The organism is Thermophilibacter gallinarum (genome assembly GCF_014982725.1).
Classification (GTDB): Bacteria; Actinomycetota; Coriobacteriia; order Coriobacteriales; family Atopobiaceae; genus Thermophilibacter; species Thermophilibacter gallinarum.
In genome coordinates this window covers 172,054-229,155 of the sequence record NZ_JADCJZ010000003.1, presented here as the reverse complement: position 1 = coordinate 229,155, position 57,102 = coordinate 172,054, and the positions used below count along the sequence as shown (strand labels likewise).

Here is a 57,102-nt window from a genome sequence, read left to right as displayed (position 1 = left end):
GCTCGACGATGTCCATGCTCTCGAGAATGAACGGGTCGATGCGCGTGGTGTCGCCGATGATCCCGATGATGGTCTCGTTGTCTCCCTGGGAGACGTTGGTCCTGAACCCGCGGTCCTCGATCCAGCTGACCAGGTGGTCGAGCTGCTCGGCGGTGGCGGTGTCCCTGACGACTGCGATCATGGTTGCCTCCCGGTCCTGGGTCGCCCTGCTGCCGGGTGATGGTACCACGCGCATGTGGCCGACAGGTTACGAGCCCTCATGAAAAGAAAGCCGCCGGGCGAGGGGCCCGGCGGCTGCGAAGACGGTGGTGCGCCCAGGGGGATTCGAACCCACGACCTTCTGCTCCGGAGGCAGACGCTCTAATCCACTGAGCTATGGGCGCGTGCGGGAAGAGTATAGCCGAATCGCCGCGGGCGCGTGGGGCGGGCCGGGCGGCATGGAGCCATTCTCTCTTTTTCGTAAGCTTCGGGTGGGGCAGGTCGGCCCGTGGCACAATGAAGCCCGTGTCTATCGGGAGGGATGAGATGATGCCTGACGAGAAGTGCCCTGACGAGAGGAGCGCCGCGCTCGTCGGCCTCACCGACGAGGAGGTCGCGGAGCGCGTCGCAGCCGGGCGTACCAACGCCAACACCGACGTCAAGACCAAGCCCGTTCGCCAGATCGTGGCCGAGCACGCCTTCACGCTCTTCAACGGCGTGAACCTCGCGCTCGCCGTGCTCGTGCTGCTCACGGGCCAGTACCGCAACATGCTCTTCATGTGCGTCGTCGGGGCCAACCTGCTCATCGGCGTCACGCAGGAGATCCGCGCCAAGCGCATGGTGGACAAGCTGACCATCCTCACGCAGAAGGAGGTCACCGTCCTGCGCGCCGCCGGAGAGCTTCAGATCGCCCCCTCGGAGCTGGTGGCGGACGACCTCATGCGGCTGGCCCACGGCGACCAGGTCCCGGCTGACGCCGTCATCGTCGAGGGCTTCGTCTCCATGAACGAGAGCCTGCTCACGGGCGAGGCAAAGCCCGTCTCCAAGGGTCCCGGCGACGAGCTGCTCTCGGGGAGCTTCGTGGACGCCGGCAGCCTCGTCGCGCGCGTCACGCGCGTCGGCGCCGAGGGCTACGCCGCCCGCATCAACGCCGAGGCCAAGTACGTCAAGGTCGTCCGCTCCGAGATCCAGGACACGCTGCGGGCGATCATCCGGCTGGGCACCGTGGTCCTCGTTCCCCTGGGACTGGGGCTCTTCCTGCGCTCCTGGCTCATGGACGGCGGAAGCCTGAACGACGCGATCCTCACCTCGGTCGCGGCCGTGATCGGCATGATCCCCCAGGGACTCGTGCTGCTCACCTCCTCGGTCCTCGCCATCGCGACCTTCCGGCTGGGCCGGCGCATGGTCCTCGTGCAGCAGGCCTACTGCGTCGAGACGCTCGCGCGCGTCGACACGCTCTGCCTCGACAAGACCGGCACCATCACCACCGGCGAGATGGAGGTCGCGAGCATCATCGCCGCTGCCGGGTCGGACGAGGGCGAGGTGGCCGCCGCCCTCGCGGCCATCGTCTCCGCCAACGAGGAGGACGCCAACGAGACCGCCCGCGCCATCCTGCGGCATGCCGCCGAGAAGGGCGTGGCCGCCACGCCCGCGACGCGCGCCGTGCCCTTCTCGTCCGCCCGGAAGTACTCCGGCTGCGTGACGATTGACGGCCGCGCGCTCGTCATGGGTGCCGCCGCCTTCGTCCTCGGCCCCGAGCGCGTCGGCGAGGCCGATGCCCTGGCCACGGCGTTCGACGCCACCGAGCGTGTGCTCGTGGTGGGGGAGTGCCCGTCCTTCTCGGACGACGACGCCATCGTGGGGGAGGTTCGCCTGCTCGGGTGCGTGGCGATTCGCGACGAGATCCGCCCCACCGCCGGCCAGACCATGGCCTACTTCCTCGAGCAGGGCGTCGAGCTGCGCGTCATATCCGGTGACGACCCCCGTACCGTCTCGGCCATCGCCGCCCGCGCGGGCGTGCCGGAGGCCGACCGCTTCGTGGACGCCACCACCCTGACCACGCAGGAGGCCCTGGACGCCGCCGTCGACGAGGCGCGCGTCTTCGGTCGCGTGACGCCCCAGCAGAAGCGAGAGCTCGTCCAGGCGCTGCACCGGCGCGGCCGTACGGTCGCCATGACCGGTGACGGCGTGAATGACGTGCTCGCGCTGCGCGAGGCGGACTGCTCGGTCGCCATGGCGTCCGGGTCGGCGGCGGCGCGCAACGTGTCCGAGATCGTCCTCGCGGACAACGACTTCTCCCACATGCCCGAGGTCGTGGCAGAGGGCCGTCGCTCTATCAACAACCTCCAGCGCTCGGCGTCGCTGTTCCTCGTCAAGACCGTCTTCACGGCCGTGCTCGCGCTCGTGTGCATCGTCATGCCGCCGTACCCGTTCATCCCGATCCAGATGTCGCTGCTCTCCACGGCCATCATCGGCATACCGTCGTTTGTGCTCGCGCTCGAGCCCAACCGCGACCGCGTGAGCGGCAACTTCCTCGCCAACGTGCTCGCCCGCTCGCTCCCTGCGTCGGTCGCCATCGTGTGCGCCCTGCTCGCCGAGCTTGTGGTGGGGCGCGCGTTGGGCCACTCCTTCGGGGAGATCTCCTCGGTCTGCACGCTGCTCGTCGCCTGCGTGGGCATTGCGCTCATCTGGCGCATCTCGCTGCCCCTCACGCCGCTGCGCGCGGCGCTGCTCGTCCTCGTGGGTGCCATTGTTGCGCTTGGGTGTACGGTGGGCGCCCCGTTCTTCGAGATCGTCGGCTTTACGGGTAGCATGGGTGTCGTGGTCGTCGCGGCCGGAGCCGTGGCGGTGGCGTTCTTCAACTGGATGTACACGCGCTCGCTGTCGGGCTTCGCCTCCGACGAGCGCTTCCTCTCGCTGGTGAGAAGGGTGGAGGGAAAGCATGGTGACAGATAGCGAGCTCAGGTCTGCGGTTCTCGCCGCGCGCCGTCCCGTCGAGGTCGAGGCCGGGGGCACGAGGCGCCTCGCCCACGTCGTCTCCTCGATTCCCGGGGCGGAGCGGCTCCCGCGTGCGCTCGTCGTGCTTCTCGAGAACGTGGTGCGCCGCGCCGCCACCGACGACGACGCCGTGCGCATGGCCTCGGCGGTCGTGCGGGCCGGGCTCGACGGACGCCCCGGCGACGAGATCGAGTTCATGCCCGCGCGCGTGCTCTTCCAGGACTTCACCGGCGTCCCCGTGTTCGTGGACTTCGCCGCGATGCGCGACGCCATGGTCGAGCGCGGGGGCGACCCGATGCGCGTGAACCCGCGCATCCCCTGCACCCTCGTCGTCGACCACTCCGTCATCGCCGACGAGTCCGAGTGCGCCTGCGCGGTCGAGAAGAACCAGGAGATCGAGGCCCGTCGCAACCGCGAGCGTTTCGCCTTCCTCAAGTGGGCGAGCCGCTCGTTCGACAACGTCGAGATCGTGCCCCCCGGCGAGGGCATCTGCCACCAGCTGAACATCGAGCGGTTCTCCAGCGTCGTGACGACCGACGCCCTCCACGAGGGCGGGGGCACCATGGCCTGCTTCGACACGCTCGTCGGCACCGACTCCCACACGACCACCGCCAACGGCCTCGGCGTCCTCGGCTGGGGCGTCGGCGGCATCGAGGCCGAGGCCGCCGCGCTCGGCCAGCCCGTCTCCATGCTCGTGCCCCCCGTCGTCGAGCTTCGGCTCTCGGGGTCGCTTGGGGCGGGCGCCTCGGGCATGGACGTGGCGCTGAACGTCGCGGAGCTCCTGCGCTCCGCTGGGGTCGTCGGGTCCATCGTGGAGGTCACGGGGCCGGGCGTCGCCTCGCTCACCGCCACGCAGCGCGCCTGCGTCGCCAATATGACTCCCGAGTACGGCGCCACCGCCACCCTCTTCCCGGTCGACGACGTCACCTGCGACTACCTCGTCCTCACCGGGCGTCGCGAGGCGGACGTCGCGTTCGCCCGCGCCTATCTCGAGGCCCAGGGCGTCTACGGCGCCGGCCCCGAGCGCGTCTACGCGCGCACGCTCGAGCTCGACCTCGGCGCGGTCGAGCCCTCGCTCGCGGGCCCCTCCCGGCCCCACGACCGGGTCGGCGTCTCGGGGCTCAAGGGGCGCTTCGAGTCCGCCGCACGCGAGAGCGGCCGTGACCTCTCCGAGAGGGTCGAGGTCGACGGTATGGGCTCGCTCGGCCACGGCGCCATCGCCATCGCCGCGATCACGAGCTGCACCACGGCGACCGACCCCGCGATGATGGTCGCCGCCGGCCTGCTCGCGCGGCGCGCCGTCGAGCGGGGCCTCGCGCCCAAGCCGTGGGTGAAGAAGGTCCTGGCCCCCGGCAGCCGCGCGACGGAGCTCCTCCTCGAGCGCTGCGGGCTCATGGGCCCGCTGCGGAGCCTCGGCTTCCACACCTGCGGGTTCGGCTGCATGAGCTGCATCGGCAACTCCGGCGAGATCAAGGCGGCCCTCAAGCCCCACGCGCGCGAGCTCGAGCTCACGAGCGTGCTCTCCGGCAACCGCAACTTCGAGGGTCGCATCTCGCCCGACGTCTCCCAGAACTACCTCTGCGCCCCGGCGCTCGTCGTGGCCTACTCGCTCGTGGGGACCATGGACGTGGACCTCACGCGTGAGCCCGTGGGCGTCGGTGCGGACGGGACGCCCGTCATGCTCGCCGACCTGCTGCCCACCGACGCCGAGGTCGCCTCCGCGCTTGCGGTGCACCTGGACGCCACCGTCTTCGAGGAGGGCACGCGCGGCCTCTTCGAGGGCGGCGCCGCCTGGCGCACGATCGAGTCCTCCGAGTCGGCGACCTTCCCCTGGGACCCGGACTCAACCTACGTCCGTCGCGCGCCCTACTTCGACATCGCGCGGCCCCAGGACGTCGTCGAGGTGAGCGGCGCCCGCGCGCTCGCCCTGCTCGGCGACTTCGTGACCACCGACCACATCTCGCCGGCCGGCTCCATCGCCGCCGACTCGCCGGCGGCCCGCTACCTTGCGGAGCGCGGCGTCGCGCGCGAGGACTACAACACCTACGGCGCCCGTCGCGGCAACCATGAGGTCATGGCGCGCGGCACCTTCGCCAACGTGAAGCTCAGGAACGCGCTCGCCGAGGGACGGGTCGGCGGATGGACCAAGAACCTGCTCTCCGGGCAGATCCAGCCCATCTTCGACGCCGCCGAGGCCTACGGCGCCGCCGGCGTGCCGCTCGTGGTGGTCGCCGGCAAGCTCTACGGCTCCGGGTCGAGCCGCGACTGGGCCGGCAAGGGCCCGCTGCTCCTCGGCGTCCGCGCCGTCATCGCCGAGAGCTTCGAGCGCATTCACCGCTCCAACCTCGTCCAGATGGGCGTGCTCCCGCTCCAGTTCCAGGAGGGTCAGAGCGCCGAGAAGATTGGCCTTCTCGGCACGGAGGTCTTCGACGTCGACCCCGTCGACCTCTCCGCCGGTCTGCCCGAGCCGCGCACGGTGGGCGTGCGTGCCACGCGTCCCGACGGCACCGAGCTGCGCTTCGAGTGCGTCGTCCGCGTCGACACGCCCATGGAGGGACGCTTCCTCTCTCGCGGCGGGATCCTGCCCTTCGTCCTCGACTCCCTGTCGTAGGGAGGGGTGCCCGTGCCGTTCGTCTGCCCACACTGCGGGAGGAGCGTGAGGGAGGGTGCGCTCACGTGTCCGTACTGTCACGCCTCCCTCGACGTCACCCAGAGGTTGAGCCTGAGCGAGGCTACCTGGTGCCCTGACTGCGGCGCCCTTCTGGCCCCCGGAACCGAGCGGTGCCCGAAGTGCGGGCGTCCCGCCGAGTGTGGCCCGCGTCGCCGCGTCCGCAAGGACATGAACCTGCCCGACATCGGCAGTACCGGCGTCATCGGCAGCTCGGAGGAGCTTTCCGGCACGCCCGCGGCCCCGCGCATCGAGAGCGCCATCCCGCCCGCCGACGGCGAGTCCTCGCCCGGATCGGCGCGCGACCACATGCCGCGGCCGCGCGCCTTCGCGTTCGCCGCGCTGTTCGCCGTGCTCGTCGTCGGCGGCGCGGCGCTGCTGATCACCCACCCGTGGGACCCCACCGCCTCGATCACGCGCGCCTCCGAGCCCGCCGACACCTCGATGTCCGGCTTTCCGGGCCTGGTCGAGTCGCTGACCGGCCAGGACAAGACCTCCCAGGGCGACGGTGCCACGACCGCGGACGCCTTCGATGCCATCGACGCCGCCCATGCCGAGCTCGGCGAGCTCGAGGAGGCGGTGGGGGAGAGCGAGTCCGCGCTCAGGGCCGCCTGCTCGGGTGACGGCGACGCGGACGTCGAGGCGGGCCTCGAGGACGCCCGCGCCGTCTCCCTCAGGGTGTCAAACCTGATCTCCGAGATCGGGCTTCTCGACGACTCCGACGGGGCCTATGCCGATGACCTCGAGAACCTCCAGACGCTCGGCAACTGGCTGAGGAACCGCTGCGACGCGCTCACGAGCGCCTGGGAAATTGCCGCCGACGCCGACGACCCCGCGGACGTGGCCGACTCCGTGGCGTCCACGCTCAACGGCGCGCGCGACTACGACCGCCTCTTCGCGCAGAACTACGGCTCTTGGGCTCCGGAGCGCGCCGAGGAATAGGCGCGCCGTTGCCCGTCGCACGACCCGGCGTCTGCCGAATATGTGAAACCTCTTGCATACTGATAGAATTACGGAGTTGAAGATTCGAGCAATGCGCTCCGATCAGGGAGGCAAGATGGGATTCATCCAGGACCCGCTCTATACGCCGAGCTACGTCGTCACGGGTGACGAGGTCGCCGTGTTCGACACCTCCAAGGGCGTCATCCGCGTGGCGCTCGACGGCGCGGGCGCGCCCGTGCACGTCGCCAACTTCTGCGAGCTGGCGAGCTCCGGCTTCTACGACGAGCTGAAGTTTCACCGTTACGTGCCCGGCTTCGTGATCCAGGGCGGCTGCCCCAACACGCGCGACATGACGCCCGAGCAGGTCGCGCGCGGCGAGGTCGGCCCCACCGGCCGTCCCGGCACCGGCGGGCCCGGCTACCGCATCCGCCAGGAGTTCACCACGAACCCCAACAACTCCCACGAGGATCGCGCGCTCGCCATGGCGCGCTCCGCCGACCCCGACTCGGCCGGCTCCCAGTTCTACTTCTGCCTCGGCCCCCAGCACGGCCTTGACAGCGGCTACACCGTCTTCGGTCGCACCATCGAGGGAGAGGACGTGATCGGCGAGCTTCGCGCCGGCGACGTCATCAACGCGATTCGCATCGAGCACGCCGGCGCCTAGGCGCCCGCCCAACCAGGAGGACTAACGTGAACCAGCAGGCATTCGAATCCGGCAAGCGCGCCTACCAGGAGGGCGACTGGCTCCGTGCCGTCACGCTTCTCGACGGGGCCAAGCAGCCCGGCGAGCTCTCCGGCGAGACCGATCACCTTCGCGGCAACGCGTACATGAAGCTCGGCGACTTCGACGCCGCCGCAGCCGCGTACGAGAGCGCCCTCTCCGACGCCGCCTACGGCAAGCGCGGTGCCCTCAGCTGCAACCGCGGCCGCGCCCTGCTCGCCGCCGGGCGCACGCAGGAGGCCGTCGCCGCCCTCACCGAGGCCGTCGCCGACGCCTCCTACCCGACCCCCTACAAGGCGTACCTCGCCCTGGGAGGCGCCTACGAGCAGCTCGGCGACGTCCGCAACGCCGGCATCGCCTACCGCAGCGCCGCCATCGACGAGTCCAACCCCGCACCCGCTGGCGCTCTCACGAGCCTGGGCGGGTGCTTCATGCGCCTCGGTCGCTCCGTCGACGCCGTCGAGGCCTTCCGCACGGCCCTGGACTTCACCACCCCGCTCGAGGACCAGAACAAGATCTGGTGCGACCTCGCACTCGCCTACGTCGCGGCGAACCGCATGAACGAGGCAGTCGACGCCTTCGCCCACGCGACGGCCGACGGCACCTTCGTCCTCTCTCCCGAGGCGCAGGCCTCCTACGACGCCGCGCGCAAGGCGGTCTCCTCCATCGGCGCCCGCCGTCCCTCCGAGACCGACGCCATGCTCGCCGCGGCGGGCTACGCCAGCCCCTACGACCCCCTCGACCCGACGGGCGCCTCCGGCGAGCTCATCCCCTCTCCCGAGGACACCGGCTTCTTCTCGGTCACCGAGGAGGACCTCGTCCAGCAGGACAAGCTCGACCGCAAGGTGCGCCGCAAGCACCGTCACACCGGCCTCAAGGTCTTCGTGACGATCCTGATCCTGGTGCTGCTCCTCACGGGCGCGGGCGTCTTCGCCTTCACCCAGGGCTTCGGCTGGCCCACGCAGCAGGCCGTGGCCGAGCAGCTCTTCGACGCCAAGACGCAGGGCAGCGACCTCTCCTCCTACGTCGTCCCCGGCACCTCCACCACGCAGATCCAGGAGTGGGCCGACCTCATCCCCTCCGGAGCCGAGGTCGACGTCACGGGGATCGACCGCTCCATGACCGAGTCCACCGTGTACCTCACGGCCACCCTCTCCTCGGGCGGCCAGCAGGACTACGTCATCGAGATGGCCCGTGACGGCATCGGCTGGAAGGTGAGCTCCGTCTCCACCGCCTACCTCTCCGAGGATTCGTCCCCCTCCGCCGGGTCTAACACCGAGACCGACGCCGAGACGACGAGCACCGACGACGGCTCCGACACCGCGAGCGAGTAGGAAGCGCCCATGTCCATCATTGACACACTCTTCGGCGAGTACGGCGGCGACCTGGCCATCGACCTTGGCACCGCCAACACGCTCGTCGCCGTGCGCGGCGAGGGCATCGTGATCAACGAGCCCTCGGTCGTCGCCATCGACAAGAGCGAGAGCCGCGTGCTCGCCGTCGGCGCCGACGCCAAGCGCATGATCGGCCGCACCCCGGGCTCGATCATCGCCGAGCGCCCGCTGAAGGACGGCGTCATCGCCGACTTCGACGTGACGGAGGTCATGCTCCGCTACTTCATCGAGAAGGCGAGGGAGCGACGCTATCCCTGGTCGCCCCGTCCGCGCGTCGTCGTGTGCGTCCCCTCCGGCGTGACCTCGGTCGAGAAGCGCGCCGTCTTCGAGGCGACCATCCAGGCAGGCGCCCGCCAGGCCTACCTCATCGAGGAGCCCATGGCCGCCGCCATCGGCGCCGACCTGCCCATCGAGGACCCGACCGGCTCCATGGTGGTCGACATCGGCGGCGGCACGACGGAGGTCGCCGTCATCTCCATGGGCGGCATCGTCGTCTCGCAGTCCATCCGGACGGCCGGCGACGAGTTCGACCAGACGATCCTCCAGCACGTCCGCGACGCGTACAACCTCTCGATCGGAGAGCGCACGGCCGAGGACATCAAGATCAAGGTCGGCTCCGCGGCGCCGCTCGCCGAGGAGCTCGACGTGGAGGTCAACGGTCGCGACGTCATGAGCGGCCTGCCCAAGACCGTGCGCATCGAGAGCGAGGAGATCCGCCGCGCCCTCGACCGCCCCCTCGACGAGGTCACCAAGGCCGTCAAGGACGCGCTCGACGTCACCCCGCCGGACCTTGCCTCCGACCTCATGTACTACGGCATTCTGCTCACGGGCGGCGGCGGTCTGCTTCGCGGCCTGGACCAGCGTCTTCGCGAGGAGACGGGCGTTCCCGTGAACGTGAGCCCCACCGCCCTCGAGAACGTCGTGAACGGCTGTGCCAAGGTCCTCGAGGCCAACGCGCTCTCCGGCGGCTTCGTCCAGAGCACGGGGCAGTAGCGTGCCGCTTGCTTCGAGGGGTCGGGGAGCGGCACCGACCTTGGGGTCTCCCAAGCAGTCAGCAGGTCTTCGCGAGCTCGTCGCATGTCTCGTCGTCTCCGTCGCGCTCTTCACGTGGAGCTGCCAGTCCGGCGGCTCCGGGCCGCTCGCGGCCATCCGCGGCGTGTTCCAGACCGTGACGATGCCCGTCACCTACCTCGGTGCCGCGGTCTCGTCACCCCTGCGCGGCCTGGGCAACATCTTCGCGAACCTGACCGCGGACCAGGCCACGCTCACCGAGCTCGAGGCCCAGGTCAGCGAGCTCCAGGCGCAGAACGCCGAGCTCGAGGAGCGCGCCTCCTCGGCCGAGCGTCTCCAGGGCCTGCTCGACCTCCAGGACAGCAACGACCTCCGCTCCACGGCCGCCCATGTCATATCGGGCTCGACCGACTCGTGGAGCGCGACCGTCACGCTCGACAAGGGATCGGCAGCCGGGATCACCCCGGGCATGCCCGTCACGAGCTCGAGCGGCGTCGTCGGCCAGGTCGTCTCGTGCAGCGCCACCACCTCGACGGTGAGGCTGCTCACCGACGAGTCCTCCTCCATCTCCGCAATGGTGCAGTCGACGCGCGCGCAGGGGATGCTCAACGGGTCGGCCTCGGGCGAGGTCACGCTCGAGCTCGTGAGCACGAGCCAGGATGTCGAGGTCGGCTCGGTGATCGTGACGAGCGGCCTCGGAGGGGTGTTCCCGAAGGGGCTTCCCATCGGCGAGGTCGCCAGCGTCTCCGGTGACCCCTCCGGTCTCTATCTGGACATCGTGGTCGACCTGTACGCCGACCCATGGGCGACCGAGGAGGTCCTCGTCATAACCTCGCTGACAGACGACCAGCGCGCCACGGCCGAGGACATCGCCGAGGCGGACGCCCAGGAGGGCGCCCGCTCCTCAGAGGACGACGACACGGGTTCGGACGAGTAGGGGAGGCAGCATGCAGGTCGTAGACAGAAACCGTGAGGTCCGCACGACGGCCGTGCTCGCCGTCGTCTGCCTCGTGCTCCAGCTTGCGCTCGCCCCCAACATCGGACTCGGGAACGGACGCGCGAACTTCGGGCTCGTCCTCGTCGGAAGCGTCGCCCTCTTCTCGAGCTCTCGGCATCCCGTGCTCGCCGGGTTCCTGTCCGGCCTCGTCTTCGACCTCTGCACGACCGGCCCCATCGGCCTCATGGCCTTCTGCCTCACGGTCACCGCGTTCGTACTCGGCCTCGAGGGCGTCGGTCGGGGCGCCGGGGACCTCGGCTCCGCGATGGCGCGCTTCTCGGTCGCCGCCGCGGCGGTCTCGCTCGTGTACCATCTCGCCATGCTCCTCACCGGCGCGACGTCCTCCTTCGTCGATGCCGTGTTCCTGAGGGCACTCCCGACGACGCTTCTCACGGTCGTGGCCTTTGTGCCGTTCGCCTATTACCTCTCGCGCGTGCGGGCCGCCAGCTCGGGTCTCGGGCTCTCGCGCCGGGGCTCCCACCTCTCGGGGAAGGGACTGTAGCGACTGCATGGACGTCACCCTCCTCATAGTCCTTCTCTGTGTCGCCCTTGCCGTCGTCCTCATCGTCGTCTTTCTCGTCTTCGGCAGGGGCGAGGCGAACTTCACCTTCGACATCGGGGGTGCCGCGCCGCGCGCGTCAGGCGGCTCCGACTCGTCCACCGAGAAGACCGCCTCCTCGAGGCTCGTGGGGCTCGCGGTGGCCGTCGGAGCGGCCTTCACCGTGCTCGTGGGTCGTCTGTGGTCCATGCAGCTCGTCTCCTCCGAGGAGTATGCGGAGCAGGCGGAGAGCAACCGTCGCAGCACGATCTACACGCAGGCTCCCCGCGGCCGCATCCTCGACCGCAACGGGATCGAGCTCGTCACCAACCGCTCGAGTCTGACGCTCGTTGCGGAGGGCGGCGTGGTGGACGATGCCGTCGAGGTCCAGCTCATCGCCAACCTCGTGGGCATGCCGGCCCAGGCCGTCCGACGCAAGCTGCAGGACACCACCGAGGGCTACCAGAGTCCGCGCACCGTGTCGGTGGACGTCTCGCGGCGGGTGGTCGCCTTCGTGGGGGAGCACCCCGACGTCTTCCCCGGGGTGTCCATCCAGCAGCGGACCCAGCGCTCCTATCCCTACGGCTCGCTCGCCGCACACGTCATCGGATACGTCGGCACCGTAACCGAGGACCAGCTCAAGGAGGGCGAGGGGGCAGAGGACGGCTCCGTCACCTACCGCTCGGGCGACGTGGTCGGCCAGGCCGGCGTCGAGCGGGCCTACGAGCGTGCCCTGGCGGGCGAGCGCGGCGAGCAGGTCGTCTTCGTCGACGCGGCGGGCGACGTGCTGGGGTACTCCACCTCCATCGAGCCCGAGAGCGGCTCGGACGTCGAGCTCACCATCGACGTCCCCCTCCAGGACGCCGTGGAGAAGTCGCTCGCCTCGGTCGTCAAGAGCCAGCGCGACCAGGGCAACGACTGCGTCGGCGGGAGCGCCGTCGTGCTGGACTGCACCAATGGCGAGGTCCTCGCCATGGCGAGCTACCCGACCTTCTCGCCCAACGTGTTCGTCGGCGGCATCTCGCAGTCCGACTGGAGCGCCCTCTCCGACGAGAAGGCGAACCAGCCGCTCATGAACCGCGCCATATCGGGACAGTACGCCTCGGGCTCCGTCATCAAGCCGCTCACCTCCTTCGCGGCGCTCGACAACGGCATCGCCACCCCGGAGTCCTCCTGGGTCTGCAACGGCTGGTGGTCCTGGTCGGGCAAGTCGACGGACGACACGATCATGAAGTGCCACCTCGAGACCGGCCACGGCGGCATGAACCTGCGCGAGGGCATCGTCTACTCCTGCGACGTCGTCTTCTACGAGATCGGCAAGGGGTTCTTCTACAGCGACAACCCCGAGGGCATGCAGCAGACCTTCCGCGAGTACGGAATGGGCTCCGTGACGGGCATCGACATCGGGGGCGAGGAGGCCGGCAGGGTGCCTGACGCCGCCTGGAAGGAGAGCTACTACACCGACCTGGGCTACTCCGCCGAGGACAGCGCCTGGAAGGGCGGCGACAACTGCAACATCGCCATCGGCCAGGGCGACATCCTCTCGACCTGCCTGCAGATGGCGCTCACCTACTGCAGCATCGCCAACCGAGGCCCGGCGTACCGCCCGCACGTCCTTCGCGGCATTCGCTCCAAGATGGGCGACGGGTTCGTCTCCGAGTACAAGCCCGAGAAGATCCTCGACATCGAGGAGGACCCCGCCTACCGCGAGCTCGTCGAGAGCGGCATGTCCGGCGTCATCTACGAGGAGGCCGCGTCGCAGGCCTCGCACTGGACCAACCTGAGCGTTCCCGTCGCCGGAAAGACCGGAACGGCCGAGCAGGCCGCCACGAACCGCAACGCCTGCTGGTTCGGGTGCTACGCTCCGGCAGACGACCCCAAGTACGTCGTATTCTCCAACGTCGACGGCGGCAGCTGGGGCTCCTCGTCGGCGATGTACGTCTGCCGCGACGCCCTCGGGGCGATCTACGGTGAGCCGGACACGTCCTCGGAAGAGTCGTCGGTCGGGGACTAGGGAGGAGTTGCATGCCTGACCTCAGCATGATAGGGGGCGCCGCCTCCGTGCCCAAGGGCTCGGCGCACGCGCGACGGGGACGCGTCGGCGGCGGTCGTGGTCCGCTCGAGAAGCTCTACCTGATGCAGCTCATACCCGCGCTGCTCGTCGTCCTCATCGGCATCCTGACGATCTACTCCGCCTCGCTCTCGATTCCCGAGGCGAGCTTCAGGAGCCATCTTGTGGGCGTCGCGCTCGGAATCGTCGTGGCGATCGCCGTCTGGCGCTACGACGTTCGCGCCCTCTCCAACATGACGACGGCCCTCTTCGTGCTCGCCTGCGTCCTCATGGTGCTCCCGCGGGTGCCGGGCCTCGGCGTCGAGGTGAACGGCATGATGGGCTGGGTGAAGCTCGGCCCGCTGCGGTTCCAGCCCTCCGAGCCCTCGAAGATCGTCGTCATCTTCCTCATGGCGTCAGCCTGCGCGCAGTACAACGGAAAGATCGAGACCTTCAGGGACTACGCCAAGCTCTGCGGCACGCTGCTCGTCCCCCTGCTGCTCATCATGTCCCTCGACCTGGGAACCGGCCTCGTCATCTTCTTCATCGGCGCCGTCGTCATCATCGTGAGCGGCGCCCCCCGCACCTGGGTGCTCGCCACGATCGCGCTCATCGTGGGGGTGGCGGCGCTCGTCGTCATCACGTCGATGATCGACGGTCTCCCGCACATCCTCAAGGAGTACCAGCTCAAGCGCCTCATCGTCTTCGTGGACCCGAGCGTCGACCCAACCGGTGACGGCTACAACCTACAACAGGCCATGATCGCGGTCGGGTCGGGCGGTCTCTTCGGAAAGGGCTTCGGCAACGCCACCCAGGCCCTGACCGGCTTCGTGCCCGAAGCGCAGACCGACTTCGTCTTCTCGCTCTTCGCCGAGCAGTTCGGCTTCGTGGGCTCCCTCGTCCTGCTCGGCCTCTACGCCTGGATGATCCTCTCCACGGTCCTTCTCGCCATGCGGACCGAGGGCTTCTTCTCGCGCCTCGTGCTCGTGGGATGCGTGGCCATGTGGACGTTCCAGGTCCTGGAGAACGTGGGCATGTGCCTCAGCATCATGCCCATCACGGGCATTCCGCTGCCGTTCGTGAGCTACGGCTCGTCGTCGATGGTGGTCCAGCTCGTCTCCGTCGGTATCGTGCAGTCTGTCTGGCGGCATCGCCAGAAGAGCGCCTAGGCGCTTGGGGAGGGGAGAGTCGATGGGCGGAAGATCTTGGTCGGTCGGGCGCGTCGCGGACGTGGTGTCGTCGGGGCGCGCCTCGCTCAGGGGCAGGGACGAGCGTGCGTGCCTGCACGTGCTCGTCGACCCCGCCGCGCCGCGCCCCCTCGTGTGCGCCGTGCGCGACCTCCTCATGCCCGAGCGGGCGAACGTCGAGGTCAGGGTGCTCCCGCTCGACGGCGCGCGACCCGGCTCCGACGCCGTGGACGCCGCCGTCGCGCTGACGGCGCCGGACTCGTCGACCGGTCCCCTGCGCTCCTACGTCGGTGCGGGGGTGCCCGTCGCTCTCGTCGTCGAGGGCGCGCTCGAGGCCCCGCGCCTCGAGCTCGACGAGCGAACCGCCCCCCTCGTGGGCGTCGTCGCCGCCTCGAGCGCGCGGGCGCTCGCCGACAAGCTCGCGACCTGGCTGGCCGCGGCCACCGACAAGCCCCTCGCCCTCGCCGCCAACCTCCCGTTCTGCCGCCGCGCGGTGTGCGACCTGCTCGTCTCGCGCTGCGCCCTGGAGAACGCGGTGGTCGGCCTCGTGCGCCTGGTCCCCGGGTCGGACCTCCCGCTCATGACGGCCAATCAGGCCAAGCTCGCCCTCGACATCGCCGCGGCGCACGGTCGCGCGCTCGAGCCCGCCCGTGCCCTGGAGCTCGCGGGGGTCGTCGGGGGCGGCCTCGCGTGGCGCGCCGTCGCCCGCACGCTCGTCTCCATGCTCCCCGGGCTCGGCACCCTGGCGCGCGTCGGCGTCGCCTATGGCGGCACCCTCGCGACCGGCGCCGCCCTCAGGCTGCGCTTCGAGTCCGAGACCGGAGTGACGCCCCGACGCGACGACGTCGACGCCGGGCCGGCGGAGCCGCGTCAGCAGGTCCTTCTCGACACGTCGGCCGACCAGGACTCCGGCTACGTCACCATCGGGGTGACGGGGGCATGAGGGCGCCGCGCGAGAACCTCTTTCACCTGTTGGAGCCGCTGCTCGCGCACGTCGAGCACCCGGCCCGCTACATCGACCACGAGTGGGGCGCCTGCGAGGAGCAGGACGGGCCCTTCCACCTCTGCATGGTCTACGCTGACGTCTACGAGGTCGGCCAGCCCAACCTGGGCGTCTCGATCCTCTACAACCAGGTGAACGCCCAGGAGGGAATGAGCTGCGAGCGGTGCTACCTTCCCTGGAAGGACCTCTCCGCCCTCATGCGCGAGCGGGGGGTGCCGCTGCTCTCGCTCGAGGGCTCGGCCCCGCTCGCGTCGTTCGACGCGATCGGCTTCACGCTCGCGCACGAGCTGATCGCCACCAACGTCCTCGAGACGCTGGACCTTGCCGGCATCGCCCTCACCTCGGCCGAGCGCGACGAGGACGACCCGATCATCCTCGCGGGCGGGCCCTCCGCCTGGAACTGCGAGCCGCTCGCCGCCGTCTTCGACGCCGTGCTGCTGGGCGACGGCGAGGAGTCGATCGTCGAGGTCTGCGCGTGCATACGCGACGCGCGCTCGGAGGGCGTCGGCCGCGCCGAGCTGCTGAGGCGTCTCGCCCGCGTGCCGGGGACCTACGTCCCCTCGCTCTACGAGACGCGCGTGGACGAGACCTCCACGCGCTGGGGCTACGCCGTGCCGCGTCCCGGGGAGGACGTCCCCGAGGTCGTGCTCAAGCGCTGCGTGAACGACTTTGCCGCTACGCCGGCCGTCGCCCAGCGCATCGTCCCCTACGCCGGCATCGTGCAGGACCGCCTGTCGCTCGAGGTGCTGCGCGGCTGCGCCCGCGGGTGCCGCTTCTGCCAGGCGGGCATGACGTACCGCCCGGTCCGCGAGCGCCCCGCCGAGCAGGTCGTCGCCGGTGGCGTCGAGGGGCTCGAGGCGAGCGGCCACAACGAGATCTCGCTCTCCTCGCTCTCCACCACCGACCACTCGCAGTGCGCGGAGATCCTCTCCGGCCTGAACGAGCGCCTCGCCGGGCGCGGCGTCCGCGTCTCCATCCCCTCGCAGCGCCTCGACGCGTTCGGCGTCGAGATGGCGGCCGCCGTGGCCGGGGCGCGTCGCGGCGGGCTCACCTTCGCGCCCGAGGCCGGCAGCCAGCGGCTGCGTGACGTGATCAACAAGAACGTCACCGAGGACGACCTGGAGCGCGCGGCGAGAAACGCGTTCGAGGCCGGGTGGCGGCGATGCAAGCTCTACTTCATGATGGGCCTCCCCACCGAGACGGACGAGGACGTCGTGGGCATCGCGCGGATGGCGGAGCGCGTGCTCGAGATCGGCCGGGAGGTGGTCGGCCGGGGCGTCAAGAGCGGGGTCTCGGTCTCCATCTCCGTCGCGGTGCTCGTGCCCAAGGCGTTCACGGCGTTCCAGTGGGCCGGCCAGCTCGATCCCGACGAGGTGCGTCGCCGCCAGCAGCTGCTGCTCCACGAGGTGCGCGACCGCGCCATCCGCGTCTCGTACCATGACGCCGACGTCTCGCTCGTGGAGGGGGCTCTCTCCAAGATGGGGCGCGCGGGCTTTGACCTGGTGCGTGAGGCCTGGAGGCGCGGGTGCCGCTTTGACGCCTGGACGAGCGAGTTCCGCTTCGACCTCTGGCAGGAGGCGGCTGCCGCGTGTGGGCTCGACCTCGCCGAGGTCGCCTGCGAGGAGTTCCCGCTGTCCGTGCGCCTGCCGTGGGAGCACACCTCTCCCGGCGTCGACAAGGGATACCTCCAGCGTGAGTGGCTCCGTGCGCGCGAGGAGGTCACCACGCCCGACTGCACGCGGGAGAGCTGCACGGGCTGCGGCGTCTGCCCGACGCTCGGCGTCCGCAACGTGATACAGGGGGTCCGCGCATGAGCAGACCACAGCGACAGCCCGTCTCCGAGCGTCCCCAGGACCTTCCCACCAAGGCGGAGCTCGCCCGTCTCCGGGTGGCCTACGCCAAGGACCGACGACTCGCATACCTGGGCCACCTTGACCTCATCTCCACCGTCGAGCGCTGCGTGCGCCGCTCGGGGCTCCCGTTCTCGATCGGCAACGGCTTCGCCCGCCGCATGCGCATCCAGTTCTCGAGCGCGCTGCCCGTGGGGGCCTCCTCGGCCTGCGAGCTCTTCGACCTGCGCCTGACCCGGCGCGTCGACGCCGACGAGGCGCTCGCTGCGCTGCGCGCGGCCACGCCTCCTGCGCTCGCACCCTATCGTGCGGCCTACGTTGACGGCCGGCTGCCCGCGCTGGAGGCGTGGCTCGACCGCGCCCAGTGGTCCCTCGAGCTCGGACCCGCGTGCCCGGCCGACGAGCTCTCCGACGCGATCGAGTCCGTCTGGCGCCGGGGCGAGGTCCGCTACCTGCGAGGGGAGAAGGAGAAGGTCGTCGACCTCTCGAGGACGCTCCTCGGCTTCCAGGTGGGGGAGGGCGACGAAGGCCTCACGGTCGCGCTCGACACGCGCTCCGGGGCGGGAGGGGCCCTGCGGCCCCAGGTCCTTCTCGACGCCGCGTTCTCCGAGATGGGCCGTCCGGCTTCGGACGCGCCGCGCGTCAGGCGCCTGCGCCAGGGCCACGAGGAAAGTGGGCGAATTGTGGAACCTTTCGGGCCCTTCGACACCGAGGCCCGCGCACCATTATCCTGATTCAGGTCGCACTGTGCCGGCGCGAGCTGCGCTGCCGTCTTTTCCCTTACGGTATCCGCAGGTCACGGCAACTTTTTGTTGACGGGTCCGGGGCAGGCTAGTAATATAAGCAACTGTTGCATTCAGCCAGCAATGAAGGGTTTCGCACATGTACGCAATCGTAGCAACTGGTGGCAAGCAGTATAAGGTTGCCGAGGGTGACGTCATCGACGTCGAGAAGCTCGACGCGCAGCCTGGCGACAAGGTCGAGCTCCCCGTCCTTCTCCTGAACGACGGCACCAAGACCGTCGTTGGCTCCGCCCCCCTCGAGGGCAAGGCTGTCACCGCCGAGGTCGTCGAGCAGTTCAAGGGCGAGAAGGTCCTCGTCTTCAAGCTCAAGAAGCGCAAGCGCTACCACCGTGCCAACGGCCACCGTCAGAACCTGACGAAGATCAAGGTCGTCGAGATCCCCGCGTAGCAGTTCCCCCGCTTCACTCCCTCGCTCTAGGAAGGCAGGTCAGATAATGGCTCACAAGAAAGGCCTCGGCTCGTCCCGCAACGGCCGCGACTCCAACGCCCAGCGTCTGGGCACCAAGCGCTACGGCGGCCAGACCGTGAAGGCCGGCGAGATCCTCGTCCGCCAGCGCGGCACCCACATCCACCCGGGTGACAACGTCGGCATCGGCAAGGACGACACGCTGTTCGCCCTCACCGCCGGCACCGTCGAGTTCACCAAGGGCGTCAAGCACCGCGTCCACGTCCGCGAGGCGTAGGTCTCGGCACACAAGGCACGTCACGGGGCCCCGGTCGAAGGACCGGGGCCCCTTTGCTGTCATGGCGCCTCCGGTTGGACGCGTTGTCGCAGTTGCCGTACCATGTAAGCTCGACCAAAGGAGAGCAGCGTGGAGAACACGTTCACCGACCTATCCCACATCAACGTGCGCGGCGGCGACGGCGGGGCCGGCTGCATGTCCTTCAGGCGCGAGGCGTTCGTGCCCAAGGGCGGTCCCGACGGCGGCGACGGCGGCCGCGGCGGCGACGTCATCGTCGAGGCCGACCCGCAGCTCTCGTCGCTCATCGACTACCGCTACAAGCACCACTTCCGTGCCGAGCGCGGCACGCATGGGCAGGGCGCGCGACGCCACGGCCGCGACGGCGAGGACCTCGTGCTCCGCGTGCCGGTCGGCACCGTGGTGCGCGAGCTCGACCCGCAGACGCAGACGCCGTCCTACGACATCGCCGACCTCACCCAGCCGGGCGAGCGCGTGGTGGTGGCGCCCGGCGGCGCGGGCGGCCGCGGCAACATCCACTTCGTCACCTCGGTGCGCCGCGCGCCCGCCTTCGCCGAGAAGGGCGAGCCCGCGCGCGAGCACTGGATCGAGCTCGAGATGAAGCTCATGGCCGACGCCGCCCTCGTGGGCATGCCCTCGGTGGGGAAGAGCTCCATCATCGCCCGCATCAGCGCCGCGCGCCCCAAGATCGCCGACTACCCCTTCACCACCCTCGTCCCCAACCTGGGCGTCGCCCGTGCCGCGAACGGCCAGTCCTTCGTCGCGGCCGACGTCCCCGGCCTCATCGAGGGCGCGAGCGAGGGCAGGGGCCTCGGCCACCAGTTCCTCCGCCACATCGAGCGCACCGCCCTCATACTGCACGTCGTCGACGTGACGGGGGGATACGAGGGGCGCGACGCCGTCGAGGACTACGAGGTCATCAACGACGAGCTCGCGTCATACGCCGCCGAGCTCGCCGCCCGCCCACAGATCGTTGTCGCCAACAAGTGCGACCTCCCCGGCACTGAGGAGGCCGTGCGCCGCCTGCGCGAGGTCGCCGATCGTGACGGCCACCAGTTCTTCGCCGTCTCCGCCGCGACGGGTGCCGGGCTGGACGCGCTGGTGAGCTCCTGTGCCGCCGAGGTCGCCCGCCTGCGCGCCGAGGCGGCGCCGAGCGCACCCGTCGTCGACCTCTCCGAGCGCTGGGAGCGCGAGAGGGAGCGTCGCGATCGCCAGATCCGCATCATTCGCGAGGAGCGCCACGCCTGGCGTGCCACGGGCGCCCAGATCGAGCGCATGGTCATACAGACCGACTGGGAGAACGACGAGGCCGTTGCGTACCTCCAGCATCGCTTCGCGCGCTGCGGGCTCGACGACGCGCTCGCCAAGGCGGGCGCCGTCACCGGCGACGAGGTCCGAATCCTCGAGCTCGCCTTCACCTACGAGGGGAAGGACGCCGCCCCCGACTATGACGAGCTGCCCGACGAGGACGACACGCTTTCCGAGGGGGAGGTCGAGTAGTGGCGCGCCCCACGCTCATGGTCGTCAAGATCGGCTCGTCCACGCTGGTGGACGAGGGCGGCGCGCTCGACCGCGCGTTCGTGCGGTCGCTGTGCGACCAGATCGCCGAGCTCATGGCATCGGGGACGCGCGTCGTCGTGGTCTCCTCCGGCGCCGTCGCCGCCGGCCGCGACGTCCTGGGCTTCTCCGCCCGACCGGACGACCTGGCGACGCTCCAGGCCTGCGCTTCCGCCGGACAGGCGCGCCTCACGCAGGCGTACGCAGACGTCCTTGCCGAGCGCGGCATCCCCTGCGGACAGGTGCTGCTCACGCGGCGCGACGTCATGGACCGCGACGCCTTCCTGAACGCCCGCGTCACGCTCACGCGTCTCGTGGAGCTCGGCGCGGTCCCCGTGGTCAACGAGAACGACACGCTCTCAACCGCCGAGTTCGCCTTCGGTGACAACGACATGCTCGGCGCCCTCGTCTCTGCACTCGTCGGTGCCGACCTCTACGCGATCTGCTCCGACGTCGAGGGGCTCTACACCGCCAACCCGCAGGAGGACCCCTCGGCCACGCTCATCCCGCACGTCACCGAGGTCGACCACCGGCTCACCGAGCTCGCCGGCGGCGCCGGGACCTCCTTCGGCACCGGGGGCATGTCCTCAAAGCTCAGGGCCGCGCGCGCCATGCTCGCCGCCGGCATACCGACTGTGATCTGCCGCGGCCGCCGCGAGGGCGTGCTGCTCGATGTCGCCGACGGCCGGGGCGTGGGCACGCGCTTCGAGTCCCCGGCCGGCAGCCCCCACGAGGGCGGCCGCAAGCTCTGGATCGGGCTCGCCGAGGTGCCGCGCGGCACGATCTCGCTCGACGAGGGCGCGAGCCGGGCCGTCCTGGAGCGCGGCGCCTCGATACTGCCCGTGGGCGTCGCCGCCACGAGCGGATCCTACGAGGCGGGCGACGTCGTGAACGTCCGCTCCGCCACCGGCGACGTGGTCGGACGCGGCATCGCGCGCTACTCCTCGGAGGACATGGCGCGCGTGCGCGGCATCAAGCTCGACGTCATCGCGCGGTTCCTGGGCCCCGAGCGGGCCCAGCCGGCCGTTCACCGCGACGACCTTCTCGTCTTCTAGAGGGGAGCACACATGTCTGAGGCAAGGGACAAGGCAACGCTCGCCAAGGCGGCCGCACCGGAGGTCGCCCGTGCGCCGCGCGGCGTGCGGGAGCGCGCCCTTAGGCTCGCCGCCGAGAACATCCGCGCCGCCGAGACCGACATCGTCGCCGCCAACGCGCGCGACCTCGAGCGCGCCCGCGCAGCGGGCATGAGCGAGCCGCTCCAGGACCGGCTCATGCTCGACGGGTCGCGCATCCGCGCCATCGCCGACGCGCTCGACGACATCGCGCGCCAGGAGGACCCGCTCGGTCTCGTCCTGGGCGGGAGCACCCTCGAGAACGGCCTGCGCATTGAGCGGGTCACGGTGCCCCTGGGCGTCGTAGCCATGATCTACGAGGCCCGCCCCAACGTCACGGCCGACGCCTTCGGCCTGTGCGTCAGGTCGGGCAACGCGTGCGTGCTCAAGGGCGGTTCCGCGGCGCGCGAGTCCTGCCTCGCAATCGTCGGGGCCTGCCGTGTGGCCCTCGTCGAGGCTGGCCTGCCGCAGGACGCGCTCCAGTACGTCGACGACGACGCCGCCCACACGCAGACCGCCGAGCTCCTCGGCGCCACCGGCCTCGTCGACGTCCTCATTCCGCGCGGCGGTGCCTCGCTCATCCGCGCCTGCGTCGAGGGCGCCAAGGTGCCCGTCATCGAGACCGGCACGGGCAACTGCCACGTGTACGTCCACGAGGCGGCCGACCTCGACCGCGCCCGCGCCATCGTCATGAACGCTAAGACGCAGCGGGTCGGCGTGTGCAACGCCGCCGAGTCGCTGCTCGTCGACCGCTCCGTCGCCGCCGCCTTCCTGCCCGCCATGGTCTCCGAGCTCGCGGCGGCCGGCGTGGTCGTGCATGGCGACGCCGAGACGCGCGCGGCGCTCGCCGACCGGCCCGACCTTCTCAGCTCCTTCGTGGACGCGACCGAGGAGGACTGGGGCCGGGAGTACCTGGCCCTCGAGATCAGCTGCCGCGTGGTCTCCGGCGTGGACGAGGCCGTCGAGCATGTCAACCGCTACGGCACGGGCCACTCCGAGGCCATCGTCTCGAACTCCTACGAGGCGTGCGAGGCCTTCCTCGCCGGGGTCGACGCCGCCGTGGTCTACGCCAACGCCTCGACCCGCTTCACCGACGGCGGCGTCTTCGGCCTGGGAGCCGAGATTGGGATCTCCACCCAGAAGCTGCACGCGCGCGGCCCCATGGGCGCCGCGGCGCTCACGACCACCAAGTGGCTCGCCCGCGGGGAGGGACAGGTCCGATGAGCGTCGACGTCGCCCGCCTTTGCGAGAAGGACCTTCCGGTCCTCGGCCTCGACGAGGGGAGGACCTACCGTCTCGGGATCATGGGCGGAACGTTCGACCCCATCCACAACGGCCACCTGGTCGCCGCGGAGCAGGCCTTCGACGACCTCAGGCTGGACCTCGTCGTGTTCATGCCCGCCGGACGCCCCGCGTTCAAGCTCGACAAGCGCGTCACCTCGGGGGAGGAGCGCTTCGCGATGACGCTGCTCGCGACCGCCGACAACCCCCACTTCGTCGCCTCCCGCTTCGAGATCGACCGCGAGGGCGTCACCTACACGGCCGACACCCTGCGCCTCCTGCGCGAGCTCTATCCCGACAACGTCGAGTTCTACTTCATCACCGGCGCCGACGCCATCACCGAGATCGTCTCCTGGAGGGACGCCGCCGACATCGCCCGGCTGGCGCACCTCGTCGCGGCGACGCGGCCGGGCTACGACCTCGACCGCGCCTGGGACGCCATAGCCGCCTCGGGCCTCGAGTTCGACGTGACGTACCTCTCGGTCCCCGCGCTCGCCATCTCCTCGAGCTACCTGCGCGAGCGCGTCGAGGCGGGGCAGAGCCTCCGCTACCTGACCCCCGACCAGGTGACGGGCTACCTGCACAAGCACGGGCTCTACGGCGCCCCCAGGAACCGCTACGGGCACACGGGCGAGGCGGTCGCCTGATGAGGGGGGAGACCCGGCTCGTCGCCGCCTACTCGCCCGAGCAGCGCTCCCTGCTCGACCGCCTTCGTGCGGACGTCACGGAGCACCTCTCGGCCAAGCCCAGGCGCCTGGCGCACTCTATCTCGGTGGCCGACACGGCCGAGCGCCTCGCGCTGACCTACGGCGTCGACCCCTTCCTCGCGAGGGCTGCCGGCCTCCTCCATGACTGGGAGAAGGCGTCCTCGGTCCCCGAGCAGGTGGCCCGCGCCCGCGAGCTCGGGATAGACCTCGGTGTCGACCTCGAGCTCGTCCACCCGCTGCTGCACGGCATGATCGCCGCGCGCACCCTCCCGTCGCGCTATCCCGAGCTGCCGCCCGAGGTGTGGCGCGCGATCGAGGTCCACACAATGGCCGCCGCCCCCATGGGGCCGCTCGACCAGGTCCTGTTCGTCGCCGACGGCATCGAGCCGCTGCGGCCGGACACGCCCGGAATACTCCGTACGCGCTCGCTCGTGGGCGAGGCCTCCCTCGACGACCTCTTCTGGGCGTCGTTCGTCGGAGGCATCGTCTACGTCCTCGAGGGCGGTCGCTATCTCTACCCCGGTACCGTCGACGTCTACAACTCCCTCGCGGCCGAGCGTGCCGCGAACGGCAGATAAGGAGCCCACATGTCCGTCACCCCGCTCGAGCTCGCCAAGGTCGCCGCCGTCGCGGCCGACTCCAAGAAGGCCGACGACGTCGTCCTTCTCGACCTCTCGCCCCTGACCGACGTCTGTGACTACTTCCTGGTGTGCACCGGCGAGAACGCTCGTCAGGTCGATGCCATCGTCGACGAGGTCCGTACCAAGGTGAGCGCCAACTGCGGCGTGTCGCCGATCTCCTGCGAGGGCCGCGAGGGGCTCTCCTGGGTGCTCGTTGATTACGGCTCGGTCGTGGTGCACGTCTTCCGTCGCGAGACGCGCGAGTTCTACCGCCTGGAGACGCTCTGGGCGGATGCTCCGCGCGTGGAGCTCGGCCTCGACGAGTAGCGCCGCGGGCGGCGCCCCGCGGGGACGTCCGGACCAACCCCTATACTGGGCGTATGGGAGCTTCGCACGACATAGTCGGCTGGGACGGACCGGCCGTGGGGCTGCTCGACCTCGACGCGTTCTTCGCCTCGGTCGAGCAGCTCGACCATCCCGAGTGGCGGGGGCGGCCGGTGATCGTCGGCGGCTCGGCCGACCGACGCGGCGTCGTCTCCACGGCCTCCTACGAGGCGCGGCACTACGGCGTCCACTCGGCCATGCCCTCCGCCACCGCCCGGCGCCTCTGCCCGCAGGCGATCTGGACGCAGGGGCACTTCGGCCGCTACCGCGAGCTCTCGGCCTCCGTAATGGCCATCCTCACGGACGAGACGCCCCTCGTCGAGCAGGTCTCGATCGACGAGGCGTTCTTCGACGTCACGCCCGGCCGCTTCTCGCACGAGAGCCCCGTCGCCATCTGCCGCCGTGTGCAGGAGCGCGTGTCTGAGCTCGGCATCACGTGCTCCATCGGGCTCGGCGTCAACAAGACGGTCGCAAAGATCGCCTCGGAGCGCGAGAAGCCGCGCGGGCTCACCGTCGTGCTGCCGGGCACCGAGTGCGCGTTTCTCGCCCCGCTGCCCGTGGGCGCCATGAGCGGGATCGGCCCCGCGACCGAGGCGCGCCTTCGAGAGATGGGCGTGCGCACCCTGGGCGAGCTCGCCGCGACCGACGGCGAGGAGCTCGAGCGGCGCTTCGGTGTGCTGGGGCCGCGCATGGCGCTGAGGGCTGCCGGGCTCGAGCGCAGCGTCGTGGCCGAGGCGGCGGTGCCGGACGAGGTGAAGTCCGTATCGAACGAGCGCACGTTCTCCCATGACCTGACCACGCGCGACGACGTCGAGGCGGCGGTCCTGCACGTGGCGGACATCGTCGCGCGACGGCTCAGAAAGCGGGGGCTCCGCGGGCGGACCGTCACCCTCAAGCTCAAGTTCGACGTCAGCCACGCGCGCACGGCCCAGCATGCCCTGCCGCGCCCGAGCGACGACGCGCGGCAGATCGGGCGGCTCGCGGTCCGGCTCCTGGACGAGGCATGGAACGAGGGCGTGCCGGTGCGTCTCGTGGGAGTCGGCGTCTCGGGGTTCTCCGACGAGGCGCCCGAGCAGCTCACCCTCTTCGACGGGGCGGGCTCCGAGGGACCCAACGGGTCCCCCGGCCGCGACCTCTCGGCACTCGGCCGCGTGACCGACGCCCTGCGCGAGCGGTTCGGCGACGACGCCGTGAGCTACGGGCGCGACCTGCGCTTCAGGGACCGGACCTCGGACACCGCGCCGATGGGGAAGTCGGACGCCTAGGGCTAGATGACGACGGTCATCGTGGTGCCGTCCTCGGCCGTCGAGGTCGCCGACATGGTGCCCCCCGCCGCTTCGACGATGCCCCGCGCTATGGCGAGCCCCAGCCCAAAGCCGCCCTCGTCCGTTCGCTGGCGCGCCCGGTCGGTCCGGAAGAACCGGTCGAAGAGGTGCTCGAGGTCCTCCGGCGAGATCACCTCGCCGAAGTTGCTGACCTGAAGGCGAGAGCGTCGCCCGGACCGCCCGAGCCGGACGCTGACGGCGCTGCCCTCGGAGGCGTACTTGGTCGCGTTGTCGAGGAGCGTTCGCACCACACGACCGTAGTCGTCCGGGGTGACGTGCGCCCGCACGTCGTCGGAGAGCTCCTGCTCTATGGTGCAGCCCCGCTCGAAGGCGACCGCGTCAAACTCGAGGCAGCACTCGGAGACGATGGGGGCGAGCTCGATCTCCGGGACGCTCTCACGTGCCGTCCCGGCGGCCTCCCGCTCGTCGGCACGGGCCAGCGTGAGCAGGTCCTCGACGAGGTCGCGAAGGTGCTTCGCCTCGTCGGCCGTGCTCTCGACCCAGCGCCGCGACTCCTCGGGGACGCCCTCGTCCTTCAGGAGGATCTGCGTGTTGGCGAGTATGACGGCGAGCGGGGTCTTGAGCTCGTGCGAGGCGTCCGAGACGAAGCGACGCTGCTGCCGCCAGGCGCGCTCGACCGGCCTCAGCGCCCAGCCGGAGAGGACGTAGGCGATGGCGAAGAGCGCCCCCATCGACGCGAGGAAGACGCCCACGTTCGTCACGGCCTGGTCGCGCAGCGCCATGTCGATGGTGTAGGTGTCGAGAAAGGCTATCCGGTAGCCCCAGGACGTCTCGGCGCGCTTCCACATGACCGGGTACTCGTCGCAGCGACCCGAGCTCGCCTCGCTCGAGGAGGCGTCGAGAATGACGGCGCGGAGCGTCTCGAGGGGGACGTCGAAGGGCGTCTCGTCGACGACGAGGACCGCCCCCTCGCGGGAGATGTCGACGACCGCGGCGAGCATGTAGTCGCTGCCCATGGTGCCGGTCGGGTCGCCGAGCTGGCCGACCGAGACGCCCCGCTCGACCGCCCGGTCCAAGATTCGGTCGGCGCCGGCGCGCAGCGACGCGGCGTTGGCAAAGAACGTGATCCCGAGCACGCCGGCGAGCACCAGGCCGACGAGCAGCATGGTGATCGCTATGAACTCCCTGCGCAGGCGCTTGAGCATGGGTGGCTACCCCTCGATGACCTCAAGGCGGTAGCCGAGCATCCGAAGCGTCGTGATCTGCACGCGGGAGCCGATGTGGGCGAGCTTCTTGCGCAGGAAGGACACGTAGGCCTCGACGGAGTTCTCCGAGGCGTCGACGTCCCCCCAGACGCGTCCGAGCAGGTCCTGCTTGGAGACCACGCGGGGGCTGGAGCTCATGAGGATCCGCATCACCTCGAACTCCTTGCCGGAGAGGTGGATCGACTTGGTGCCGCAGGAGAGGTCGTGGGTCTCCAGGTCGAGCGTGACGTCGGCAAAGGTGACGTCGTCGAGCAGGACGTCGCCGCGACGGCGCGTGAGCGCCCTCAGGCGGGCGAGAAGCTCGTCGGACTCGAACGGCTTGGTCATGTAGTCGTCGGCGCCCGAGTCGAGGCCCGCCACCTTGTCGGCGGTGGACGTCCGCGCGGTGAGCATGAGGACCGGCGTGGACACGCCCTGCCTCCTCATCTCGTGCGCGACTGCGTTTCCGTCCATGCCGGGCAGCATGACGTCGAGCACGACGGCGTCGTAGGACCCGGACAGGGCCGCGCGGAGGCCGGAGCGGCCGTCGTATGCGGCGTCGGCGTTGTATGAGGCGTCCGTCAGGATGCGGACGATGGCGTCTGCGAGGTTGCGCTCGTCCTCGACGACAAGGATGTTCATGGGACCTCCCTTGCTGGTTCCCCCGTCACCGGGCGTTACGTGGGCTATCCTACCCAGCGGACCTGAATTTCTCCTTAACGTCGGGCCTCGCCACGAGGCCTCGCGGCCCCTTTCACAAAAACTGCACCTTGCAGCCACAGAAAAGAGTCGTAAGATGATATGTCGTTTTGTGGCTGAGCGGTGCGGCCATCCTACCAACCACGCGCACCGCACGTATGGAGGAGTGTTCATTGGCAGTCAAGATTCGCCTGGCCCGTCACGGTGCCAAGAAGCGCCCGTACTACCGCGTCGTCGTCGCCGACGGCCGCATGCCGCGTGACGGTCGCTACATCGAGGAGGTCGGCCGCTACAACCCGCTGACCAATCCCAAGACCATCGACATCAACCTCGAGAAGGTCGACGAGTGGGTCTCCAAGGGCGCCCAGCCCACCAACGCCGTCGCGCACCTCATCGACATCGCTCGCAACGGCCAGCCTGTCGTCGAGAAGAAGACGAAGATCTCCAAGAAGGCTGCCGCCAAGGCCGCTGCCGCCGCCGAGGCTGCCGCTGAGGCCGAGGCCGAGGCTGCTCAGGACGCCGAGTAGGTGTCCTGATGGGAGCCATCGAGGGTTCCGCTGTCGAGGAGCTCGAGCAGGAGCTCCCCTCGGACCGCGTCGCCGATCTCGTCGAGTACATCGTCTGCGGGCTCGTTGACGACGAGGCCGCCGTCTCCCTCGACGTCACTGACGGCGACGAGGGGGCGCTCATCGAGGTGAGCTGCTCCGAGGAGGACGCCGGAAGGGTGATCGGCCGCAAGGGCCGCACGATTAAGGCCATCCGCACGCTCGCGCGCGCCCTCGGGCAGCGCGTGGGGACCGCGGTCGAGGTCGAGGTCGTGGGCTAGGGGCCCATGCGAGACCGCTTCAGGTGCATAGCCCGTGTGGAGAAGACGCACGGGAGAAGAGGGGAGGTCGTGACGGTTCCCGTTCACGGCCTTCCCTCACTTGTGCGCGAGGGGCTCGAGGTCGCCGTTGTTCCGCCCGCGCTGAGGGGCAGTCGCTGGCACGTGGTCGCGGCGTGCGCCGCAGACGGGCGTCACGGCTCGCTCGTGGCGCTCGACGGCGTGCATGACCTTGACGCCGCGGAGTCCCTCGTGGGACGCTTCCTGCTCGCCCGCGTCTCCGACCTGCCCGACGACCTGCCCCTGCACGATGCGGGCCGCCTGGTCGGTCGCATGGTCCGCGACGTCGAGACCGGCGACGAGGGCGTCATCGACGAGGTCATGACCGGTCCCGCGAACGACGTCTGGGTCGTCAGGGGAGAGCGGGGGGAGCTCCTGCTCCCCGTCATCGAGCAGGTCGTGTCGAGCGTCCCGGAGACGGGCGCCATCGAGGCCAGCGTTCCCGCCGGGCTCGTCTGGGAGGAGGTCTGAGATGCTCTTCGAGACGGTCTCCGTCATCCCCGGCGTCTTCGACCCCTATCTGGACGCCTCCATCATGGGGCGCGCCCGTCGCGCCGGGATCTTCGAGTTCAGGGCCCATGACCTGCGCGACTGGACGCACGACCGGCATCGGACCGTCGACGATGCCCCGTTCGGGGGCGGCCAGGGCATGCTCATGAAGCCCGGGCCGATCTTCGAGGCCGTCGAGGAGCTCTCCTCGGAGGGCCCCCGCCCCCACGTCGTGTTCTTCTCGCCGTGCGGCGCCCGCTTCGACCAGCGAGTCGCCGAGCGGCTCGCGGGGGAGGAGCGCGTGCTGCTCGTCTGCGGCCGCTACGAGGGCGTGGACGAGCGCGTCTACTCGCTCGCCGACGAGGTCCTGTCCCTCGGCGACTACGTGCTCACCGGAGGCGAGCTCGCCGCGCTCGTGGTGATCGACGCCGTCGTCCGCCTGCTGCCGGGCGCCCTCGGCGACGAGGCGAGCCCCGTGGACGAGTCCTTCTCGCAGGAGTCCGGGCTTCTCGAGTACGCCCAGTACACGCGCCCGTCGACCTATCGCGGGATGCCGGTTCCCGAGGTTCTGCTCTCCGGCGACCATGCGCGCGTCGACCGCTGGAGGCGCCTGAGCTCGGTCGAGCGGACGGCGCGCTGGAGGCCCGACCTGCTCGAGGGCGTCGATCTCGACGAGGAGGAGCGCCGGGTCGTGGAGGGCGTCGCCCTCGCGAGCGCCTGCGACGGGCCCGGGGGAGGTGTCGCGGATGCCACGCCATCTCTCGGCTGACGACGAGTCCCAGCGCGGGTGGGGGCGGTGGTTCCTGGGGACGCTCGCGCTCTGCGTCGTCCTGTCCGTCCTGCTTCGCGTCTTCGTGGTGGGTGCCTACTACGTCCCGTCGGGCTCTATGCTCGAGACCATCCAGGAGGGCGACCTCATCCTGGGGGAGAAGGTCTCCCTGGCGTTCCGCGACCCCGAGCCGGGCGACGTGGTCACCTTCGACAGCCCCGTGACGGTGGGCGACACGCTCGTCAAGCGCGTCATCGCGGTCGGCGGTCAGACGATCGACCTGGTCGACGGCGAGGTGGTCGTTGACGGCGTCGTTCTCGACGAGCCCTACGTCAACGGCGCGCGCACCGAGTCGCTGAGCGACATCGCGGGCTCCGCCGGCATCTCCTATCCCTACACGGTCCCCGAGGGCACGGTCTGGGTCATGGGCGACAACAGGACGAACTCGAAGGACTCGCGTTTCTTTGGCCCCGTGAGCGTCGATGACGTAACATCGAGGGCGATTCTGATCTACTGGCCACTCTCCGACGTGGGCCTGCTCTAGGCGCGCGCGGGGTCGAGAGAAGGACGATGATGGGCAAGACGACACTGACGTTCCAGGACATGATCCTCGAGCTCGAGCGCTACTGGGCCGCCCAGGGCTGCACGGTCATGCAACCCTACGACTCCGAGGTCGGCGCAGGCACGTTCCACACCGCCACCACGCTGCGCTCGCTCGGTCCCGCGCCCTGGCGCACCTGCTACCCGCAGCCCTGCCGCCGACCGGCCGACGGGCGCTACGGCGAGAACCCCAACCGCATGCAGCACTACTACCAGTTCCAGGTGATCCTCAAGCCCTGCCCGGTGGACTCCCAGGAGCTCTACCTCGGCTCGCTTGCCGCCATCGGCCTCGACCCCGCCGAGCACGACGTCCGCTTCGTCGAGGACGACTGGGAGAGCCCCACGCTGGGCGCCTGGGGCCTCGGCTGGGAGGTCTGGATGGACGGCATGGAGGTCACCCAGTACACCTACTTCCAGCAGGTCGGCGGCATCGAGTGCGACCCGGTGCCGGTGGAGATCACCTACGGCCTGGAGCGCATCGCCATGTACGCGCAGGGGGTCGACTCCGTCTACGACGTCATCTGGTCCTACCTGCCCGACGGCACGCCCATGACCTACGGCGACGTCTTCCACGAGAACGAGCGCGAGTTCTCGACGTACAACTTCGAGGTGGCCAACGTCGAGATGATGCGTCAGAAGTTCGACGACTACGAGGCGGAGTGCCACTCCTGCCTCGAGCGGAAGCTGCCGCTTCCCGCCTATGACTGCGTCATGAAGTGCTCTCATGCCTTCAACCTGCTCGACGCGCGCGGCGCCATCTCGGCGACCGAGCGTGCCAACTACATCCTGCGCGTCCGCACGATCGCCAAGCTCTGCTGCGAGTGCTACCTCGCGGAGGTGGCCGGCAAGACCGACGACGCCGCCAAGAAGGGGGAGGTGGCCTAGATGGCAGAGACCCGTGACTTCCTGCTCGAGATCGGCACCGAGGAGATGCCCTCCGCGCCGCTCATGAACGCCGCCCAGCAGCTCGGCGGCCTCGTGTCCAAGGGCCTCGACGCCGCCGGCCTCGCCCATGGCGAGGTCCGCGTCCTCTCGACCCCGCGCCGCCTCGCCGCCCTGGTCTCTGACGTCGCCGTCGCGACCGACGAGATCCACGAGGTGAAGCGCGGCCCCAAGGCGGCCATCGCCTTCGACGAGTCCGGCGCGCCGACCAAGGCGGCCCTCGGCTTCGCACGCAAGTGCGGCGCCGACGCGGCCGACCTCGTCCGCCGTGTGGACGCCGACGGCAGCGAGTACGTCTTCGCCGAGCGCAGCGTCCCCTCCGAGCCGGCCGCCCCGATCCTCTCGGCCCTCTCCGCCGAGGTGATCGGTGGGCTCCAGTGGCCCAACTACCGCAGCCAGCGCTGGGGGTCCGAGCACGCCACGTTCGTGCGTCCCATCCGCTGGATCTGCGCCCTTCTCGGCACGGACGTCGTGCCCGTGACCTATGCCGACGTCACCTCCGGCAACACCACGCGCGGACACCGCGTGCTCGCCCCGGGCGAGCACGTCGTCGCGTCCCCGGCCGACTACGAGGCCACCCTCGAGCGCGCCTTCGTGCTCTCCGCCGAGCGTCGTGCCGAGGCCATCCGCGTCGGCATCGCGAAGATCGAGGAGGAGCGCGGCGGCGCGCGCGTCGACACGCCCAAGCGCATCTTCGACGAGGTCGTCAACCTCTGCGAGTGGCCGACGGTCCTCGTGGGCACGTTCGACGAGTCCTTCCTCGAGGTGCCGCACGAGATCATCTGCGAGTCGATGCTGTCCAACCAGCGCTACTTCCCGGTCTACGACGCCGAGGGCAACCTCACGCGCGAGTTCGTCGTCGTCTCCAACGCCGATCCCCGCGTGTCCCAGACCGTGGTCGCGGGCAACGAGCGCGTGGTGCGCGCCCGACTCGACGACGCCAAGTTCTTCTACGACGAGGACCTCAAGCGCCCCATGGAGGAGTTCGTCGAGCGCCTCGGCTCGGTCACCTTCCAGGAGCGCCTGGGCACGATGCTCCAGAAGGTCGAGCGCATGGAGGGCCTCGCCGCCGCGGTCGCCAAGCAGGCCGGGGAGGGCGAGGACGGCGTCGCCGCCGCCGCGCGCGCCGCGCACCTCGCCAAGGCGGACCTCGTCTCGCAGGCCGTCGTCGAGTTCACCAACCAGCAGGGCGTCATGGGCGGCTACTACGCCGCGGCGGCGGGCGAGGACGAGGAGGTGTGCGCGGCGATCCGCGAGCACTATCGCCCGCGCTTCGCCGGCGACGAGCTCCCCTCCGGGACCTGCGGGCGCTGCGTCGCGATCGCCGACAAGCTCGACACCGTCTGCGGCATCTTCGCCATCGACGAGCCGCCGACCGGCTCCTCCGACCCCTACGCGGTGCGGCGTGCCGCCATCGGCATCATCGCCATGCTCCGCACGCTGCCCGGCTGCGACCTGCGTCAGCTGATCGGGCTCGCGCTCGGCGCCTACCAGGCCCAGGGCCTCGAGTTCGACCTCGAGGGGGTCGCCACCGCGGTCGTCAGGTTCTTCCAGGGACGCCTCGTCGCCATCGCCCGCGACGAGGGCCTGCGCCCGGACACGATCGAGGCCGTCTCCGCGGTCGGCGTCATCAATCCCGTGGAGTTCATGGCGCGCGCCCACGCCCTCGAGGACGCCCGCTCGCAGAGCCCGGAGCTCTTCGACGACCTGGCGACGGCCTACGCGCGCGCCGCTCACCTGAGCGACCCCTCGCTCGGCTCCGACGTCGACGACGCGCTTCTCGGCGACGCCGAGAGAAGCCTTCTTGCGGCCTGTGAGCAGGGGTCCGTTGCCGTCGGCGACGCGCTCGCGACAGACGACTACGCCGGCGCCCTCGCCGCACTTGCCGAACTCAGAGCGCCCATCGACCGATTCTTCGACGACGTTCTTGTCATGGACGAGGATACTGCGGTAAGGGAGAACCGCCTGCGCCTGCTCAACCGCTTCGTTGAAGTCTTCGTGGGCGTTGCCGACATCGGCGCGCTCTCTCGCAAGAAGTAGGGTAGGCTTGATTCGACCGGGACACGGCCGAGCTACGGGAGGAGACGCGATGCCAAGGCTCGATCTGGATGACGACATCTTCGGACAGGTCGTCCCGCTTATCTACGTGCTGTCCGACGCCCGCGGAGAGACGGCCAACACGGTCGTCATGGCGGCCGCCGCCCAGTTTGGGGACTCGTCCGTCGACATCGAGCGCCTCTCTAACGTGAAGGACGTCGACACCGTCCGCACGTTCTTCGACGAGCGCTACGACCCCGACCGCCCGTGCGCCGTCTTCCACACGTTCGCCAACGGCACGCTCAGGCGCGAGATTCGCCGCGAGCTCGACCGCAGGGGCATTCCCTCCATCGACCTGCTCGGTCCCGCCGTCACCGTCATCTCCACGCTGACGGGCGAGGAGCCCACGCACGAGATAGGCGCCGTCTACAGCGACGCGCCCGCCTCGGAGTAGGGGTTCGCGACATTCGAGACCTGGGGCCCGGGCGTCCGCCCGGGCCCTTTTTCGTCCGCCAGCCGATTGCCGCCGTACGACCAATTGAAGCTTGCGATTTTGAGACACGCTGCTACGATGTGCTGAGTGCCGTTGTGTCGGTACGCCGTAAGTGCGCCCAACGGGGCGTCCGGACATAGAAAGCAAGGGAGAACCATGGCAGAAAAGCACGTATACCGCTTTGGCTTCGACGCCAACGGCAACAACGTGACCGAGGTCGCGGGCGATTCCGTCGCCGAGGCCAAGTGGATCACGGGCGGCAAGGGCGCCAACCTCGCTGAGATGGCCAACATCGGCCTTCCCGTCCCTCCCGGATTCACGATCACCTGCCAGACGTGCGTTGCCTACTCCAGCGCTGGTAACGTCTGGCCCGAGGGCGTCCTCGACGAGATCGACGAGTACCGCAAGGACCTCGAGGAGCGCATGGGCAAGAAGCTCGGCGACTCCGAGGACCCGCTGCTCGTCTCCGTCCGCTCCGGCGCCCCCTTCTCCATGCCGGGCATGATGGACACCGTCCTCAACCTCGGCCTCAACGACGACTCCGTCCAGGGCCTCGCCAAGCAGACCGACAACCCGCGCTTCGCCTACGACTCCTACCGTCGCTTCATCCAGATGTTCTCCGACGTGGTCATGGGCGTCTCCGGCCAGCTCTTCGAGGACGCCATCTCCGCCAAGAAGGCCGAGAAGGGCGTGAAGCTCGACACCGAGCTCGACGCCGACGACCTCAAGGACCTCGTCGCCACCTTCAAGCAGATCTTCGTCGACAACGTCGACGCCGAGAAGTACCCCGAGGTCGTCGTTGACGGCAAGGTGGCCTTCCCGCACGACCCGCTGCTCCAGCTGCGCCTCGCCGAGCAGGCAGTCTTCGGCTCCTGGAACACGGACCGCGCCATCCTCTACCGCAAGCAGAACAAGATCCCCGACGATCTGGGCACCGCCGTCAACGTCCAGGTGATGGCCTTCGGCAACAAGGGCAACACCTCCGCCACCGGCGTCGCCTTCACGCGCAACCCGGCCGACGGCACCAACGAGCGCTACGGCGACTTCCTGGTCAACGCCCAGGGCGAGGACGTCGTGGCCGGCATCCGCAACACCGAGCCGATCGCCGACCTGCCCAAGGTCCCGGGCCTCGAGGAGGCTGGCAAGGAGCTCTTCCACGTCTTCGAGATCCTCGAGGATCACTACGCCGACATGATGGACCTCGAGTTCACCATCGAGCAGGGCAAGCTGTGGATGCTCCAGACCCGCGTGGGCAAGCGCACCGCTCTGTCCGCCCTCAAGGTCGCCATTCAGATGTACGAGGAGGGCCGCATCTCCAAGGAGGAGGCGGTCATGCGCGTTGCCCCCGAGCAGCTCGACCAGCTCCTCCACCCGCAGTTTGACCCTAAGGCCGACTACAAGGTCATCGCCAAGGGCCTCAACGCCTCCCCGGGTGCCGCCGTCGGCGCCGTCGTGTTCTCCTCCGCTGACGCCGAGGCCTACGCCGAGGCTGGCAAGCCCTGCATCCTCGTGCGCTGGGAGACCACCCCGGACGACCTCCACGGCATGGTTGCCGCCGAGGGCATCCTGACCTCCCACGGTGGCAAGACCTCCCACGCCGCCGTCATCGCCCGTGGCATGGGCGCCCCCTGCGTCTGCGGCGTCGATGCCCTCCAGATCGATGCGGTCAACAAGGTTTGCACCATCGCCGGCTCCGACATCACCCTCCACGAGGGCGACGTCATCTCCATCGACGGCACCACCGGTGACGTCATCCTCGGCGAGGTCGCTCTCGTCCGTCCTGAGCTCGGCGGCGACCTCCAGACCATCCTCGACTGGGCCGACGAGGTCCGCAACGACGCCGAGCGCGGCCGCGTGATCGGTGTCCGCGCCAACGCCGACAACCCCGCCGACGCGCAGCTCTCCAAGGACAACGGCGCCTCCGGCATCGGCCTGTGCCGCACCGAGCACATGTTCCTCGGCGAGCGCAAGCAGCTCATCCAGAACTTCATCCTCGCCGACGACGAGGCCGTCAAGGCCGACGCCGTCGAGAAGCTCGGCGCCGCCCAGAAGGGTGACTTCCTCGAGATGTTCAAGGCCATGGACGGCATGCCCGTCATCGTGCGCCTGCTCGATCCGCCCCTGCACGAGTTCCTCGAGGACCCGCGCGACCTTGACGTCGAGATCGCCAAGGAGGAGGCCGAGGGCAAGGACGTCTCCGAGAAGAAGGCGCTTCTCGCCAAGCTCGACTCCTTCCAGGAGGCCAACCCGATGCTCGGCCTGCGTGGCTGCCGCCTCGGCCTGGTCTATCCCGAGCTCAACGTCATGCAGGTGAAGGCCATCGCCTCCGCCACCGCCGAGCTCCAGAAGCAGGGCCTCAGCCCCAAGCCGGAGATCATGATCCCGCTCGTGGCCTTCGAGGAGGAGCTCGCCCTCGTCCGCGAGGTCGTCGAGGAGAACATCAAGGCCGTCGCCGACGAGTACGGCGTCGAGCTCGACATCCCGGTCGGCACCATGATCGAGATCCCGCGCGCTGCCATCACCGCCGAGGACATCGCCAAGCACGCCGACTTCTTCTCCTTCGGCACCAACGACCTGACCCAGATGGGCCTGGGCTTCTCCCGCGACGACGTCGAGGCCGCGTTCATGCCGCTCTACCTCGACAAGAAGATCTGCAAGACGAACCCGTTCGCCACGCTCGACAAGGGCGTTGCCAAGCTCGTCAAGATGGGCGTCGAGGGCGGCCACGCCGGCAACCCCGACATTGTCTGCGGCGTCTGCGGTGAGACCGGTGGTGACCCCGAGTCCATCCACATGTACTATGACCTTGGTCTCGACTACGTGTCCTGCTCGCCGTACCGCGTGCCCATCGCGCGCCTCGCGGCTGCCCAGGCCAAGATCGAGGCCAACGGCGGCGCCGAGAAGGTCGCCAAGTAGTAACTGAGTCCTCGTGACGCAGCGATTACCGAGGGGGGAGGAGGCCAGCGGCTTCCTCCCCCCTCTCGTTGGGAGTGACGATGCGAGTCTTGAGCAGACAGGACCTGGAGCGGGCCGAGCACGAGCGCCTCTCGCCCGACGCCTCCTTCTCCGACGCGAGCGCGGGGAGGCTCGTCGACGAGGCGCCTGACCCCCTGAGGACCTGCTTCCAGTGCGACCGCGACCGCATCCTCCACAGCAAGAGCTTCCGCCGCCTCGCGCACAAGACGCAGGTCTTTCTCGCCCCCGAGGGCGACCACTACCGCACGAGGCTCATTCACACGCTCGAGGTGGGGCAGGTGGCGCGCTCCATCGCGCGCCCGCTCGGGCTCAACGAGGACCTGACCGAGGCGATCGCCCTCGGCCACGACCTCGGGCACACGCCCTTCGGCCACGTCGGCGAGCGCGCGCTGAGCCATGCCCTGGCCCGGCATCGGGGGCTTGACCCCGCGCTCCCGGAGAGTCGGACCCTCTTCGCCCACAACGAGCAGGGCGCGCGCATCGTCGAGCTCCTCGAGCGCGACGGCTCCGGCCTCAACCTCAGCCGCGAGGTCGTCGACGGCATCCGGTGCCACACCGGCCCCGTGCGCGCCCGCACGCTCGAGGGGCGGGTCGTCTCGCTCGCTGACCGGATCGCCTACGTCTGCCACGACATCGACGATGCGGAGCGGGCCGGCCTTCTTCGCGAGGGTGACCTCCCGGCCGCGCCGCGAGCCCTTCTCGGCGCAAGCTCATCCGAGCGCATCGAGACCATGGTCCACGACGTCGTCTCCACGAGCTCCGAGCTCGGGGACGTCTCCATGTCCGCCCCGGTGTGGGACGCCATGATGGAGCTGCGACGCTTCCTCTTCGACAATCTCTACTCGCGCGGCGACGCCAAGTGGGAGGAGCCCAAGGCCTACGTCATGCTCGAGGAGCTCTTCGACCACTTCGTCACGCACCTCGACGAGGTGCCGGAGGAGTATCGGGTCCATGACGACGACAAGCCCGACGTCCAGGTCGCCGACTTCATCGCCGGCATGACCGACCGCTATGCCGTCTGCGTGTACGAGGAGCTCAAGGTCCCGCAGTCATGGAAGCGGCGCTGACGGTGTGCGAGGGGGTGTCGCATGAGCAGGCGTGACGGTGGCGGCGCACTGACGGCGCTGGCCCTGGTCCTCTCCGTGCTCCTGGTCGTCGCGGGCGGCGTGGCGCTGTACCTCGTCATGACGTCCTCGGCCCCCGGGGCGGGGGGACAGGTGACGGCCGAGCCTGCGCTGGAGCGGAAGTCCTTCCATGAGTACGACTGGGACGAGCTCGCCGAGGTCGCCCGGATCGTGGCGGGGGAGGACAGCGTCGACGGTGCCGTTGCCGTCGCTGCCGAGTGGGGGATCGAGATCGGGGATGTGCGCCCGCTGCCGCTCGCGGATGGGCGGAAGGCCACGCTCACGGTCATCGGCATCGCCCACGACGAGCGCTCTGACGGTTCGGGTAGGGCCGGCCTCACGCTCCTGGCGGCGCCCATAGCGGTTCGCCCCATGAACGGGGAGGACACCGTCGAAGGCGGCTGGGAGGGGAGCGACCTCAGGGCCTGGCTCTCGGGCGAGGCGCTCTCGCTCCTCCCGGACGAGCTTGCCCGGAGCGTCGTCCCCGTCCGCAAGGCGACCAACAACGTCGGAGTGAGCGACGACCCCGCCTCCGTCACCGTGACGTCGGAGACGCTCTGGCCCTTCTCGGTGCGCGAGGTCTGCGGCGACGTGACCGTCTTCGCCGACGAGTACGGCGACAAGATCCGCGGCCGGACGGACTACATCGACTATGGGGCGTATGACGACCTGCTCAACCTCGAGGGCGAGCAGTACGCCTACTTCGCCGAGTCGGGTGTCACCTGCTTCTCCGACCCCGACGGCGTCCTCTCGCTCGACTACGGGGGCGCGCCGACGGGTTGGTGGTATCGGACGCCGTACCCCTACGCCTTCATCGGCGAGGAGGGCTCCTACTTCTACCAGGTCATGGAGGGTGGCTATCCCGTGACGCTCGGCTACGCCGGGCAGGGTTCGGGCGTGACGGTGGGGCTCTGCCTGTGAGTTGTGTGGTTCTTGTCCTTCTCGCTGGATTTGCCTATAATATGCCGCTGTGTGTAAACCTATGTGTCGTTCGCATGCGTCGGCACCTCTAGAGAAGGAAAGAGAGACATGGACTACATTCGTGCCATCGAGCGCCAGCAGATCCGCGAGGACATCCCCGCCGTCAAGGCTGGCGACCACGTCAAGGTTCACTACCGCATCGTCGAGGGCGACCGCACCCGCGAGCAGGTCTTCGAGGGCGACGTCATCCGCATGAGCGGCGCCGGTGCCCGCGAGACCTTCACCGTCCGCAAGCTCAGCTTCGGCGTCGGCGTCGAGCGTACCTTCCCGCTCCACAGCCCCAAGATCGCCAAGCTCGACGTCGTCCGTCACGGTGACGTCCGTCGCGCCAAGCTCTACTACCTCCGCGACCGCGTGGGCAAGGCCGCTCGCATCCGCGAGAAGCGCGACTAGGGCAGAGCAAATCGCACTGCGAGCCGCCCCCGTGTGGGGCGGCTTTTCTTTTGAGGAGGTCTCATGGCTGCGGACTCACCGCACCCCGCCTCGGCCCGGGAGGTTGCCGCGACGCTTGCCAGCGCCCCGCTCGAGGAGGCGCGCACGCTCGTGGAGCGCTATGCCGACGACCCCCGCAAGCAGGTGCTTCATGCAGTCGAGGTCGCGCGCCGCCGAATCGCTCGCGAGGAGGCGGAGCGCACCCGCGTCGAGGCCATGTACGCCCTGCAGGCCGAGCTTGCCGAGGGGCGCGAGGTCGTCGTCGGCGTTGACGAGGTCGGTCGCGGCGCCCTGGCCGGGCCCCTCACCGTCGCGGCCGTCTGCCTGCCCGCCGACCCGCTGGTCTGGGGCCTGAACGACTCGAAGCAGCTGTCGCCGCAGGCGCGCGAGCGGGTCGCCGCTCGCGTGGCGGAGGTCGCGGTGGCGATCGGGATCTGCCACGTCGAGCCCGCCACGATCGACGCGCTGGGGATGGGCGCCTGCCTTCGCCATGCCATGGCGACGGCCGTGCGCGAGACGGGGCTCGATCCCGAGCTCGTCCTCATCGACGGCAACCCCGTGGGCGCGCACCCGGCGGAGCACTGCGTGGTGAAGGGCGACGCCAAGATTGCGAGCATCGCCGCGGCCTCCATCGTGGCAAAGGTCACGCGAGACGCGCTCATGAGCTCCTACGAGTCCGAGTACCCCGGGTATCACCTCGCCGAGAACAAGGGGTACGGGTCGGCGGAGCACATCGCCGCCATCCGCGAGCTCGGTCTCTCGGCGATCCACCGGGCCTCCTTCTGTGGCAACTTCATGGAGACGCCGCGTCTCTTCTAGCCGGGCGGAATCGGCGGTCGCTTTCGTCCCGATGCCCGGGCGCTGGTCAAGGGAGCCGCCCTCATGCCTGAGGGCGCGGTCGTCAGCCATCTGACAGACGCCCGAAAGCCTCGCGACAACCTGATGAAAGGCCGCTCTGGGAACCTCTCCTCACCGACGAGGAGGGAGAGGTCATGCTTGAGGGCACATCCTACGCACGGGTCAGAGACGTTGAGCACGGGGAAGGGTCGTACGCTCCGCAGGCGGGGCCCGTGCGGCAAGCGTGCCGCATGGACTCCCACGAGCTCGGCAGGAAGGGGGAGGCCGCCGCGGCCGACTACCTCAAGAGGCTGGGCTGGGAGATCATCGAGCGGAACTGGAGATGGGACTACGGAGAGGTCGACATCGTCGCGCATGCCGCGTCGACCCCGGAAAACCTCGTCACCTTCGTCGAGGTAAAAACGCGGATGGCGAGAAGGGGCGACGACGAGCCGGTACCCGAGGACGCTGTCGACTTCGAGAAGCGTCGGCGCTACGTCGACGCCGCCCGACACTACATGATGCTCCACCCCAGGTTCGAGAGCGTGCGCTTCGACGCCGTGGCGATAACCGCCTGGGAGGATGGCGGGGCACATCTGCATCATGTCATGCACGCGTTTGGCATGGAGCGATGATGTGCGCCGGCTCCGCGACCGTACTCGGGGCTTCCCTGCGCGGGATTGACGCGACGATCGTGACGGTCGAGCTGAGCATCTCCGGCGGGCTCCCGGGGCTCGACATCGTCGGCATGCCGGACATCGCCGTGCTGGAGGCCCGGTCGCGCGTGCGCTGCGCACTGCGGGCGAGCGGCTACACCATCCCGCGGGAGCATGTCACCATTAACCTCGCCCCCGGCGAGCAGCGCAAGAGCGGGACGGCCTTCGACCTTCCGATCGCCGTCGCGCTGCTCGTGGCGACAGCGCAGCTCCCCGCGAGCGTGGCCGAGGGTCGCCTGTTCGTCGGCGAGCTCGGGCTCGACGGGTCGGTCTGTCCGGTGCGCGGCGAGGTCGCCTACGCCACGCTGGCCAGGGAGGAGAGCCTCGAGCTGGTGGTCTCGTCGGAAAGCCCGCTCACCGGTGCCGGTGCCGACGCGGCGCGCGGCCTGAGGGCGCTCTCGCAGCTCAAGTCGCGCTCCGGGGAGCTTCCGCGGCTGCGGGTCGCATGCCGCGAGATGACCGACGACATCGCCGCGTCGGACTTCGTGGACGTCATCGATCAGGACCTTGCCAAGAGGGCGCTTCTCGTCGCGGCCGCCGGCGGTCACGGCGCGCTCATGGTCGGGCCTCCCGGGTCGGGCAAGACGATGCTCGCGCGCTGTCTGCCCTCGATCCTTCCCCCGCTCTCCGAGGAGGAGGTAAACGAGACGATGCTCATTCATTCCGTCGCAGGTCAGCCCATCGACGCCATCGCACTTGGGCACCGCCCGTTTCGCGCGCCCCACCACTCCATCTCCACGGGAGGCCTCGTCGGGGGAGGGAGGCCGGTGCTTCCCGGAGAGGTCTCGCTCGCGCACCACGGGGTGCTCATGCTCGACGAGATTCCGGAGTTCGCGCGCGGGACGCTGCAGGCGCTGCGACAGCCGCTCGAAGACCATGAGGTCCGCATCGTGCGCGTCGACGGCGCCTACGTCTTCCCCTGCGACTTCCAGCTCGTGGCAACGGCCAACCCCTGCCCGTGCGGACATCTCGGCGACCCGGGACAAGAGTGCACCTGCACGCCCCAGAGGATCAACTCCTACCAGGCGAAGCTCGGCGGCCCCCTCATGGACCGCATCGACGTGGTCGTGGACGTCCCGCGTCCCGAGTCCTCGAAGGTGATCTCGGGAAACGCGGGCATGTCATCGGGGGAGATGGCGGAGCAGGTGTCGGCAGCGCGCGCCTTCAGGGCCTGGCGCGAGAGCCGCGAGGGCGCAACGGCCGACGCGCGACCACCGGCGTCCATGCTCGACGCACGGGCGCGCCGCGCGTTCGAGGTCATGGCCCGCAACCTGCTGCTCGGGGGCAGGGGCATCGCCCGCGTGACGCGCGTCGCGCGGACGATAGCCGATCTGGCGGAGCACGAGCTCGTCACCGAGGACGACATCGTCGAGGCGATCGCGTTCCGCTCGAGGGGGTCGGCATGAGGGGCGGCGCGTGCCCGCGCGGGGGCTGGGTCGTGGGGCGAGGGGACGCGCTCTACCCGACGTCCCTCGAGGACCTGCCCAGCCCGCCGGAGAAGCTCTTCGGGATGGGCTCTCCCGAGGCGCTCCTCGGCCCCTGCGTCTCGGTCGTCGGCGCGAGAAGGGCGACCCCCTACGGCCTCGCCGTGGCGGAGATGGCTGGCCGCGTCGCCGCCGAGTGCGGGCTTACGGTGGTGTCCGGCGGGGCGATGGGCTGCGACCATGCGGCCGCGAGCGGGGCCCTGGCGGCCGGGGGTCGAACGGTCGTCGTGTCGGGGTGCGGGGCGGACGTCGTCTACCCGAGGTCCTCCCGCGACGTGTTCGAGGCTGCGGTCTCCGACGGGGGCGCGGTCGTCTCCGCCGAGCCGTGGGGCCAGGGACCCCGCCGATGGGCGTTCCCCAAGCGCAACACGCTCATCGCCGCGCTCTCCAGGGTTCTTCTCGTGACCGAGGCAGGCGCCCGTTCCGGAACCATGTCGACCGCAACGGCCGCGACAGAGCTCGACCGCATAGTCTACGCGGTGCCCGGTTCGATCTTCTCGCCCAACTCCAGCGGGACGAACCAGCTCATCAGCGAGGGGGCCCGCATGCTGCCCGACGAGCACGCGCTTGCGGTGTCCATCGCGCTCGACTACGGCCTCGCCCGGGTGGGCCCCCAGGGGAGCCGGGGGAGGCTCGGGCCCGTCATGTCGGCGCTCGTCGCGTCGCCCTCTCGGCCGGACGAGCTCGCGGCGCGTCTGAACGAGGGGGTGCTCACCGTCATGAGGACGCTCGCCGAGTACGAGGCGAGAGGAATCGTGGAGCGGCTGCCCGACGGAAGATACTCGCCCACGCGCGCCTTCCTCATGGGGCACAATGGGTGAGGTATGCGAGATGAGTGCAAGGGGGATCGATGGGGGAGTTCGTGACGGTCGTCGGCGGTGGCCTCGCGGGGTGCGAGTGCGCCCTCCAGCTCGCGCGCAGGGGCGTTCGCGTGCGCCTCTACGAGCAGCGTCCCGCCCACGAGTCCCCGGCCCACCACACCGCCGGCCTCGCCGAGCTCGTCTGCTCCAACTCGCTGAAGTCGACGAAGGAGGACTCCGCCGCAGGCATGCTCAAGGCAGAGCTCGACCAGCTCGGCAGCGTCCTTCTCGCCTGCGCGCGAGCGTGCGCCGTCCCCGCGGGGGGTGCTCTCGCCGTCGACCGCGTCTCCTTCTCGGACATGGTGACGGGGCTCATCGAGCGCGAGCCGCTGATCGAGCTCGTTCGCGAGCGCGTCCGGGCGCTGCCCGAGGGTCCCTGCGTCATAGCGGCCGGCCCCCTCTGCGACGACGAGCTGTTTGACGCGCTCACGCGTGCGGTGGGCTCCGGGCGCATGAGCTTCTTCGATGCCGCGGCCCCCATCGTCGACGCCGACTCCCTCGACCGCTCCGTCGTCTTCGAACAGTCCCGCTACCAGTGGGAGGGCGGCGGAGACTACCTCAACTGCCCGCTCGGGAGGGACGAGTACGACGCCTTCGTCGACGAGCTCGTGGCCGCCGAGCGCGTCCTCGCGCGCGACTTCGAGCAAGCCGACCTGTTCTGCGCCTGTCAGCCGGTCGAGGAGGTGGCCCGTACGGGGCACGACACGCTCCGCCACGGGGCCCTCAAGCCGGTCGGCATAACTGACCCCAGGACGGGGAGACGCCCCTGGGCGGTCGTGCAGCTGCGCGCCGAGAACTCAGGGCACGCCGCCTACAACCTCGTCGGGTTCCAGACGAACCTCACCTGGCCCGAGCAGCGGCGCGTCTTCAGGATGATCCCGGGGCTCGGTGAGGCGGAGTTCCTCAGATACGGCGTCATGCACAGAAACTCGTTCGTGGACGCTCCCCACGCCCTGGACGCCACCTTCCGGATACCCGGCACGCAGGTGCGCCTCGCCGGGCAGATCACCGGAACCGAGGGCTACGTCGAGGCGATCGCCTCGGGGCTGCTCGCCGCCCTCAACGTGTTCGCCGAGCGGGTGGGTGGCGAGCCCGTCATCCTTCCGCCGACGGGCGCGCTCGGGTCTCTCGTGCGCTACGCCACCGACCCGGCAACGTCCGACTACCAGCCCATGCACGTGAACTTCGGTCTCTTCCCTCCGCTGGGCGAGCCGATCCGCAACAAGGCACAGCGCCGTGCGGAGCTCGTCCGACGCGGCCGTCGCGACCTGACCGATTACCTTTCCCACCGCGCCGACCTTCTCGTTCCCCCGGATGGGGGCGGGGAGTGCTGACGCCCGAGGCGCGCTCGCGCGCCCGCGAGCAGGACGCCCTCGACGAGGCGATCGACGCCTGGTGCGCCAGGCTGGCCGATGTCAGGAGGCTCTCTGACAACACCGTGAGGGGCTACCGTCACGACCTCGCCTCGTTCTCTGGCTGGGCGCGGCGCGAGGGGGTCGCGCCCCTCTCCATCACGCATCGAGAGCTCCGTCGCTATCTGACGGAGCTGTCCCGTGCAGGCTACGCCGCTACCACGGTGTCGAGGCGCCTCTCTGCCCTGAGGGGGCTCTATCGCTGGATGCTTCGCGAGGGGAGGTGCCCCTCGGCCGCCGTCGCCGCCGTCTCCAGCCCCAAGCTCTCCCAGACGCTGCCGCACACGATGAGCGACGAGGAGGCGTCGAGGCTCCTCTCCACCTGCTCCGGGCCTGAGCCCGTCGACCTCCGTGACCGCGCCTTCCTCGAGCTCCTCTACGCGAGCGGCGCCCGAATCTCCGAGGCCGCCGGGCTGCGCCTCGGCGACGTCGACTTCGCGCAGCGGCAGGTGACGCTCTTCGGCAAGGGCTCGAAGGAACGAATCGTCCCCCTCTACGACCGTGCGCTCGAGAGTCTTCGTGCCTATGTCGACCACGGTAGGGGCGCCCTCCTGCGTCCCGGGCACACGACCGACGCCCTCTTCGTCTCGACGCGCGGGAACCCCATGTCCGCCGATGCCCTCAGGACCCGGTTCGAGAGGCACGTCGCGGAGGCGGGTCTGGAGCCCGGCCTGACGCCGCACGCCATGCGCCACACCTTCGCCACCGAGCTCCTCTCGGGCGGAGCCGACCTGCGCAGCGTCCAGGAGCTTCTCGGCCACGAGAGCCTCTCCACGACGCAGGTCTACACGCACCTTTCCGTCGATCGCCTCCGCGAGGCCGCCCGCAGGGCGCACCCCCGCGCCTCGTCGCACGGCTCCGCGTGAGTGGTGAGGATGTGAACCCTCGACAGGGGCGTGACGAGCGGCTATACTTGCAAATCGCTGTGCAAAGGCACGGCGCGCCGCTGACGCGGCGCACACGACACACGCGTGACTACCCGAGCGCCGTGGTGCCGCGGGCTTCTAGCCAGGCCCGGGGTGGCGTCCCAGGGGATGACCTCACGCGGAGGACCAACCACAGGAGGTTACACATGGCTAAGATCACCATCCAGACCCTGCTCGATGCCGGCTGCCACTACGGTCACCAGACCCGCCGCTGGAACCCCAAGATGAAGCCCTACATCTTCGGTGAGCGCAACGGCATCTACATCCTCGACCTCAAGCAGACCATGCTCGGCGCCGACCGTGCTTACACCTTCCTCAAGGAGACGGCCGCCAAGGGCGGCACCATCCTGTTCGTCGGCACCAAGAAGCAGGCCCAGGAGCCCGTCGCCGTCCAGGCCGAGCGTGCCGGCATGCCCTTCATCAACCAGCGTTGGCTCGGCGGCATGCTGACCAACTTCACCACCATCCGCTCGCGCATCCAGCGCATGGAGGAGCTCGAGGGCATGGTCGAGGACGGCAGCATGTCCCTGCGCGGCAAGAAGGAGCAGGCCGTTCTCACCAAGGAGCTCGCCAAGCTCCAGACCAACCTCGGTGGCGCCCGCACGATGACCTCGCTGCCCGCCGCCATCTTCGTCGTCGACACCAAGCGCGAGGAGATCGCCATCCGCGAGGCCAACCGCCTCCACATCCCCGTCGTCGGCCTGCTCGACACCAACTCCGACCCCGACGTCGTCGACTACGGCATCCCCGCCAACGACGACGCCATCCGCTCCGTCTCGCTGATGTGCGAGCTCGCCGCCGACGCGGTCCTCGCCGGCTCCGGCAAGGAGCAGATCAGCGCCGAGGAGATGGCCGGCACCGCCGAGCCCGCCGCCGAGACCGAGGCCGTCGAGGCCCCGGCTGCCGAGTAGACCGCACGTTAGCTTCCAGGAAGAGGAGATATCCATGGCTCAGGTTACCGCCGCCCTCGTCAAGCAGCTCCGCGAGATGACCGACTCCCCGATGATGGAGTGCAAGAAGGCCCTCGTCGAGGCTGACGGCGACATCGACAAGGCCGTCGACATCCTCCGCACGATGGGCATCGCCAAGGCCGTCAAGCGCGCCGGCCGCGACACCAACGAGGGCACCATCGCCGCCTACGTCTCCGAGGACGGCAAGACGGGCGCCCTTCTCGAGCTCACCTGCGAGACCGACTTCGTCGGCACCAACCCCAAGTTCACCGGCTTCGCGCTCGACCTCGCCAAGATCGTCGCCGAGAACGACCCGGCCGACGTCGACGCCCTCAAGGCGTGCGCCATGGGCGAGTCCACCGTCGACGCCGAGCTCACCGAGATGATCCACGTCATCGGCGAGAACATGAAGGTCGCCCGCTTCCAGCGCGTCTGCGCCGAGGACGGCGCCCTCGGCAGCTACGTCCACCTGGGCGGCAAGCTCGCCGACATCGTCACCTTCAAGCTCGGCAAGGCCGAGACGGCCGCCAACGAGCAGTTCAAGACCTTCGCGCACGACGTCGCGATGCAGGTCGCCGCTGCCGCCCCCGTCTCCGCCCGTCGCGACGACGTCCCCGCCGACGTGATCGAGCACGAGCTCGCCATCTACAAGGCCCAGGCCGCCGAGTCCGGCAAGCCCGAGGCCATCCAGGAGAAGATGGCCCAGGGTCGTCTCGAGAAGTACTTCAAGGAGAGCGTCCTCACCGAGCAGGAGTTCGTCAAGGACGGCTCCGTCACGATCGGCCAGCTCGCCAAGAACGTCTCCAAGGACGTCGACGACACGATCGAGGTCATGAGCTTCGTCCGCTACACCTTCGGCGACGCCGAGTAGCATCGAGCATCAGCACCGCACACGGGGCCGGCGAGGGATCGTCGGCCCCGTTCGTGTGATAACGAGGGGCGCTCGACGGAACGATCCGGGTGGCGGCTCTCCCTCTGCTAGAATCACGTGAACAGTGCCGCCCGTGCGCGGGCATGAGGAAAGTGAGGCCGGCTTGTCTGACATCAAGTATCGACGCGTGCTCCTTAAGCTCTCCGGCGAGGCTCTGATGGGGGAGCAGGCCTACGGCATCGACCCTGCGGTCCCGCAGCGGCTCGCCGAGGAGATCAAGCCCGTCTGCGACCTCGGCGTGCAGGTCGCCATCGTCGTGGGCGGCGGCAACATCTTCCGCGGCATCCAGGGAGCCGCGGCCGGCATGGACCGCGCCCAGGGCGACAACATGGGCATGCTCGCGACGGTCATCAACTCCCTCTCCCTCCAGGACTGCTTCGAGCGCAACGGCATGGACTGTCGCGTGATGAGCGCCATCGAGATGCGCCAGATCGCAGAGCCCTACATCCGTCGCCGCGCCATCCGCCACCTGGAGAAGGGACGCATCACCATCTACGCCGCCGGCACCGGCAACCCCTACTTCACCACCGATACGGCAGCCGCGCTGCGCGCCTGCGAGATCGGCGCCGAGGTGCTCATGAAGGCGACCAACGTCGACGGCATCTACGACAGCGACCCGCGCACCAACCCCGATGCGCGCCGCTACGACACCGTCACCTACCGAGAGGTCCTCAACCGCGACCTCAAGGTCATGGACGCCACCGCCACGGCGCTCTGCCATGACAACCACATGCCCATCATGGTCTTTGACATCAAGCAGCCCGGCGTGTTCCTGAGCGCCGTCAGCGGCGAGAACGTTGGCACGACCGTCGTCGAGGAGGACTAGACATGAGCCAGTACACCGACAAGGCCGAGAAGAACATGGGGAAGTGCCTCGACACGCTCAAGGCCAACTTCGCGCGCGTCCGCACGGGCCGCGCGAACGCCCAGATCCTCGCTCCGATCATGGTCGACTACTACGGCCAGCCGACCCCGATCACCCAGCTCGCCGGCATCAAGGTCCCCGAGGCCTCCATGCTCGTCGTCGAGCCCTGGGACAAGAGCGCCCTGCGCGCCATCGAGAAGGCCATCGAGAGCTCGGACCTCGGCATCACCCCCTCCAACGACGGAACCTCGATCCGCCTGCCGTTCCCCAAGCCGACCGAGGAGCGCCGCAAGGAGCTCGTCAAGGAGTGCAAGGAGCTCGCCGAGGAGGCGCGCGTCGCCGTCCGCAACGTCCGTCGTGACGTCAACGGCAAGATCGAGCGCGACGAGGAGCTCTCCGACGACGAGCAGTCGCGCGAGAAGAAGGCCGTCCAGAAGATCACCGACTCCTACGTAGCCAAGATCGAGGAGCTGCTCAAGACCAAGAGCGCCGAGGTCATGGAGATCTAGTGCTCCGAGACGAAGAAAAGCTCAGGGCATACTACGCCGACGCGCCCGAGGACCTGTCCCTCGACGACCTCGACCTCGACCGCATCCCGCGCCACGTCTCCATCATCATGGACGGCAACGGAAGGTGGGCGACGAGGCGCGGCCTCGACCGCTCCCAGGGGCACGTGGCCGGCGTCGACTCGCTGCGCGAGGCGGTGACGACCAGCGTCCGCCTCGGCGTCGACGTGTTCTCCGTCTACGCCTTCTCGACGGAGAACTGGAACCGACCGCAGCGCGAGGTCGAGCTCCTCATGCACCTCTTCGCGACGACGCTCGTGAACGAGCTCCCGCTCTTCCACCAGGAGAACGTGCGCCTGCGGTTCCTCGGCGACCTCGAGGCGCTCCCGGAGCGCACCAGGACGGTGTTCCAGCGCGGCCTGGACGAGACGGCCGACCACACGGGCATGGTGTTCGCCCTCGCCGTGAACTATGGCTCGCGCGCCGAGATCGCGCGCGCCGCCCGCGCACTCGCGCGAGAGGCGGCGGGCGGCGCGCTCGACCCCGACGCCATCACCGAGGACGACGTCTCGCGTCACCTCTACACAGCCGGGCTTCCTGATCCCGACCTGCTCATTCGCACCTCGGGAGAGCTCCGCCTCTCCAACTACCTGCTCTGGCAGCTCGCCTACACCGAGTTCTACGTGACCGACACGCTCTGGCCCGACTTCGACCGCTGGGAGTACCTGCGCGCCGTGCGTGCCTTCCAGCACCGTTCGCGTCGGTTCGGGGGAGTGACGAACAGGTGAGGCTGCGCCGTGACAGGGAGGGCCGCGACGTCGAGAAGGGCGGGGAGGGGCTCGATCGCCAGATCGAGCTTCTCGAGGGTCGCCGCGCCTCGAAGGAGGAGGCCCGCGCCGCCGGCGGCCTCCGTGGGCAGAAGGCGCGCAGTGCGACCGAGAAGCTCCTGACGAGGACTACCTCGGGTGCGATCTACGCCATCGTCACACTCGTCTGCATCTTCGCGGGGCCCCTCACCACCACCGTGCTTGTCGTCGCCGAGGCATGGCTCTGCTGCTCCGAGTTCTTCAGGATCTGCCGCATGGGCGGCCGCATGCCCAACGAGACGCTCGGGCTCGCCGCGGCGCTGCTCTTCCCGGTTGCCGCGTACCTGCACGGCCTGCTCGCCTGCGCCCTGCTCTTGCTCGGGCTGCTCATGGTCTGCGCCTGCTGGTACGTCTTCACGCCGCGCGCGAGCATCGCCGACGTCGCCGTGACCGCCCTCGGCCCCATATACACCTCGTTCGCCTTCGTGAGCATCATCCTCATCAGGCGCTATGACGTCGGTTTCACGGGCGCGGTGCTGACGCTCGGAATCATGTTCTCGATATGGGCCAACGACGCGTTCGCCTACTTCGTCGGCTCGGCCATCGGCTCACACAAGCTCGCGCCCCGCATCTCTCCCAGCAAGAGCGTCGAGGGCTTCGTGGGCGGCCTTCTGGGGTCGGTCCTCGTATGGGTCCTCATCTCCGTGTTCGACCTCGCGCCCATCTCGCTCGGGTGGGCTGTCGTCATGGGCCTGCTCGTCGGCATCGCCGCTGTCATCGGCGACCTCTTCGAGTCGCGGCTCAAGCGAGGGGTCGGCGTCAAGGACTCCGGCAACGTCCTGCCCGGGCACGGCGGCCTCCTCGACCGCTCCGACTCCATGCTCTTCGGTGGGACCATGGCCCTGTTCCTGCTGCTCTTTGGAGGCATCCTGTGACGAGCTCTGCTTCTGACGGGGGACGTCGCCCGTTGCGCGTCGCCGTTCTCGGCTGCTCGGGATCGATCGGCACCCAGACCCTCGACGTCTGTCGACGCCATCGCGATCGCGTCGAGGTCGTCGCCCTCTCGGTGTTCTCCTCGACCGAAGCGCTCGTCTCGGCCGCGCGGGAGTTCTCCGTGCCGCATGTCGTCGTCTCCTGCGAGGACCATGCCGCCGACGCCTGCCTCGACGGGCTCCCCGAGGGCTGCGAGCTGCGCGTGGGGGCTGAGGCGGTCGTCGGGCTCGCCACGCTCCCCGAGGTCGACGTCGTCGTCAACGCGCTCGTGGGGTTCGCCGGCATGCACGCCGGCTACGAGGCGCTGCGCTCCGGCAAGACCCTCGCCTATGCCAACAAGGAGTCGATCGTGTGCGGCGGCGACCTGCTCATGCCGCTCGTCAGGCCAGGCCGCCTCGTCCCGGTAGACTCTGAGCACAGCGCCATCTTCCAGTGCCTGGTGGGGGAGCGCCACGAGGACGTCGCACGGCTCTGGCTCACGTGCTCCGGCGGTCCGTTCTGGGGTCGCTCGCGTGAGGAGCTCGCCCGCGTCACCGCCGCGGAGGCGCTCGCGCACCCCACCTGGACCATGGGCCCGAAGATCACCATCGACTGCGCCACGCTCATGAACAAGGGCCTCGAGGCGATCGAGGCGCACCACCTGTTCGACGTCCCCATGGACGATGTGAGCGTCCTCGTCCATCGGCAGAGCAAGGTCCACTCCATGGTCGAGTTCGTCGACGGGACAACGAAGGCGCAGCTCGGCGCATCGGACATGCGAGCCCCCATCCAGTACGCGCTCAGCTGCCCCGGGCGCTGGGAGGCTTCCGCGGACCGCGTCGACTGGTGGGCATGCGAGCCCCTCACCTTCGAGGCGCCGGACACCGCGACGTTCGGCTGCCTCGAGCTCGCCTATGCCGCCGGTCGCGCCGGGGGCACGCTCCCGTGCGCCATGAACGCCGCCAACGAGGTCGCCAACGCCGGGTTCCGCCAGGGTCTGTGCGGATTCCTTGACATCGAGCGCATCGTGTCGCGCGTCATGGACGAGACGAGCGTCGAGCGGGTAGAAAGTCTCCGACAGCTTGACGAGGTCGACGCGCGCGCGAGAGAGCGGGCGTCGGCCGTTCTCTCGGAGGTTGCCCGGTGAGTGGTGTCCTCGGCGTCGTATGGGCCGTGTTCTGGGGCGTTTTCGTCCTCTCCCTGCTCGTCTTCGTCCACGAGGGGGGCCACTACCTGGCCGCGCGCGCCTTTCGCGTGAGGGCCACCGAGCTCTTCCTCGGCTTCCCGAGCCGACTCAAGCTCTCCTTCAAGAGCCGCAAGGTCGGCACCGAGTTCGGCGTCACGCCCGTCCTTCTCGGCGGCTACACCCGCATCTGCGGAATGGAGGGGACGCCCGACGAGCTGCTAGCACCCGCGCTCGACCTCGTCACGCGACGGGGTCGCGTGTCCGCCCAGGAGGTCGCCGACGAGCTCGGCTGCGACATCGACCGCGCGTACGACCTTCTCGAGACCCTCTCCGACTGCGCGAGCATCAGGCCCTGCTACGACCCCGAGAAGGGCGAGAAGCCCGACCAGAAGACCTATCCCTCCTCCTACGAGGGCGTCGCGCGCGACGCGAACCTCCTCACGGAGTACGACGTCGGGCATGACCTCGACGCCGCGGGGTCGTCTGCGGCCGGAGAGCCTTGCGAGACCGGCCTCACGCCCGAGGAGTTCCTCGCGCGCGAGCGGTCGCACACCTATCAGGGCGTCGGATACCTCAAGCGCGTCGCCATGCTCGCGGCCGGCCCCGTGGTTAACATCCTGCTCGCCTTTGCGATCATCACCTGCGCGCTCATGGCGAGGGGGATCGACTACGTCTCCAACACCAACGTCCTCGGCGGCGTCGAGGAGGGCTCGCCCGCGGCGGCGGCGGGGCTCGAGGCGGGCGACGCCGTCACCGCCGTCGACGGCGTGACGACCGACACCTGGGAGGACATCGTCGAGGCGCTCGGCCCGCTGATCGAGGCCGGGGAGGACTTCACCCTCACCTACGAGCGCGACGGCGCCTCGCGCACGGTCGACGTCGAGCTTCCGGACGACGGCTCAGCTGAGGCCGTCGGTGTGATCGCGACCGTCGAGACCTATCACCCCACGCTCGGGGAGGCGGCCTCGACGACGCTCGACTACGTCGGCATGGTGGCGGGCTACGTCGCCCAGCTCATCAACCCCAACCACACCATGGAGGTGCTCGACCAGTCATCCTCCGTGGTCGGGATAGCCGTCATGACGGGAGAGGCCGCCTCGTCCGGCGCCTTCGACCTTGCCGTCGTCGTTGCCGCCATCTCGGTCTCGCTCGGCTTCATGAACCTCCTGCCCATCCCGCCCTTTGACGGGGGCAAGATCTTGATCGAGACGATCCAGCTCGTCATCCGCAGGCCGCTTCCCCAGCGCGTGGTGGCAGCACTGAACCTCGCCGGCCTTGCCTTCGTGATCTTCGTGTTCCTGTTCGTCCTGAGAAACGACGTTCTCCGGCTGTTCGTCGGATAGGAGGAGCCATGAGTGCCGAGAAGAAGCCTGCCGCCCGCAACCAGACGCGCCCCGTCAGCGTCGGCGGCGTGACCGTGGGCGGCGGCGCGCCCGTCTCCGTCCAGTCCATGTGCACGACCGACACCGCCGACGCCGAGGCCACGCTCGCGCAGATCGGGCGCCTCGCCGACGCCGGCTGCGAGATCATCCGCGTGGCCATCCCAAGCGCCGCCGCGCTCGACGGCTTCGCTGAGGTCTGCGCGCGCTCGCCGCTGCCCGTCGTCGCCGACATCCACTTCGACCACAACCTCGCGATCGAGGCCTGCCGCCGCGGTGCGTCCGCGCTGCGCGTCAATCCCGGCAACATCGGCAGCTGGGAGCGCGTCGACGCCGTCATCGACGCGGCGGGGGAGGCGGGCATCCCCATTCGCATCGGCGTGAACGCCGGCTCGCTCGACCCCGCCTTCGCCGAGCGCGAGGACCTCACGCACGTCGAGAAGCTCGTCGGGTCCGCTACCTCGTTCGTCGAGCACTTCCGCGAGCGCGGCTTCGCCGACATCGTCCTCTCGGCGAAGGCGCACAGCGTCCCCACGACCGTGGAGGTGAACCGAGCGCTCTCGCGCGAGCTGCCCGACGTGCCGCTCCACATCGGCGTGACCGAGGCGGGTACCCTGCGCCAGGGCACCGTCAAGAACGCCGCCGCCATCGGCGCGCTGCTCATGGAGGGCATCGGCGACACGATCCGCCTCTCCCTCACGGCCGACCCCGTCGAGGAGGTCAACGTCGCCTGGGACCTGCTCTCCGCCGTCGGCCTGCGCCGACTGCGCCCCGAGCTCGTGAGCTGCCCCACCTGCGGTCGGTGCCAATGGGACCTCATGGGCGTCGCAAACGAGGTCGAGCGACGACTCGCCGCCGTGCGCGCCCCCATCACTGTGGCGGTCATGGGCTGCGTGGTGAACGGCCCCGGCGAGGCCAAGGGCGCCGACATCGGACTCGCGGGCGGTCGCGGCAAGGCCGTCCTCTTCGCCTCGGGCGAGAAGATCCGCACCGTCGACGAGGCCGACGCCGTTGACGAGCTTTTCGCCGAGATCGACCGCCGCTTCGCCTAGATTGTCCGGCCCCGCGCCGGCCGCATATGCCCCGGCGCTCAGACAGCTTGCCGAGAAGTGCGCTCGGCAAGAACTCGCGGCGGGACATATGCGGCCGGCGCGGGGCCTACGTCAACTATGCAGCAAGTATCGACGACATGACATCCTGGCCGCCTCCCCGGAGGGGTCAACCTCCGCCGCGAGTTCTGCAGGCGCGTCCTTTGCGCCGAAGCTGTCCGAGCGCCGGAGGTTGACCCCTCCGGGGAGGCGGAGGTTGAGTTGCCACCCCGACCGTTCTTCTCGCCCGTATGTCGTAGAATCGTGAGCGTTGCATTCGACGCAGAAAGGGATTGCACGTGAAGCGTTATCAGAAGATGTCCCAGCTTTACGCTCCGACGCTCAAGGAGGACCCGGCGGAGGCCGAGCTCGCGAGCCACCGCCTGCTGCTGCGCGCGGGCATGATCCGCAAGACGGCCGCCGGCCTCTACAGCTACCTGCCGCTCGCCTGGCGCTCCATCCGCAAGATCGAGGCCGTCATCCGCGACGAGATGGAGGGCATCGGCGCCCAGGAGATGATGGTTCCCATCCTCACGCCCGCCGAGCTCTGGCACGAGTCCGGCCGCTGGGACGCCTACGGCCCCGAGCTCATGCGCATCTCCGATCGTCACGGCCGCGAGTTCGCGCTGGGCCCCACGCACGAGGAGACCTTCACGGACCTCGTGAAGAACGAGCTGCGCTCCTACAAGCAGCTGCCCTGCACGCTCTACCAGATCCAGGACAAGTTCCGTGACGAGATGCGCCCGCGCTTCGGCCTCATGCGCGGCCGCGAGTTCATCATGAAGGACGCCTACAGCTTCTCCGCCACGCAGGAGTCCCTGCAGGAGTGCTACGAGCAGGAGAAGGCCGCCTACGCGCGCATCGCCGAGCGCTGCGGCATCTACGCGCTTCCCGTCGTGGCCGACTCCGGCCAGATCGGCGGCGACACCTCCGTCGAGTTCATGGCGCTCGCCGACTCCGGCGAGGCGGAGCTCGTCTACTGCGACTGCGGCTTCGCGGCCGACGTCGAGGCTGCCGCCACCAAGGTGCCCGTGACCGAGGGCCCCGGAGACGGCACGCTTGAGAAGGTCCACACGCCCGGCCTTGGCACGATCGAGGCCGTTGCCGACTTCTTCGGCTTCCCCGAGAACGGCACCCGCAAGTCGCTCGCACTCGTTGCCGAGGACGGCACGAACGTCGTGGCCATCGTCCCCGGCGACCACGAGCTCAACGAGATCAAGGCGAGCAAGCTCTTCGGCGCCTATCATCTCATGACGGACGAGGAGCTCGAGCTGGCCGGCCTGCACAAGGGCTTCATCGGGCCCGTGGGCCTGCCCGAGGGCATCCGCCTGGTCTGTGACGAGTCCCTGCGCGAGAGCCAGAGCTGGACCTGCGGCGCCAACGAGGTGGACTACCACTTCACGGGTGCCAAGCCCGGACGTGACTTTACGGTCGACGAGTGGGCCGATCTCGTGAGTGTGAAGGAGGGCGACCCCTGCCCGCACTGCGGCGCCGCGCTCAAGAGCGCCCGCGGCATCGAGATCTCCCAGGTCTTCCAGCTCGGCACCAAGTACTCCGAGTCCATGGGCGCCACCTTCGCGGACGAGGACGGCGTGGAGCGCCCGTTCCTCATGGGCTGCTACGGCATCGGCGTCTCCCGCACGCTTGCCGCCGTCGTGGAGCAGCACAACGACGAGCACGGTATCTCCTGGCCCGTCTGCGTCGCGCCCTACGAGGTCGAGGTCGTGCCGCTGGCGGTGAACGACGATGTGGTCACGCCCGTCGCCGAGAGGGTCGTTTACGAGCTTAGCGCCGCCGACCTCGAGGTCCTTCTCGACGACCGCAAGGAGCGCCCAGGCGTCAAGTTTGCCGACGCCGACCTCATCGGCATCCCGTACCAGGTGATCCTGGGCAAGCGCGGCGTCGCGAACGGCATGGCCGAGGTCAAGGTCCGCGAGAGCGGCGAGCGCTTTGACGTGCCCATGGCCGAGCTCGTCTCCTGGCTCACCGAGCGCGTCGTCCCCGCCCGCGCGTAGCCCGGCAGCTTTTCTCAAATTTGGTGTTGACCCCTCTGGCGAGTCTGGTATAGTTACTTCCGCACCAAATGGGGATATAGCTCAGTTGGGAGAGCGCGTGACTGGCAGTCACGAGGTCAGGGGTTCGAACCCCCTTATCTCCACCATGTGAATGACGGCGGCGGCTTCGGTCGCCGCCTTTTTCATAGCGGGCTCATGGCGCAACGGTTAGCGCAGGGGACTCATAATCCCTGGGTTGCAGGTTCGAATCCTGCTGGGCCCACCAACAAAAACGCCGGTCAGGGTGTCAAAGTTGCATCCTGACCGGCTCTTTTTTATGTTTTGACCGACGGGCGACCGACAAGCCCCTACACGTGATTATGTGAATGGAAAAATGTCCGTGCGAATCGCGCGGAGTTCTGATAGGATGATTCCTCGCACGGGCGATTGGCTCAGGGGTAGAGCACTTCCTTCACACGGAAGGGGTCGCTGGTTCGAATCCAGCATCGCCCACCAGCGGGGATATAGCTCAGTTGGGAGAGCGCGTGACTGGCAGTCACGAGGTCAGGGGTTCGAACCCCCTTATCTCCACCAGAAACGTTCGGGGCCGTCGGGTGAAAGCTCGGCGGCTCTTCTCGTAGGGAGGCGGCGAGGGGACCGGATGCTTGGCGAGAAGGGCTTCGACGCCTGGGCGCATGCCTATGACGAGAGCGTGAGACGCTCGGAGGCTGCC

Annotated in this window: 54 protein-coding genes and 5 tRNA genes (2 of these 59 cut by a window edge); 55 read left to right on the top strand and 4 right to left on the bottom strand. The window is 69.5% G+C overall.

Annotation, left to right across the window (positions count from 1 at the left end):
- Positions 1-181, bottom strand: the 5' end (the start) of a protein-coding gene (gene aroF, locus INF26_RS07760) for a 3-deoxy-7-phosphoheptulonate synthase (protein ID WP_193530374.1). Its footprint begins 845 nt before the window's first position; 181 of the gene's 1,026 nt are visible here — the first part of the coding sequence; it begins with the start codon at positions 179-181; the stop codon falls past the left edge of the window.
- A gap of 125 nt (positions 182-306) precedes the next feature.
- Positions 307-383: transfer RNA gene (locus INF26_RS07755), tRNA-Arg, on the bottom strand.
- Between the two features lie 145 nt (positions 384-528).
- Between INF26_RS07755 and INF26_RS07750 the strand changes: the two genes are divergently transcribed.
- From INF26_RS07750 to dinB, 22 genes are all read left to right on the top strand, one after another.
- Positions 529-2,934, top strand: coding sequence for an HAD-IC family P-type ATPase (locus tag INF26_RS07750; RefSeq protein ID WP_226371961.1), 2,406 nt, complete (start codon positions 529-531; stop codon positions 2,932-2,934).
- Positions 2,921-5,587, top strand: coding sequence for an aconitate hydratase AcnA (gene acnA, locus INF26_RS07745; protein ID WP_193530373.1), 2,667 nt, complete (start codon positions 2,921-2,923; stop codon positions 5,585-5,587). The genes INF26_RS07750 and acnA overlap by 14 nt, the downstream gene beginning before the upstream one ends.
- A gap of 6 nt (positions 5,588-5,593) precedes the next feature.
- The gene (locus INF26_RS07740) at positions 5,594-6,586 is read left to right on the top strand and encodes a zinc ribbon domain-containing protein (RefSeq protein WP_332307341.1); all 993 of its coding nucleotides are present in this window, start codon (positions 5,594-5,596) and stop codon (positions 6,584-6,586) included.
- A 115-nt stretch (positions 6,587-6,701) separates the two neighbouring features.
- The gene (locus tag INF26_RS07735; RefSeq protein ID WP_193530371.1) at positions 6,702-7,250 is read left to right on the top strand and encodes a peptidylprolyl isomerase; all 549 of its coding nucleotides are present in this window, start codon (positions 6,702-6,704) and stop codon (positions 7,248-7,250) included.
- Positions 7,251-7,276: 26 nt separating this feature from the next.
- Positions 7,277-8,641 carry a tetratricopeptide repeat protein gene (locus INF26_RS07730; RefSeq protein ID WP_193530370.1) on the top strand — a complete coding sequence of 455 codons (1,365 nt, stop codon included), beginning with the start codon at positions 7,277-7,279 and terminating at the stop codon, positions 8,639-8,641.
- A 9-nt stretch (positions 8,642-8,650) separates the two neighbouring features.
- The gene (mreB, locus tag INF26_RS07725) at positions 8,651-9,694 is read left to right on the top strand and encodes a rod shape-determining protein (RefSeq protein WP_193530369.1); all 1,044 of its coding nucleotides are present in this window, start codon (positions 8,651-8,653) and stop codon (positions 9,692-9,694) included.
- 40 nt (positions 9,695-9,734) lie between these two features.
- A complete protein-coding gene (mreC, locus tag INF26_RS07720) occupies positions 9,735-10,649 on the top strand; it encodes a rod shape-determining protein MreC (RefSeq protein ID WP_193530368.1) in 915 nt (304 codons plus the stop codon).
- 10 nt (positions 10,650-10,659) lie between these two features.
- Positions 10,660-11,211 carry a rod shape-determining protein MreD gene (gene mreD, locus INF26_RS07715; RefSeq protein ID WP_193530367.1) on the top strand — a complete coding sequence of 184 codons (552 nt, stop codon included), beginning with the start codon at positions 10,660-10,662 and terminating at the stop codon, positions 11,209-11,211.
- Between the two features lie 7 nt (positions 11,212-11,218).
- Positions 11,219-13,261: a penicillin-binding protein 2 gene (mrdA, locus tag INF26_RS07710; RefSeq protein ID WP_193530366.1), complete on the top strand. Its 2,043-nt coding sequence runs from the start codon at positions 11,219-11,221 to the stop codon at positions 13,259-13,261.
- An 11-nt stretch (positions 13,262-13,272) separates the two neighbouring features.
- Positions 13,273-14,466 (top strand): FtsW/RodA/SpoVE family cell cycle protein, encoded by a 1,194-nt coding sequence (locus INF26_RS07705; protein ID WP_193530365.1) that lies wholly within the window; start codon positions 13,273-13,275, stop codon positions 14,464-14,466.
- Between the two features lie 22 nt (positions 14,467-14,488).
- Positions 14,489-15,427 carry a hypothetical protein gene (locus INF26_RS07700; protein ID WP_193530364.1) on the top strand — a complete coding sequence of 313 codons (939 nt, stop codon included), beginning with the start codon at positions 14,489-14,491 and terminating at the stop codon, positions 15,425-15,427.
- Positions 15,424-17,301 (top strand): TIGR03960 family B12-binding radical SAM protein, encoded by a 1,878-nt coding sequence (locus tag INF26_RS07695; RefSeq protein ID WP_193530363.1) that lies wholly within the window; start codon positions 15,424-15,426, stop codon positions 17,299-17,301. Before INF26_RS07700 ends, INF26_RS07695 begins: the two co-directional genes overlap by 4 nt.
- Positions 17,298-18,071, top strand: a complete 774-nt coding sequence (locus INF26_RS07690) for a TIGR03936 family radical SAM-associated protein (RefSeq protein WP_193530362.1) — start codon at positions 17,298-17,300, stop codon at positions 18,069-18,071. Before INF26_RS07695 ends, INF26_RS07690 begins: the two co-directional genes overlap by 4 nt.
- 148 nt (positions 18,072-18,219) lie before the next feature.
- On the top strand, positions 18,220-18,528 hold the full coding sequence (gene rplU / locus INF26_RS07685) for a 50S ribosomal protein L21 (protein WP_193530361.1): 309 nt from the start codon (positions 18,220-18,222) through the stop codon (positions 18,526-18,528).
- Between the two features lie 46 nt (positions 18,529-18,574).
- Entirely contained in the window at positions 18,575-18,823 is a 249-nt protein-coding gene (rpmA, locus tag INF26_RS07680) for a 50S ribosomal protein L27 (protein WP_087315127.1), read from the top strand.
- A gap of 129 nt (positions 18,824-18,952) precedes the next feature.
- Complete coding sequence (obgE, locus tag INF26_RS07675) at positions 18,953-20,341, top strand: GTPase ObgE (protein WP_193530360.1); 1,389 nt, start codon at positions 18,953-18,955, stop codon at positions 20,339-20,341.
- Positions 20,341-21,453, top strand: coding sequence for a glutamate 5-kinase (proB, locus tag INF26_RS07670; protein ID WP_332307340.1), 1,113 nt, complete (start codon positions 20,341-20,343; stop codon positions 21,451-21,453). The genes obgE and proB overlap by 1 nt, the downstream gene beginning before the upstream one ends.
- Positions 21,454-21,465: 12 nt before the next feature.
- Positions 21,466-22,734 carry a glutamate-5-semialdehyde dehydrogenase gene (locus INF26_RS07665; protein ID WP_193530359.1) on the top strand — a complete coding sequence of 423 codons (1,269 nt, stop codon included), beginning with the start codon at positions 21,466-21,468 and terminating at the stop codon, positions 22,732-22,734.
- Positions 22,731-23,438: a nicotinate-nucleotide adenylyltransferase gene (gene nadD, locus INF26_RS07660; protein ID WP_193530358.1), complete on the top strand. Its 708-nt coding sequence runs from the start codon at positions 22,731-22,733 to the stop codon at positions 23,436-23,438. Before INF26_RS07665 ends, nadD begins: the two co-directional genes overlap by 4 nt.
- A complete protein-coding gene (locus tag INF26_RS07655) occupies positions 23,438-24,076 on the top strand; it encodes an HD domain-containing protein (RefSeq protein WP_193530357.1) in 639 nt (212 codons plus the stop codon). Before nadD ends, INF26_RS07655 begins: the two co-directional genes overlap by 1 nt.
- Before the next feature lie 9 nt (positions 24,077-24,085).
- Positions 24,086-24,445, top strand: coding sequence for a ribosome silencing factor (gene rsfS, locus INF26_RS07650; protein ID WP_193530356.1), 360 nt, complete (start codon positions 24,086-24,088; stop codon positions 24,443-24,445).
- A 53-nt stretch (positions 24,446-24,498) separates the two neighbouring features.
- Entirely contained in the window at positions 24,499-25,767 is a 1,269-nt protein-coding gene (gene dinB / locus INF26_RS07645) for a DNA polymerase IV (RefSeq protein WP_193530355.1), read from the top strand.
- Between the two features lie 2 nt (positions 25,768-25,769).
- On the opposite strand, the gene INF26_RS07640 is transcribed toward dinB, so the two are convergent.
- Together INF26_RS07640 and INF26_RS07635 are read right to left on the bottom strand one after the other, a co-directional pair.
- On the bottom strand, positions 25,770-26,993 hold the full coding sequence (locus INF26_RS07640) for a sensor histidine kinase (RefSeq protein WP_193530354.1): 1,224 nt from the start codon (positions 26,991-26,993) through the stop codon (positions 25,770-25,772).
- 6 nt (positions 26,994-26,999) lie between these two features.
- Complete coding sequence (locus tag INF26_RS07635) at positions 27,000-27,674, bottom strand: response regulator transcription factor (protein WP_193530353.1); 675 nt, start codon at positions 27,672-27,674, stop codon at positions 27,000-27,002.
- A gap of 230 nt (positions 27,675-27,904) precedes the next feature.
- Here INF26_RS07635 and rpsP point away from each other — a divergent pair, with 230 nt between their 5' ends.
- From rpsP to INF26_RS08535, 33 genes are all read left to right on the top strand, one after another.
- The gene (rpsP, locus tag INF26_RS07630) at positions 27,905-28,258 is read left to right on the top strand and encodes a 30S ribosomal protein S16 (protein ID WP_193530352.1); all 354 of its coding nucleotides are present in this window, start codon (positions 27,905-27,907) and stop codon (positions 28,256-28,258) included.
- A gap of 8 nt (positions 28,259-28,266) precedes the next feature.
- The gene (locus INF26_RS07625; protein ID WP_193530351.1) at positions 28,267-28,557 is read left to right on the top strand and encodes a KH domain-containing protein; all 291 of its coding nucleotides are present in this window, start codon (positions 28,267-28,269) and stop codon (positions 28,555-28,557) included.
- A gap of 69 nt (positions 28,558-28,626) precedes the next feature.
- On the top strand, positions 28,627-29,085 hold the full coding sequence (locus tag INF26_RS07620) for a ribosome maturation factor RimM (protein WP_332307338.1): 459 nt from the start codon (positions 28,627-28,629) through the stop codon (positions 29,083-29,085).
- A 1-nt stretch (position 29,086) separates the two neighbouring features.
- The gene (gene trmD, locus INF26_RS07615; RefSeq protein WP_193530349.1) at positions 29,087-29,872 is read left to right on the top strand and encodes a tRNA (guanosine(37)-N1)-methyltransferase TrmD; all 786 of its coding nucleotides are present in this window, start codon (positions 29,087-29,089) and stop codon (positions 29,870-29,872) included.
- A complete protein-coding gene (gene lepB, locus INF26_RS07610) occupies positions 29,850-30,416 on the top strand; it encodes a signal peptidase I (RefSeq protein WP_193530348.1) in 567 nt (188 codons plus the stop codon). The genes trmD and lepB overlap by 23 nt, the downstream gene beginning before the upstream one ends.
- A 29-nt stretch (positions 30,417-30,445) precedes the next feature.
- On the top strand, positions 30,446-31,357 hold the full coding sequence (locus tag INF26_RS07605; RefSeq protein ID WP_193530347.1) for a glycine--tRNA ligase subunit alpha: 912 nt from the start codon (positions 30,446-30,448) through the stop codon (positions 31,355-31,357).
- The gene (gene glyS / locus INF26_RS07600) at positions 31,358-33,454 is read left to right on the top strand and encodes a glycine--tRNA ligase subunit beta (RefSeq protein WP_193530346.1); all 2,097 of its coding nucleotides are present in this window, start codon (positions 31,358-31,360) and stop codon (positions 33,452-33,454) included.
- 49 nt (positions 33,455-33,503) lie between these two features.
- Positions 33,504-33,905: a kinase/pyrophosphorylase gene (locus INF26_RS07595; RefSeq protein WP_193530345.1), complete on the top strand. Its 402-nt coding sequence runs from the start codon at positions 33,504-33,506 to the stop codon at positions 33,903-33,905.
- 195 nt (positions 33,906-34,100) lie between these two features.
- On the top strand, positions 34,101-36,860 hold the full coding sequence (gene ppdK, locus INF26_RS07590) for a pyruvate, phosphate dikinase (protein WP_193530344.1): 2,760 nt from the start codon (positions 34,101-34,103) through the stop codon (positions 36,858-36,860).
- Between the two features lie 80 nt (positions 36,861-36,940).
- The gene (locus INF26_RS07585) at positions 36,941-37,987 is read left to right on the top strand and encodes a deoxyguanosinetriphosphate triphosphohydrolase (protein WP_193530343.1); all 1,047 of its coding nucleotides are present in this window, start codon (positions 36,941-36,943) and stop codon (positions 37,985-37,987) included.
- Positions 37,988-38,008: 21 nt separating this feature from the next.
- Positions 38,009-38,965: a DUF6273 domain-containing protein gene (locus INF26_RS07580; RefSeq protein ID WP_193530342.1), complete on the top strand. Its 957-nt coding sequence runs from the start codon at positions 38,009-38,011 to the stop codon at positions 38,963-38,965.
- Between the two features lie 108 nt (positions 38,966-39,073).
- Positions 39,074-39,418 carry a 50S ribosomal protein L19 gene (gene rplS, locus INF26_RS07575; protein ID WP_193530341.1) on the top strand — a complete coding sequence of 115 codons (345 nt, stop codon included), beginning with the start codon at positions 39,074-39,076 and terminating at the stop codon, positions 39,416-39,418.
- Positions 39,419-39,481: 63 nt separating this feature from the next.
- Positions 39,482-40,276, top strand: coding sequence for a ribonuclease HII (locus INF26_RS07570; RefSeq protein WP_193530340.1), 795 nt, complete (start codon positions 39,482-39,484; stop codon positions 40,274-40,276).
- A gap of 173 nt (positions 40,277-40,449) precedes the next feature.
- The gene (locus tag INF26_RS07565; protein ID WP_193530339.1) at positions 40,450-40,929 is read left to right on the top strand and encodes a YraN family protein; all 480 of its coding nucleotides are present in this window, start codon (positions 40,450-40,452) and stop codon (positions 40,927-40,929) included.
- The gene (locus INF26_RS07560; RefSeq protein WP_332307337.1) at positions 40,929-42,416 is read left to right on the top strand and encodes a YifB family Mg chelatase-like AAA ATPase; all 1,488 of its coding nucleotides are present in this window, start codon (positions 40,929-40,931) and stop codon (positions 42,414-42,416) included. Before INF26_RS07565 ends, INF26_RS07560 begins: the two co-directional genes overlap by 1 nt.
- Entirely contained in the window at positions 42,413-43,315 is a 903-nt protein-coding gene (locus tag INF26_RS07555) for a DNA-processing protein DprA (protein WP_193530337.1), read from the top strand. Before INF26_RS07560 ends, INF26_RS07555 begins: the two co-directional genes overlap by 4 nt.
- Positions 43,316-43,344: 29 nt before the next feature.
- Positions 43,345-44,688: a methylenetetrahydrofolate--tRNA-(uracil(54)-C(5))-methyltransferase (FADH(2)-oxidizing) TrmFO gene (gene trmFO, locus INF26_RS07550; protein WP_193530336.1), complete on the top strand. Its 1,344-nt coding sequence runs from the start codon at positions 43,345-43,347 to the stop codon at positions 44,686-44,688.
- Positions 44,682-45,632: a tyrosine recombinase XerC gene (locus INF26_RS07545; protein ID WP_332307336.1), complete on the top strand. Its 951-nt coding sequence runs from the start codon at positions 44,682-44,684 to the stop codon at positions 45,630-45,632. Before trmFO ends, INF26_RS07545 begins: the two co-directional genes overlap by 7 nt.
- A 206-nt stretch (positions 45,633-45,838) precedes the next feature.
- Positions 45,839-46,603, top strand: coding sequence for a 30S ribosomal protein S2 (rpsB, locus tag INF26_RS07540; protein WP_193530335.1), 765 nt, complete (start codon positions 45,839-45,841; stop codon positions 46,601-46,603).
- Between the two features lie 34 nt (positions 46,604-46,637).
- On the top strand, positions 46,638-47,513 hold the full coding sequence (gene tsf / locus INF26_RS07535; RefSeq protein ID WP_193530334.1) for a translation elongation factor Ts: 876 nt from the start codon (positions 46,638-46,640) through the stop codon (positions 47,511-47,513).
- A gap of 163 nt (positions 47,514-47,676) precedes the next feature.
- Complete coding sequence (gene pyrH / locus INF26_RS07530; protein ID WP_193530333.1) at positions 47,677-48,399, top strand: UMP kinase; 723 nt, start codon at positions 47,677-47,679, stop codon at positions 48,397-48,399.
- A 2-nt stretch (positions 48,400-48,401) separates the two neighbouring features.
- Positions 48,402-48,947 (top strand): ribosome recycling factor, encoded by a 546-nt coding sequence (gene frr, locus INF26_RS07525; protein ID WP_193530332.1) that lies wholly within the window; start codon positions 48,402-48,404, stop codon positions 48,945-48,947.
- On the top strand, positions 48,947-49,732 hold the full coding sequence (locus INF26_RS07520; RefSeq protein WP_193530331.1) for an isoprenyl transferase: 786 nt from the start codon (positions 48,947-48,949) through the stop codon (positions 49,730-49,732). Before frr ends, INF26_RS07520 begins: the two co-directional genes overlap by 1 nt.
- Positions 49,729-50,685 carry a phosphatidate cytidylyltransferase gene (locus INF26_RS07515; RefSeq protein WP_332307335.1) on the top strand — a complete coding sequence of 319 codons (957 nt, stop codon included), beginning with the start codon at positions 49,729-49,731 and terminating at the stop codon, positions 50,683-50,685. Before INF26_RS07520 ends, INF26_RS07515 begins: the two co-directional genes overlap by 4 nt.
- A gap of 32 nt (positions 50,686-50,717) precedes the next feature.
- A complete protein-coding gene (gene dxr / locus INF26_RS07510; protein WP_226371960.1) occupies positions 50,718-51,869 on the top strand; it encodes a 1-deoxy-D-xylulose-5-phosphate reductoisomerase in 1,152 nt (383 codons plus the stop codon).
- Positions 51,866-53,251: a M50 family metallopeptidase gene (locus INF26_RS07505; protein WP_193530329.1), complete on the top strand. Its 1,386-nt coding sequence runs from the start codon at positions 51,866-51,868 to the stop codon at positions 53,249-53,251. Before dxr ends, INF26_RS07505 begins: the two co-directional genes overlap by 4 nt.
- 8 nt (positions 53,252-53,259) lie before the next feature.
- Positions 53,260-54,339, top strand: a complete 1,080-nt coding sequence (gene ispG / locus INF26_RS07500) for a flavodoxin-dependent (E)-4-hydroxy-3-methylbut-2-enyl-diphosphate synthase (RefSeq protein ID WP_193530328.1) — start codon at positions 53,260-53,262, stop codon at positions 54,337-54,339.
- Positions 54,340-54,674: 335 nt separating this feature from the next.
- On the top strand, positions 54,675-56,390 hold the full coding sequence (locus INF26_RS07495) for a proline--tRNA ligase (protein ID WP_408647522.1): 1,716 nt from the start codon (positions 54,675-54,677) through the stop codon (positions 56,388-56,390).
- A 70-nt stretch (positions 56,391-56,460) separates the two neighbouring features.
- Positions 56,461-56,536: transfer RNA gene (locus tag INF26_RS07490), tRNA-Ala, on the top strand.
- A gap of 43 nt (positions 56,537-56,579) precedes the next feature.
- Positions 56,580-56,655: transfer RNA gene (locus INF26_RS07485), tRNA-Ile, on the top strand.
- A gap of 155 nt (positions 56,656-56,810) precedes the next feature.
- A tRNA-Val gene (locus INF26_RS07480) sits at positions 56,811-56,885 on the top strand.
- A 2-nt stretch (positions 56,886-56,887) separates the two neighbouring features.
- A tRNA-Ala gene (locus tag INF26_RS07475) sits at positions 56,888-56,963 on the top strand.
- Between the two features lie 67 nt (positions 56,964-57,030).
- Positions 57,031-57,102, top strand: the 5' portion of a protein-coding gene (locus tag INF26_RS08535; protein WP_226371959.1) for a hypothetical protein. Its footprint extends 66 nt past the window's final position; 72 of the gene's 138 nt are visible here — the first part of the coding sequence; it begins with the start codon at positions 57,031-57,033; its stop codon lies beyond the right edge, outside the window.

Bases quoted from the DNA above. Each gene is read 5' to 3' on its own strand.
- INF26_RS07750 (WP_226371961.1), top strand. From the start codon at position 529: ATGCCTGACGAGAAGTGCCCTGACGAGAGGAGCGCCGCGCTCGTCGGC.
- acnA (WP_193530373.1), top strand. From the start codon at position 2,921: ATGGTGACAGATAGCGAGCTCAGGTCTGCGGTTCTCGCCGCGCGCCGT.
- INF26_RS07735 (WP_193530371.1), top strand. From the start codon at position 6,702: ATGGGATTCATCCAGGACCCGCTCTATACGCCGAGCTACGTCGTCACG.
- mreB (WP_193530369.1), top strand. From the start codon at position 8,651: ATGTCCATCATTGACACACTCTTCGGCGAGTACGGCGGCGACCTGGCC.
- mreD (WP_193530367.1), top strand. From the start codon at position 10,660: ATGCAGGTCGTAGACAGAAACCGTGAGGTCCGCACGACGGCCGTGCTC.
- mrdA (WP_193530366.1), top strand. From the start codon at position 11,219: ATGGACGTCACCCTCCTCATAGTCCTTCTCTGTGTCGCCCTTGCCGTC.
- INF26_RS07705 (WP_193530365.1), top strand. From the start codon at position 13,273: ATGCCTGACCTCAGCATGATAGGGGGCGCCGCCTCCGTGCCCAAGGGC.
- INF26_RS07700 (WP_193530364.1), top strand. From the start codon at position 14,489: ATGGGCGGAAGATCTTGGTCGGTCGGGCGCGTCGCGGACGTGGTGTCG.
- INF26_RS07695 (WP_193530363.1), top strand. From the start codon at position 15,424: ATGAGGGCGCCGCGCGAGAACCTCTTTCACCTGTTGGAGCCGCTGCTC.
- INF26_RS07690 (WP_193530362.1), top strand. From the start codon at position 17,298: ATGAGCAGACCACAGCGACAGCCCGTCTCCGAGCGTCCCCAGGACCTT.
- rplU (WP_193530361.1), top strand. From the start codon at position 18,220: ATGTACGCAATCGTAGCAACTGGTGGCAAGCAGTATAAGGTTGCCGAG.
- rpmA (WP_087315127.1), top strand. From the start codon at position 18,575: ATGGCTCACAAGAAAGGCCTCGGCTCGTCCCGCAACGGCCGCGACTCC.
- INF26_RS07665 (WP_193530359.1), top strand. From the start codon at position 21,466: ATGTCTGAGGCAAGGGACAAGGCAACGCTCGCCAAGGCGGCCGCACCG.
- nadD (WP_193530358.1), top strand. From the start codon at position 22,731: ATGAGCGTCGACGTCGCCCGCCTTTGCGAGAAGGACCTTCCGGTCCTC.
- INF26_RS07655 (WP_193530357.1), top strand. From the start codon at position 23,438: ATGAGGGGGGAGACCCGGCTCGTCGCCGCCTACTCGCCCGAGCAGCGC.
- rsfS (WP_193530356.1), top strand. From the start codon at position 24,086: ATGTCCGTCACCCCGCTCGAGCTCGCCAAGGTCGCCGCCGTCGCGGCC.
- dinB (WP_193530355.1), top strand. From the start codon at position 24,499: ATGGGAGCTTCGCACGACATAGTCGGCTGGGACGGACCGGCCGTGGGG.
- INF26_RS07640 (WP_193530354.1), bottom strand. From the start codon at position 26,993: ATGCTCAAGCGCCTGCGCAGGGAGTTCATAGCGATCACCATGCTGCTC.
- INF26_RS07635 (WP_193530353.1), bottom strand. From the start codon at position 27,674: ATGAACATCCTTGTCGTCGAGGACGAGCGCAACCTCGCAGACGCCATC.
- INF26_RS07625 (WP_193530351.1), top strand. From the start codon at position 28,267: ATGGGAGCCATCGAGGGTTCCGCTGTCGAGGAGCTCGAGCAGGAGCTC.
- trmD (WP_193530349.1), top strand. From the start codon at position 29,087: ATGCTCTTCGAGACGGTCTCCGTCATCCCCGGCGTCTTCGACCCCTAT.
- lepB (WP_193530348.1), top strand. From the start codon at position 29,850: ATGCCACGCCATCTCTCGGCTGACGACGAGTCCCAGCGCGGGTGGGGG.
- INF26_RS07605 (WP_193530347.1), top strand. From the start codon at position 30,446: ATGGGCAAGACGACACTGACGTTCCAGGACATGATCCTCGAGCTCGAG.
- glyS (WP_193530346.1), top strand. From the start codon at position 31,358: ATGGCAGAGACCCGTGACTTCCTGCTCGAGATCGGCACCGAGGAGATG.
- INF26_RS07595 (WP_193530345.1), top strand. From the start codon at position 33,504: ATGCCAAGGCTCGATCTGGATGACGACATCTTCGGACAGGTCGTCCCG.
- ppdK (WP_193530344.1), top strand. From the start codon at position 34,101: ATGGCAGAAAAGCACGTATACCGCTTTGGCTTCGACGCCAACGGCAAC.
- INF26_RS07585 (WP_193530343.1), top strand. From the start codon at position 36,941: ATGCGAGTCTTGAGCAGACAGGACCTGGAGCGGGCCGAGCACGAGCGC.
- INF26_RS07580 (WP_193530342.1), top strand. From the start codon at position 38,009: ATGAGCAGGCGTGACGGTGGCGGCGCACTGACGGCGCTGGCCCTGGTC.
- rplS (WP_193530341.1), top strand. From the start codon at position 39,074: ATGGACTACATTCGTGCCATCGAGCGCCAGCAGATCCGCGAGGACATC.
- INF26_RS07570 (WP_193530340.1), top strand. From the start codon at position 39,482: ATGGCTGCGGACTCACCGCACCCCGCCTCGGCCCGGGAGGTTGCCGCG.
- INF26_RS07565 (WP_193530339.1), top strand. From the start codon at position 40,450: ATGCTTGAGGGCACATCCTACGCACGGGTCAGAGACGTTGAGCACGGG.
- INF26_RS07560 (WP_332307337.1), top strand. From the start codon at position 40,929: ATGTGCGCCGGCTCCGCGACCGTACTCGGGGCTTCCCTGCGCGGGATT.
- INF26_RS07555 (WP_193530337.1), top strand. From the start codon at position 42,413: ATGAGGGGCGGCGCGTGCCCGCGCGGGGGCTGGGTCGTGGGGCGAGGG.
- trmFO (WP_193530336.1), top strand. From the start codon at position 43,345: ATGGGGGAGTTCGTGACGGTCGTCGGCGGTGGCCTCGCGGGGTGCGAG.
- rpsB (WP_193530335.1), top strand. From the start codon at position 45,839: ATGGCTAAGATCACCATCCAGACCCTGCTCGATGCCGGCTGCCACTAC.
- tsf (WP_193530334.1), top strand. From the start codon at position 46,638: ATGGCTCAGGTTACCGCCGCCCTCGTCAAGCAGCTCCGCGAGATGACC.
- frr (WP_193530332.1), top strand. From the start codon at position 48,402: ATGAGCCAGTACACCGACAAGGCCGAGAAGAACATGGGGAAGTGCCTC.
- ispG (WP_193530328.1), top strand. From the start codon at position 53,260: ATGAGTGCCGAGAAGAAGCCTGCCGCCCGCAACCAGACGCGCCCCGTC.